Consider the following 57,671-nt stretch of genomic DNA (forward strand, 5'->3'; position numbering starts at 1 on the left):
GAGTTAGCCGGTGCTTATTCTGTCGGTAACGTCAAAACACTAACGTATTAGGTTAATGCCCTTCCTCCCAACTTAAAGTGCTTTACAATCCGAAGACCTTCTTCACACACGCGGCATGGCTGGATCAGGCTTTCGCCCATTGTCCAATATTCCCCACTGCTGCCTCCCGTAGGAGTCTGGACCGTGTCTCAGTTCCAGTGTGACTGATCATCCTCTCAGACCAGTTACGGATCGTCGCCTTGGTGAGCCATTACCTCACCAACTAGCTAATCCGACCTAGGCTCATCTGATAGCGCAAGGCCCGAAGGTCCCCTGCTTTCTCCCGTAGGACGTATGCGGTATTAGCGTTCCTTTCGAAACGTTGTCCCCCACTACCAGGCAGATTCCTAGGCATTACTCACCCGTCCGCCGCTGAATCAGAGAGCAAGCTCTCTTCATCCGCTCGACTTGCATGTGTTAGGCCTGCCGCCAGCGTTCAATCTGAGCCATGATCAAACTCTTCAGTTCAAACATCTTTGGGTTTTGAGAAAACCCTAAACTTGGCTCAGCAATCGTTGGTTACATCTTTGATTTCTCGCGGAGTAACTTGTGATGCTGATAATCTGTTGACTAGCAGTCTGACACCACAAGCACCCACACGAATTGCTTGATTCAGTTGTTAAAGAGCGGTTGGTTAAGCGCTTCGCTCAACCGAGGCGCGCATTCTACAGCAGCCTCATTTGCTGTCAAGTGATTATTTTCAGAAGTTTTCAAGGAATCCTTAACAACTTCAACCACTTGCGCTTTCGATCTCTCGTCAGCGGGAGGCGAATTCTACAGCGTTACTCGCTGCTGTCAACACCTCTTTTTCAACTTCCTGCGGGCTTCGATGAACTGAAGCACCTGACCGTCAAAACTGCGTAACCCATTGTTTACCAAGGAGTTTTCCGTTTCGGCTGCGCCGGAAGTGGGGCGAATTATAGAGATCTAAAACTCGCCGTCAACACTTAATTTCAGTTTTCTTTCAATAAGTTACAGACGGCAGAAAACCGGCCTGCTCCCCCGCAATCGGGAGGAGCAAAACCAGCCTTTCTATATAGAAGGAAACGTCAGAGCACGCCGGACTCTTTAAACGCAGCCACGACACCAGAATCCAGCCCCAGCACCCGCTGCAGAACCTCCAGCGTATGCTCGCCCAGTAAAGGAGGAGCACGACGATACTCAACCGGCGTCTCGGACAAACGAATCGGACTCGCAACCTGAGGCACCAGCCCGGCCAGAGCATGTGGTAGCTCGATCGCCAAACCACGCGCCTTGACCTGAGGATCGGCAAACATCTGCGCCAGGTCATTGATCGGGCCACAGGGCACACCAGCCTGTTCCAGCTGAGCCACCCATTCAGCAGTGGTCTTGAATACCGTAGCCTGACGGATCAGCGGAATAAGCTCCGCCCGATTCGCTACCCGCAGCTTGTTGGTAGCAAACCGCGGATCATCCGCCCACTGAGGCTGCCCCGCGACTTCCGCGAACTTGCGGAACTGCCCGTCATTACCCACGGTAAGGATGAAATCGCCATCCGCCGTAGGAAAATCCTGATAAGGCACGATATTCGGATGAGCATTCCCCAAACGCTTGGGAGGATTGCCTGTAGTCAGGTAGTTCATCGCCTGGTTGGCCAGACATGCCACCTGCACATCCAGCAATGCCATATCGATGTGCTGCCCACCGCCCTCCTGGTTTCGATGCGCAAGCGCCGCCAGGATCGCCACGGTGGAGTACAGCCCCGTCAAGATGTCGGTCAGTGCCACCCCGACCTTCACCGGCCCCGCCCCCTCATCCCCTTCAGGTCGCCCCGTCAGGCTCATGAGACCGCCCAGCCCCTGGATCATGAAGTCATAACCCGCACGCTTGGCGTAAGGACCGGTTTGACCAAACCCGGTGATCGAGCAATAGATCAGATTCGGATTGATCGCCTTCAGCGATTCGTAGTCCAGCCCGTAGGCCGCCAGCCCACCGACCTTGAAGTTCTCGATCAGAATGTCTGACTTGGCCGCCAGGTCTCGCACCAGCTTCTGCCCTTCCGGGCGAGTGAAGTCGATGGTCACCGATTGCTTGTTGCGATTGGCCGACAGGTAATAGGCGGCCTCGCTGGTGTTTTCGCCATAGGCGTCTTTAAGGAAAGGCGGGCCCCAGGCGCGCGTGTCATCGCCATTGCCTGGACGCTCGACCTTGATCACTTCAGCGCCAAGGTCCGCAAGGATCTGCCCCGCCCACGGCCCGGCCAATACCCGCGATAAATCCAGTACCCGCAGATGCGAAAGCGCGCCCATGGCGTTCTCCTATTAATAGAACGCTTGAAGGCCAGTCTGCGCGCGACCGAGGATCAGCGCGTGGACGTCATGCGTACCCTCATAGGTATTCACCACTTCCAGGTTGACCAGATGGCGAGCAACGCCGAACTCATCCGAAATACCGTTGCCGCCCAACATGTCACGGGCCATGCGTGCGATGTCCAAAGACTTGCCGCAGGAGTTGCGCTTCATCATCGAAGTGATTTCAACCGCCGCCGTGCCTTCGTCCTTCATCCGACCCAGGCGCAGGCAGCCTTGCAGCGCCATGGTGATCTCGGTTTGCATGTCGGCCAGTTTCTTCTGGATCAGCTGAGTGGCAGCCAGTGGGCGGCCGAACTGCTGACGATCCAGGGTGTATTGGCGAGCGGTGTGCCAGCAGAACTCGGCAGCGCCCAGCGCGCCCCAGGAAATGCCATAACGCGCCGAGTTGAGGCAGGTGAATGGACCTTTCAAGCCACGGACATCCGGAAAGATGTTCTCTTCAGGAACAAACACGTTATCCATCACGATCTCGCCGGTGATCGATGCACGCAGGCCAACCTTGCCGTGAATCGCCGGAGCGCTCAGGCCTTTCCAGCCTTTCTCCAGAACGAAACCGCGAATGTCGCCCGCATCGTCCTTGCCCCAGACCACGAACACATCGGCGATTGGGCTGTTGGTGATCCACATCTTGCCGCCGGTCAGGCTGTAGCCGCCTTCCACTTTGCGTGCACGAGTAATCATCGAGCCCGGGTCGGAACCGTGGTTAGGCTCAGTCAGACCGAAGCAACCGATCCACTCGCCCGAGGCCAGTTTTGGCAGGTATTTCTGTTTCTGTGCTTCGGTACCGAACTCATTGATCGGCACCATCACCAGCGAGGACTGCACGCTCATCATCGAGCGGTAGCCGGAATCGATACGCTCGACTTCACGGGCGATCAGGCCGTAGCTGACGTAGTTCAGGCCGCTGCCGCCGTACTGTTCTGGAATGGTCGCACCCAACAGACCCACTTCGCCCATTTCGCGGAAGATCGCCGGGTCGGTCTTTTCATGGCGGAACGCTTCGAGAATGCGCGGCGCGAGGCTCTGCTGGGCAAACTGAGCGGCGGTGTCGCGGATCATGCGCTCTTCTTCGGTGAGCTGTTGATCCAGCAGCAGGGGATCGATCCAGTTGAAGCTAGCTTTACCACCCATGAGTGCATCCTCTCGAAACGGGTCAAATAACGTGGGAGTGATCCTAGGCCCGGTTCGCCGTCCGGGCAAACGAGGATTTCGCATACTGTTGTGCTAATTTCTCACTCCGAAACGTCGCAAACCGCAAATTGTGCGATGTATTAGTGAGGTTGACGTACATGCGCAGAAAGATCCCCAGCACAACCGCCCTGATCAGCTTTGAGGCAGCCGCACGCCACGAGAGCTTTACCAAGGCGGCACAGGAACTTTCACTCACCCAAGGGGCGATTTGCCGACAGATCGCCAGCCTTGAGGAGTTCCTCAACGTTGAGCTGTTCCGACGCTCACGGCGCGGAGTAAAACTCACGGAAGCCGGCCTCTCCTACAGCCGCCGGGTGGCAACCCAACTCGATGCGGTCGAGCGTGACACCTTGTCAGTGATGGGCCAGCAAGGCGCCAATGTGATCGAACTAGCGGTGGTTCCGACCTTCGGTACTCAATGGCTGCTACCCAGGCTTAAGGACTTCCAGCAAAAACACCCGGAAGTGACGGTCAACCTGACCAACCGCACACGGCCCTTCCTGTTTGCCGATACAGACTTCGATGCAGCGATTTATTTCGGCGATGCGGACTGGTCAGGCACAGAGTCCCATCGCTTGATGGGCGAGCATCCGCTGCCCGTTTGCAGTCCCAACCTGCTGGGAAAAAAAAGCCACCTGACCGCCGAGGAAATCGCTGAACTACCCCTCTTGCAACAGACCACCCGCCCCTACGCCTGGCGACACTGGTTTAACTCCCAGCGACTGAATGTCCCGCGCGACATGACAGGACCACGCTACGAGCTATTCTCCATGCTGGCTCAGGCGGCCATGCATGACATGGGTATCGCCCTGATTCCACCGTTCCTGATTCAGCGTGAATTGGCCGAGAAACGCCTGGTGATTGCCAACCCCCAGGCACTCTCCAGCATTAAGGCGTATTACCTAATGATTCCCGAGAGAAAGGTCGAATCGGCCTCTTTAAGGGCTTTTCGGGATTGGCTGGTCCATCAGGCGCACAGCTACAGCATCGAGGAATAAAGGGCTTCAGCCGTTAGCTGACCCCGTAGTCAGCAAAATAAAAACCCTACAGATATAAGTATTTGTCGCATATTCGAAGACTGTACTCAAAAGCAGTACAAACGTCCCACAAGCGCCTGAATACATGGCTTTGCGCTGCTATTTCGAAGCAATACAGCATCATTCATATGGCCGATGCGCAAATTCTTTATTTTCGATAAAAATGGCTGTATGTCGCGCCCTACAAGGGCTTGAACCGGATTGCTGCGACATTCGGTCACGGGATGACTTGTAGTTAATTTTACGTCACGCGTCATAATCCCTTGAAAGGGCGCAAAGTTCGCCTGCAAAATGCCGCGCCCCGCCCAGATTCGGCGGGATCGTGCTGATCGGCCGCCCCAGCCGCACCATCCGTAGTGCATGGGTTTACTCAATAAGATCACGCAGGAGATTTGACGTGCACATTGGTGTTCCTCTCGAGACCCAGACGGGTGAAACACGGGTTGCTGCTACCCCGGAAACCATTAAGAAGCTGATCAGCCAGGGCCATAAGGTCACTGTACAAAGCGGCGCCGGTATCAATGCCAGCGTTGTCGACAGTGCTTATGTAGCGGCAGGCGCAACCATTGGCAGCGCCAGTGATGCGTTTGGTGCCGAGCTGATCCTCAAAGTGGTCGCACCCAACAACAACGAACTGGCGCTGATCAAGCGCGGAGCCGTTGTGGTGGGCATGCTCAACCCGTTCAGCAATGAAACCATCGCCAATCTCGCCGAGTGCGGCATTACCGCGTTTGCGCTGGAAGCCGCGCCGCGTACCTCCCGCGCCCAGAGCCTGGACGTACTGTCTTCCCAGGCCAACATCGCCGGCTATAAAGCCGTGTTGCTGGCCGCTCACTACTACCCTCGCTTCATGCCGATGCTGATGACTGCCGCGGGCACCGTGAAAGCGGCGCGCGTGCTGATTCTCGGCGCCGGCGTGGCTGGCCTGCAGGCCATCGCTACGGCGAAACGCCTGGGTGCGGTGATCGAGGCGTCTGACGTACGTCCGGCGGTGAAGGAACAGATCGAATCCCTCGGCGCCAAGTTCGTCGACGTGCCTTACGAAACCGATGAAGAGCGTGAATGCGCCGTCGGTGTCGGCGGTTACGCACGCCCGATGCCGGCGAGCTGGATGCAGCGCCAGGCCGTGGCCGTGCACGAGCGCGCCAAGCAGGCTGACATCGTCATTACCACCGCACTGATTCCGGGTCGCAAGGCGCCGACGCTATTGAGCGCGGAAACCGTGGCGCAGATGAAGCCGGGTTCGGTGGTCATCGACCTGGCGGCAGCCCAGGGCGGCAACTGCCCGCTGACCGTGGCGGACCAGGTAGTCGTGGAGAATGGCGTGACCATTGTCGGCCCGACCAACCTGGCGGCTTCTGTCGGTGCCGATGCCTCGGCGCTGTATGCCCGCAACCTGCTGGACTTCATGAAACTGTTGTTCGATAAAGATGGACAACTGGTGATCAACCTTGAAGACGATATCGTCGCCGCGTGCCTGATGTGCCGCGACGGCCAGATCGTGCGCAAGAACGGCTGAGGATAAAAACAATGGAAGACATGCTGATCTCTCACGGTATCTACAACCTGATCATCTTCGTGCTGGCTATCTATGTCGGCTACCACGTGGTCTGGAACGTGACTCCTGCGCTGCACACACCACTGATGGCGGTCACCAACGCCATCTCCGCCATTGTGATCGTCGGCGCCATGCTCGCGGCCGCCCTCACCGTGACTCCGCTGGGCAAGACCATGGGCACCCTGGCCGTGGCACTGGCCGCGGTTAACGTGTTCGGTGGCTTCCTGGTGACCCGGCGCATGCTGGAAATGTTCAAGAAGAAGGCGGCTCCAGCAAAAGCTCCGGCAGCCAAGGCCGAAGCAGTCAAAGCTGAGGTGCAGCAAGCATGAGCATGAACCTGGTTACATCCCTGTATTTGATCGCCTCGGTCTGCTTCATCCAGGCGCTCAAGGGTCTCTCGCACCCAACCACATCGCGTCGCGGCAACCTGTTCGGCATGCTCGGCATGGGTTTGGCAATCCTCACTACGGTCGGCCTGATCTACAAATTGGGCGCCGAGCTGGCCCATGACGGCATCGTCTACGTGATCGTCGGCCTGCTGATCGGCGGCACCGCCGGTTCGATCATGGCCAAGCGCGTTGAAATGACCAAGATGCCCGAGCTGGTCGCCTTCATGCACAGCATGATCGGCCTGGCCGCGGTGTTCATTGCCGTGGCTGCCGTGGTCGAGCCACAGTCGCTGGGCATCGTCCAGCAGCTGGGTGACGCGATCCCGGCCGGTAACCGCCTGGAGCTGTTCCTCGGTGCAGCCATCGGTGCAATCACCTTCTCCGGTTCGGTGATTGCCTTCGGCAAGCTGGCTGGCAAGTACAAGTTCCGCCTGTTCCAGGGCGCACCAGTACAGTTCTCCGGTCAGCACAAGCTGAACCTGCTGCTGGGCCTGGCCACACTGGCTCTGGGCGTGACCTTCATGCTCACCGGCGACTACATCGCTTTCGGCCTGATGCTGGCGCTGGCCTTTGTGCTCGGCGTGCTGATCATCATCCCGATTGGCGGTGCCGACATGCCGGTCGTCGTGTCGATGCTCAACAGCTATTCCGGCTGGGCGGCGGCGGGTATCGGCTTCTCGCTGAACAACTCGATGCTGATCATCGCCGGTTCGCTGGTGGGCTCCTCCGGTGCGATTCTGTCTTACATCATGTGCAAGGCAATGAACCGCTCCTTCTTTAATGTACTGCTCGGCGGCTTCGGCAACACTGCGGATGCGGCCGGCCCTGCGGGTTCCAAAGAAGCACGTCCGGTGAAATCCGGCTCGGCTGACGACGCGACCTTCCTGCTGACCAACGCTGATACCGTGATCATCGTTCCGGGCTATGGCCTGGCGGTAGCACGGGCACAGCACGCGCTGAAGGAACTGACCGAGAAGCTGACCCATCACGGCGTGACCGTGAAGTACGCGATCCACCCGGTCGCCGGTCGTATGCCGGGCCACATGAACGTTCTGCTGGCCGAGGCCGAAGTGCCTTACGACCAGGTGTTCGAGATGGACGACATCAACTCCGAGTTCGGCCAGGCCGACGTGGTGCTGGTGTTGGGCGCCAACGACGTGGTCAACCCGGCCGCCAAGAACGATCCGAAATCGCCGATTGCCGGCATGCCGATTCTCGAAGCGTTCAAGGCCAAGACCATCATCGTCAACAAGCGCTCGATGGCCAGCGGCTACGCCGGTCTGGACAACGAATTGTTCTATCTGGACAAGACTATGATGGTGTTCGGTGACGCGAAAAAGGTCATCGAAGACATGGTCAAGGCTGTCGAGTAACTCTCGCCTGCAACACAAAACGCCCCGACCTGTCGGGGCGTTTTTGTTTGCGCAAATCGTCGGACAAAACCACCGCTTTGTTACTGATCCGGTAACGGTGTTTTGCTTGAAAGGCCCGGAATAGACGGCTCTTTTGCGACCTTGGTAGCGGGACAGAGGCCAGGGAAATTCAATAGACTGCGCATCCAGCTACCCGCTTTCCGAGATAACAATCCATGTACCGTGACCGTATTCGCCTGCCTTCGTTGTTGGATAAAGTGATGAGCGCCGCCGAGGCTGCCGCTCTTATTGAGGACGGCATGACCGTCGGCATGAGCGGCTTCACCCGCGCCGGCGAAGCCAAGGCCGTCCCCCACGCATTGGCCGAGCGAGCCAAGGTTACGCCGCTGAAAATCAGCCTGATGACTGGCGCAAGCCTGGGCAACGATCTCGACAAACAGCTCACCGAAGCCGGCGTGTTGTCGCGACGCATGCCCTTCCAGGTGGACAGCACCCTGCGCAAGGCGATCAATGCCGGCGAAGTGATGTTCATCGACCAGCACCTCTCGGAAACCGTCGAGCAACTGCGCAACCAGCAATTGAAGCTGCCGGACATCGCGGTCATCGAAGCCGTGGCCATTACCGAGCAGGGCCATATCGTGCCGACCACTTCCGTGGGCAACTCGGCCAGCTTCGCGATTTTCGCCAAACACGTGATCGTCGAGATCAACCTGGCGCACAACCCGAATCTCGAAGGCCTGCACGACATCTATATCCCGACTTATCGTCCGACCCGTACGCCGATTCCACTGGTCAAGGTCGACGATCGCATTGGCAGTACCGCGATTCCGATCCCGCCGGAAAAGATCGTCGCGATCGTGGTCACCAACCAGGCCGACTCGCCCTCCACTGTGCTGCCGCCAGACGCGGAAACCCAAGCCATTGCCGATCACCTGATCGGCTTCTTCAAGCAGGAAGTGGACGCCGGGCGCATGACCAACAAGCTGGGCCCGCTGCAGGCCGGGATCGGCACGATTGCCAACTCGGTGATGTGCGGCCTGATCGATTCGCCCTTTGAAGACCTGACGATGTACTCCGAAGTGTTGCAGGACTCGACCTTCGACCTGATCGACGCCGGCAAGCTGAGTTTTGCCTCGGGCAGCTCGATCACGCTGTCGAGCCGTCGCAACGCTGATGTGTTCGGCAACCTGGAACGCTACAAGGACAAACTGGTGCTGCGTCCGCAGGAAATTTCCAACCACCCGGAAGTGGTGCGTCGCCTCGGCATCATCGGCATCAACACGGCGCTGGAGTTCGACATCTATGGCAACGTCAACTCCACCCATGTCTGCGGTACGCGGATGATGAACGGCATCGGCGGCTCGGGCGACTTTGCGCGCAACGCGCACCTGGCGATCTTCGTGACCAAATCGATCGCCAAGGGCGGCGCGATTTCCAGCGTCGTACCTATGGTCAGCCATGTCGACCACACCGAGCACGATGTCGACATCCTCGTCACCGAAATCGGCCTGGCGGATTTGCGCGGCCTGGCGCCTCGCGAGCGGGCCCGCGCCATCATTGATAACTGTGTGCACCCGGACTACCGCCAGGCATTGAACGACTACTTCTCCGCCGCCTGCGCCCTCGGTGGACACACCCCTCATATCCTTCGCGATGCACTGAGCTGGCACATCAGGCTGGAAGAAACCGGGAAAATGCTCGCTTCGTAATTGGTACAGATGGCAGCTGACGCAAACACAGTTTCGTCAGCTTGCTATCGTTCAGCCAAAATCCTTCAAAAACTGTACTTCTGTACCGGTCATTTCCTACCGAAAACTCCTACACGTACTGGCCGAATCCTCAAAATCGCACCACAATAGTGCGGATAGGTACAGTTGCCTCAATTTCGACCAGTACACCCCCTATAAACAGTTAACTGAGCCCTCACAATACAGATGAACTGTATCTACAGAGACTAGGCAAACAAGAGGATCATGGGCACCAGTTAAACCACTACCTAATCCCGCCACAAGCGGAAGGATGAAAACCATGGAACGTACACTCAGTTCCGATCTGTTCTTTCAAGACACTGCTGCAAAATCCCAGGCTTCCCTGCCTCTGCGCGTTATCGCTAACCTGATGCTGTGGCAACGCCGCATCTCCAGCCGCCACCAACTGGCTCGTCTGGATTCGCGTCTGCTGGCTGATGCCGGTATCAGCGAAGCACAGCGTTACGAAGAGCTGAGCAAGCCGTTCTGGCGCTAAGTGAGCGTCGCTGGCTCTGACCTCAAGGTCCACCGCCAGCAAACGAATTGAAAAAACAAAGCCCGTCGTGGGAAACCACGACGGGCTTTGTCGTTTCAGGGCAGGAAATCCTGAGACAAGTACAGTTTCAACAAAATTAGATAACACCAGTACAGTACAAACGATACACTGATTCTAGTCAAACGCTCTCGAACGATCAGATTGTCGAGGCCCTGCACACAGGCCTACTATCAATTCAGAACATTGCGAACGCGGAGTGTCTAACGTCTGACTCATTCGACACTGCGCCACCTCTCAATCGGCTTACCCAAAGGAGTTACACCATGTCCCGTCTTCGTCTGCTCAGCGCTGCTGCTCTGCTTGCCGTGGCCGCCAATGCCCACGCCACCAGCTTCATCGTGACCACCGATGCCGTCGTCGGTGCACTCAAATCCAGCTCCGATGCGACCTCCGACGTCACTTCGTCGTTTCACGACGACAAGATCGTGCTCGCGGCCCGTGACGATGCCGCCAGCTTCGTCGCCAGCGAAGGTGCCATCCGCGGTGTGAAACTGGAAAGCGCGCTGGACCACATCCGCCACCAGGCACCACAACTCAACGCAACCGACGCACAACTGGCGCAAGCCATCCTGACGATCTAAGCGCCCGTTTCGACCCGGGGCACGCCACTCGTGTCCCGCATCGGCGCTGGCTCTAGGCCGGGCGTTGCGCTAGCCTTGGGACTCACGCTCAACCGTCGAGTCTCATGCGTTTTCTTTCCAGCCTGCTCATCACTTCAGTGCTTTTGGCGGCCAACTGTCCGGGGTCGGCCCTTGCCTTTGACGCCTTCAATCTGTCGACTCAAGGCATCGTGGCCAGCGGATATGCCACCAGCATGGTGACCGCCGCGCCCTTCGACCATAAAATGCTGCTCGCTGCCCACGATGATGCTGCGGCGTACATCGCCAGTGGCGGTCAACTGAGAGGCGCTCAACTGGAGTCGGCCCTGCGTTATCTGCGCCAGACCCAGCCAAAACTTCATGCCAGCGACCTTGAACTGGCACAGGCAATTCTCGTCCAATAGTTATTCTAGGTTTTTCCGGAGTTGTTCCATGCGTAGCCCGCTGATTGCCGCCACCCTCGGCCTGCTGTTGTTGGCCGATATGGCCCAGGCCCATACCCTGGTTGCCACCAGTAACATGCTCATTCGTGCCACCCAACGCACGCTCGATTTCACGTCCGATACCACCACTTCGATCCGCGACTCGAAAATCGTGCGCGAAGCCCAGGACGACGCCGCCAGTTTCGTTGCAACCAATGGCGACATCCGTGGCGCTCACCTGGAAGCCGCCCTCGACATGTTGCGCACCCGCGTACCGGAAGCCCGCGACGCCAGTGATCAGGATCTCGCCGAAGCCATCCTCGCACTGTGAGGCCTGCACTCGCCTGGCTGCTGGCAGGGACGTTGTTGCTGATCGGCAGCAGCGCCCACGCCGGCCTTGAATTACATCTCAAGACTGACGGCCTGACCCCCTCCCAACAGCAAGCCAGCCAGGCGTTGCTCGATGAAGCCATGCAGGCGCTACCACCGAGCTTCATCGAACGACTCGACCGGCGCATCGACGTCGGCTGGACCGATGACATGCCCGCCAATGCCTATGGCCAGGCGTCTCTGGTGTCTGAGCTCGATCTGAATCGCAAACTGCTGGCCAGCCTCACGGACGGCACTGCCGCCAGCAAAAAGACCTATCGCCCCCATGGCACCGTGCGCCGTGAAATGCTCGCCACGGTCCTGCACGAGCTGACCCACATTTATGATCGTTCACGCCTGTGGTCCAAGGCGGAACGCACCTTGATCCAACGCTGTACCCGCCTGGACAACAGTTCGGGGCTCGTGGGCATTCCCGACGAATGCCGCAGCCAGTCCGGGCGCCGGTTTACCCTCAGCGACGATCCGCGCCTGCTCGACCTCGCCGGCTGGCAGCAATATGTCGGCCGTCGCGGTGAGCGCGAACAGCACAACCGACAGATCGCGCGCAGCCCGGACATCTACGAGACGAGCAGCCCCAAGGAATTCGTCGCGGTCAACATGGAGTACTTCCTCCTCGACGCGAGCTACGCCTGTCGCCGTCCTTCGCTGTACCGCTACTACAAAGAGCATTTCGGCTGGGCGCCCGCCGTGAAGGACACGTGCGGCAAAACCTTCGCATTCCTCAATGCCGGCAATGACTTCGCCAAGACGCCACTGGGCCAGGTCGACCCGGAGCGGGTGTACGCCGTCGACTATCTGCTGGCCGAGGCCAACCAGAACTGGGTCAGTCGCTGGGGCCACAGCATGTTGCGGCTGGTGATCTGCAAGCCGGGGCGCCCACGAGGCCCTGACTGTCGGCTCGATCTGGACCAGCATCTGGTGCTGTCCTACCGCGCCTTCGTTGGCGACGTGCAGCTATCGAGTTGGGATGGACTGGTGGGTAAATACCCTTCTCGCCTGTTCGTGCTGCCGCTGGCCCAAGTGATCGACGAGTACACCAAGACTGAATTGCGCAGCTTGGCCTCGGTGCCGCTAAACCTGTCACGCAGCGAAATTGAAAACGTGGTCGAACGTGCCGCCGAGATGCACTGGAGTTACGACGGCAACTACTTCTTCCTGTCCAACAATTGCGCGGTGGAGGAACTGAAGTTGCTGCGTGGCGGCACCAACAATTCCAAACTGGTCGCGCTGGACAACATCATGCCCAACGGCCTGCTGGAAGTGCTCAAGGGCCGGGGATTGGCAGATACCAGCGTACTGGACGATCCCAAGGAAGCACTGCGCCTGGGTTATCGCTTCGACTCCTTCCGCGATCGCTATCAGGCCATGTTCGAGGTACTGAAACAGCGACTGCCAATCAAACAGGACAAGGTCGAAGACTGGCTGGACCTGAAAGCTCAAGAACGCCGCCAATGGTTCCAACAGGCGGATTTGCGCACCAGCGCCGCCCTGCTCTTGCTTGAACAAGCCAGTTTCCGCCGGCAATTGCTGCTGGCTCAGGATGAAGTAAAGCAACGCTACCTGGGCGCCCGGGAGCTGAAAAACGGCGGCATGGACAAAGCCAACCAGACACTGCGGGAAATTCTCGACAACAGCGGCTTCCTAAGCCGCCCGGCCGAACTGCTCGGCAGCGGTGGCTATGGCTTGCCGCAACCGAGTGAATGGCAACGCCTGGAATCGGAAAGCAGCGAGCGGCAGAAACAGTTGCTGCTGTTGAGCGGGGACCTGGATAAGGAAGTGCGGGCGTTGCTGGAGCCGGAGCGGGCAGCGGAGATGGCGGCCAACGAGGAGAATGTGAAGCAGATTGGTGAGCACCTGCGCAAACTGCACAAGGCCTCGGGTGGGTTGGAGTTGCCGTAACTCGGAGAGATCAGCTCAGCGCAATAGACCCCACAAAAAATGGGCACCCAACCACGTTGGCGTGCCCATTTTTCATTCCGCGTCCCCGCAATGCGGGTTCGGGAAACAGATTACGGATTAACGCTGTCTTTCAACGATTTACCCGGCTTGAACGCAACGGTGTTGCTGGCCTTGATCTTTACCGGTTCGCCGGTTTGCGGGTTTTTGCCGGTGCGGGCACCGCGGTGGCGTTGCAGGAAGGTGCCGAAACCTACCAGCGTCACGCTGTCTTTGCGGTGCAGGGCGCCGGTGATTTCTTCGAGAACGGCGTTGAGGACGCGGTTGGCCTGCTCTTTGGTGAGATCTGCTTTTTCAGCAATAGCGGCGGCGAGTTCTGGTTTACGCATATTAGTGAAGCCCCTTTGACGGTTTTTTGTTGTTATGTCCGTGCTGCTCTCTGCGGAGCAGCGCCCAAAGCGCCGCAGATGCTCTACTCTGCGGCAGACGGGAGTGAGGATGGCACGCACCGAAGAGCCGCGCCAGTATCGAGATGGCCTTTATCAGAGCAACTTGAGGGTGATTCCGACAGAACGACCGGTATTTACGCCAGCAGTGCCGGAAGCTCTTTGTTCAGGGCCAGTTTTTCCATCACCGCAGCCCCTGTAAGGGCATAACCGAGCAGTTTGCCGCCGGCATCCCGGCATAACGCCTTGATGTCGGCGCCTTGTCCTTCCACTGTCCAACTGCCCTCCGAACCCCGTGGCGGCGGGGACACCACCAGCGGACACACCGGGGTTTTCACCGTGATTGGCATCGGGCCGTAGTTGACCGCCGTGGGGTTGCCGGCGAGGGTCTGGGCCAGCGCTCGGGCACAGCTCATCAAAGGCATCACGTACAGCAGATTCAGCCCATCGACCTCGGCGCAGTCGCCCAGGGCGTAGATGTTGGCGTGGGAGGTTTGCAGGTGACGGTCGACCATCACGCCGCGATTGACCTGCAAACCGGCCGCCGCAGCCAGGTCGACGCGCGGGCGCAGACCGACGGCTGAAACCACCACGTCACAGGGAATGACCTGGCCGTCAGAGAGATGCGCCTCCAGGCCTTCGGCGACACGTTGCAGGCGATTGAGCACCAGCCCGAGATGGAAGCGAGCGCCGAGGCTTTCCAGACCCGCCTGAACCGCAGCGGCCGCCGCCGGGTGCAGCAAGGTCGGCATTACCTGCTCGCACGGTGCAACCAGTTGCACCTCGTAGCCGCCCAGGCTCAAGTCGTTAGCGAATTCACAGCCGATCAGCCCGGCGCCGAGCAGCAACACCCGACGCTTGCCGGACGCTGCCGCACGAAAGCGTGCGTAGTCTTCCAAGTCATTGATCGGGAATACGCAGTCCGCAGCGTCACCTTCGATAGGTACTCGCACTGTTTCTGCGCCCCAGGCCAGGATCAGGTCGCGGTAGTACACCGCTTCCTCACCGATCCACAGACGCTTGTGGCCCGGGTCGATGCCGCTGATGCGGGTGTGAGTCCGCACTTCGGCCTTCAATTGCTCGGCCATGGCGCCAGGCTCCGCCATGCTCAGGCCATCGGCGTCCTTGTTTTTTCCGAAACCGGTGGACAGCATCGGCTTGGAGTAGGAGCGCCCGTCATCGGCGGTAATCAGCAATAGCGGGGTTTCGCTATCTAGTTTGCGAAACTCCCGGGCCAGGTTGTAGCCAGCCAGGCCGGTGCCGACGATCACGACAGGTGCGCTCATTCCCTACTCCTCAGTTATCAGGCGGCGATTTCGATCATTTCAAAATCCATCTTGCCCACACCGCAGTCCGGGCACAGCCAGTCGGCCGGTACATCCTCCCAGCGGGTGCCAGGCGCAATGCCATCATCCGGCCAGCCGTCAGCTTCGTTGTAGATCAGGCCGCAAACCACACATTGCCACTTTTTCATTCGGGTACATCCTCAGGGTTCAGGCTTTTACCGGCGCGAACGGTCGATGGTTCAGCGCTGCCGTCCGGCTCAGTGCGTTTTGTACTGATGGGGCCGGGCAGTTGCAAGCCTGTTCGGCGCAACCGGCAGCCGGATCACTCAAATTTATAAGCTGACATGTTAAGCTCGCCGCCTCATTTGCTGCCAATAATGACTCACTGTGCCGCACTCAAAATCCTCCCGTTCGGCCCCGCTCTGGCTCCCTCAAAGCCTGCTGATGCCCCTCCCCGACCCATTTACCCTTGACTGGCTGTTCGACGAAGGGTCGCTGACCCGACGCCTGACCCGCCTGTCGAATGACGGCTTCAGCGTCACGCCGTTGTTCGAAGGCTGGCAGACCCTGCGCGCCGATGAGTGTTTCGCGCTGGACCTGGCCGAAGGCAGTGAAGGCTGGGTGCGCGAAGTGTATTTGCGTGGCCATGGCGAGGCCTGGGTGTTCGCCCGCAGCGTCGCGGCACGCAGCGCGTTGCAGGGCGACGGCTTGCACATGGACGAGTTGGGCAGCCGCTCTCTGGGCGAACTGCTGTTCTGCGATCACGCCTTCCAGCGCCGCGCCATCGAGGTTTGCCACTATCCTCAAGCATGGCTGCCCAGCGAAGTCAGCGCGCCTGAACTGTGGGGCCGCCGCTCACGCTTCGACCGCGGGACGCTGAGCGTGCTGGTGGCCGAAATCTTCCTGCCGACCCTGTGGAGCGCCGCCCGCGCCCAGCCGGAGAATTGCTGATGTACCAGAGCCTGCTCAAGTCCCTGAATCGCGTGAATCCTCGGGCCTGGGACTTCATTCAACTGACGCGCATGGACAAGCCGATCGGCATTTATCTGCTGCTGTGGCCGACGCTGTGGGCGCTGTGGATTGCCGGCAAAGGCTCGCCATCGCTGGCCAATATCGTGATTTTCGTCCTGGGCGTGGTGCTGACCCGCGCCGGTGGCTGCGTGATCAACGATTGGGCGGACCGCAAGGTCGACGGGCATGTGAAGCGTACCGAACAGCGCCCGCTGCCGAGCGGCAAAATCAGCTCCAAAGAAGCGCTGGTGTTCTTTGCATTGCTGATGGGCCTGAGTTTCCTGTTGGTGCTGTGCACCAATGCGGCAACGATCTGGCTATCGTTTGGCGGCTTGGCCCTGGCCTGCACTTATCCGTTCATGAAGCGCTACACCTATTACCCGCAAGTGGTGTTGGGCGCGGCGTTCTCATGGGGGATGCCGATGGCGTTCACCGCCGAAACCGGCGAACTGCCCGCAGCGGCGTGGCTGCTGTGGATCGCCAACCTGATGTGGACGGTGGGTTACGACACCTACTACGCGATGACCGACCGCGATGACGATTTGAAGATAGGCGTGAAATCCACGGCGATTCTGTTTGGCGAGGCGGACCGGGTGATCATCCTGACCCTGCAAAGCCTGGCATTGGGCTGCCTGCTGTTGGCCGGTTCGAAATTCGAGCTCGGTGGCTGGTTCCATTTAGGCCTGGCGGTCGCCGCTGGCTGTTTTGCCTGGGAGTTCTGGTACACCCGGGACAAGGACCGGATGCGCTGCTTCAAGGCGTTCCTGCACAACCACTGGGCCGGATTGGCGATTTTTGTCGGGATCGTGCTGGATTACGCATTGCGCTGAGGCAAAGCCTCGACCCGCTTTCTGTGGGAGCAAGGCTTGCCCGCGATGGCGTCTTCAAAATCGCCATCGCGGGCAAGCCTTGTTCCCACAGAAAAGCGCTGTGGCTTACTTCTGCGATTCGTGAACCACGTGCCAGACGTCCTTCATTTTATCGCCCGTCATGTCTCCAGGCGCCTTGTCTTTGATGAAGGTGTACAGAGGCTTGCCGTCGTAGGCGTATTGCATATGCCCATCGTCACGCTTGATCACGCTCCACTTGCCTTCGGCCTTTGCACCGGCCGGCGCCATCATCGGCGGCCAGTTCTTGGCGCACTCATCGTTGCACATCGACTTGCCACCGGAGTCCTTATCGAACGTGTACAGGGTCATGCCCTTGTGATCGACCATCATCCCGTCTTTCATCATCGCCGGCTCAGCGGCGAAGGCCAGAGTCGGCAGCGTTAGCGCAGCAGTCACCAGCAGAGCCTTCCAGGATTGAGCAATGTGCTTCATGGAAACCTTCCTTTTGTGGTTGTCAGGATTCGGACTTAGAGCTTAGTTCAGGTTCGTGACAATCGCCGGGCGACTAAAATACTGTCACACGACTGCAATAATTCCGTTATCTAATGCGGCGCAAGACAGTTAAATGACAAGAGGATTAAGGCATGGTTGGCAGGAGCATTCTGATCGTCGACGACGAAGCGCCTATTCGCGAAATGATCGCCGTTGCATTGGAAATGGCCGGCTATGACTGCCTGGAGGCCGAGAACTCCCAGCAGGCCCACGCCATTATCGTTGACCGCAAGCCGGACCTGATCCTGCTCGACTGGATGCTGCCCGGCACCTCCGGTATTGAGCTCGCCCGCCGTCTCAAGCGCGATGAGCTGACCGGGGATATCCCGATCATCATGCTCACCGCCAAGGGCGAAGAGGACAACAAGATCCAGGGCCTGGAAGTCGGTGCCGATGATTACATCACCAAACCCTTCTCCCCTCGCGAGCTGGTTGCGCGCCTGAAGGCCGTACTGCGCCGTGCCGGTCCGACCGATGGCGAAGCGCCGATTGAAGTCGGCGGCCTGCTGCTGGACCCGATCGGCCACCGCGTGACCATCGATGGCAAGCCTGCGGAAATGGGGCCGACCGAATACCGTCTGCTGCAATTTTTCATGACCCACCAGGAACGTGCCTACACCCGTGGCCAGTTGCTGGATCAGGTCTGGGGCGGCAACGTTTATGTCGAGGAGCGCACCGTCGACGTTCACATCCGTCGCCTGCGCAAAGCCCTCGGCGATGCCTACGAAAATCTGGTACAAACCGTGCGCGGCACCGGCTACCGCTTTTCCACGAAAGCCTGACCCGGACTTTTCCCGCTTTAGAAGTAGACAAGGACGCGCGTTCAAGTGAACCAAAACTGGCATGGCACCCTGATTCGCCACATGCTGCTACTGGTCACCGCTTGCCTGGTGATCGGTCTGATCACTGGCTACTACGGCTGGAGCCTCGCTGCGGGCCTGGGCATTTACCTGGCCTGGACCCTCAAGCAACTACTGCGTCTGCACGAATGGCTGCGCCTGCACAAACCCGATGAAGCACCGCCCGATGGCTATGGCCTGTGGGGCGAGGTGTTCGACAGCATCTACCACCTGCAACGTCGTGACCAACGAGTGCGCGGGCGCTTGCAAGCGGTGATCGATCGGGTTCAGGAATCCACCGCGGCATTGAAAGACGCGGTCGTCATGCTCGACACCGACGGCAACCTGGAATGGTGGAACCGCGCCGCCGAGACCCTGCTGGGCCTCAAGACGCCCCAGGACAGCGGCCAACCGGTGACCAACCTGGTGCGCCATCCGCGCTTCAAGGAATACTTCGAGCAGGACAACTACGCCGAACCGCTGGAAATCCCCTCGCCGACCAACGATCGGATGCGCATTCAGCTGTACATCACCCGCTACGGCAACAACGAACACCTGATGCTGGTGCGCGATGTCACACGTATCCATCAGCTTGAGCAAATGCGCAAAGATTTCATCGCCAACGTGTCCCATGAGCTGCGCACGCCGCTGACGGTGATTTGCGGCTACCTGGAAACCCTGCTCGACAACGTCGAGGAAGTGAACCCGCGCTGGAGCCGCGCCCTGCAGCAAATGCAGCAACAAGGCGGGCGCATGCAGACCCTGCTCAACGACTTGCTGTTGCTGGCCAAGCTCGAAGCCACCGATTACCCGTCGGACAACCAACCGGTGGCCATCGACGGTCTGCTGCAATCGATCAAGAGTGATGCGCAGCAGCTGTCGGGTCAGAAAAACCAGCGCATCACCCTGGAAGCCGATCCGACCATCCTGCTCAAGGGCAGCGAAGCGGAACTGCGCAGCGCGTTTTCCAACCTGGTGTTCAACGCGGTGAAATACACCCAGGCCGAAGGCAACATCCGCATCCGCTGGTGGGGTGACGAGCAAGGCGCGCACCTGAGCGTGCAGGACTCCGGGATTGGCATCGACGCCAAACACTTGCCACGCCTGACAGAACGCTTCTACCGCGTCGACTCCAGCCGCAATTCCAACACCGGCGGCACCGGGCTGGGCCTGGCAATCGTCAAGCACGTGCTGCTGCGCCACCGCGCACGGATGGAAATCAGCAGCGTGCCGGGCCATGGCAGCACCTTTACCTGCCATTTCGCCCCCGCCCAGGTCAGCAAATCCCGGGTTATCAGCACCGCCGACTGATACCGGCCAGCACTGCCTACTAGGCAATCGCCAAGTCAGCCGCTACATTGGCTGACTTGCGCCTGCCTTTTCAGGCGCACTTTTTTCTTTCCATTCGAATACACGGAACCCGCAAAACTCCATCATGGACCCTTCCCCTGGTTTGACCCTCGCAACAATATTCGCCGACTTCGGCATGATTCTTTTTGCTCTGATCCTGGTTTTGCTCAACGGCTTTTTCGTTGCGGCGGAATTTGCCATGGTCAAGCTGCGCTCGACCCGTGTCGAGGCCATCGCTGAACAGCACGGTTGGCGCGGACACATCCTGCGCACCGTACACAGCCAGCTCGATGCCTACCTGTCGGCGTGCCAATTGGGTATCACCCTCGCCTCCCTGGGCCTGGGTTGGGTCGGTGAACCCGCATTCGCGCACCTGCTCGGACCGGTGCTTGAAATGGTCGGCGTGCAATCGGCGGAGGTGGTCAAGGCGGTTTCGTTCTTCACCGCGTTCTTCATCATTTCGTACCTGCACATCGTGGTCGGCGAACTGGCCCCGAAATCCTGGGCCATCCGCAAACCGGAGCTGCTGTCGCTGTGGACTGCGGTGCCGCTGTACCTGTTCTACTGGGCCATGTATCCGGCCATTTACCTGCTCAACGCCAGCGCCAACCAGATCCTGCGCATCGCAGGGCAAGGCGAGCCCGGCCCGCACCATGAGCACCATTACAGCCGCGAAGAACTGAAGCTGATCCTGCACTCCAGCCGTGGCCAGGACCCGAGCGACCAGGGCATGCGCGTGTTGGCCTCGGCGGTGGAAATGGGCGAGCTGGAAGTGGTCGACTGGGCCAACTCCCGCGAAGACCTGGTGACCCTGGAGTTCAATGCTCCGCTCAAGGAAATCCTGGCGATGTTCCGTCGCCACAAGTTCAGCCGTTACCCCGTGTACGACAGCGAGCGCCAGGAGTTCGTGGGCCTGCTGCATATCAAGGACCTGCTGCTGGAACTGGCGGCCCTGGACCACATTCCCGAGTCGTTCAACCTGGCTGAACTGACCCGCCCGCTGGAGCGCGTGTCCCGGCACATGCCGCTGTCGCAACTGCTGGAGCAGTTCCGCAAAGGTGGCTCGCACTTCGCCGTGGTTGAAGAGGCTGACGGCAACATCATCGGCTACCTGACCATGGAAGACGTGCTGGAAGTGCTGGTGGGCGACATTCAGGACGAACACCGCAAGGCCGAGCGCGGCATCCTCGCCTACCAGCCGGGCAAACTGCTGGTGCGTGGCGACACGCCGCTGTTCAAGGTCGAACGGCTGCTGGGGATCGATCTGGACCACGTCGAAGCCGAAACCCTCGCAGGCCTGGTGTACGAGAGCCTCAAGCGCGTGCCGGAAGAGGAAGAAGTGCTGGAAGTCGAAGGCCTTCGGATCATCATCAAGAAGATGAAAGGGCCGAAGATCATTCTGGCCAAGGTGTTGATGCTCGATTAAGTGTCCTGGCTTTGAACCGAGTCGATCCCTTCGCGGGCAAGCCCGCTCCCACAAGGACACCACTGTACCTGTGGGAGCGGGCTTGCCCGCGAAGGCGTCAGAACAGGCAACACGTCACTGCCTGCCCAACGCAAAGTTGGGCAACGCCCCCAGCGGCTTTTTGAACCGGTACGGTATCGACACCAGCCCCATCCCCGTATTGCGCTGCACCACGAAGTGCAGATGCGGCCCGCTGCTGTTGCCGGTATTGCCGGACAGCGCCAAGGGACTGCCCACCGCCACCCGCTGCCCCTCGCGAACACTGACCGAACCCTTTTTCAGGTGCAGATACACCCCCATGGTGCCGTCATCGTGCAGCACTCGCACGAAGTTGCCTGAAGGGTCGGAACCGCGTCCGGTCTGGCGGTTTTCGGTTTTCACCACCACCCCACCCCTGGCAGCGATGATCGGCGTGCCTTCGGGCATGGCGATGTCCATGGCGTAGCGGTTCTTCGGCCCATAGTGGCTGTACTGGCCGTTGGCGCCCTGACTCAGGCGAAAGGGCCCGCCACGCCAGGGGAACGGGTATTGATAGGCCATGGCAGCCCCTGACGGGTCGCCCAGGAAGTACTGGAAGCTTGGGGTGTAGGTCAGCGGCTTTCCGGGGCGCGTCGCCTTGAGCAGCGCCAGACGAATGCTGCTGCGTGCAGGCATCACCCGACGAATCGGCCGGCTCGGTGCACCACTGACATTATTCAGGCCAGCGAAACTCAACTCGATCTGCACCGGCGCATACAGGTCATTGCGCACGAACACGCTGTCCATGCCCTTGAGCTTTTTGATATCGAGGTACACCTGGCGCTCCAGGTGTTCGACCATGCCATCGCGAAAGACGAAGACCTTGGCGCCCTTCGAGGGACGGTCACTGTAGGAAACCACGCCATTGGCGTCGGTGGACGTGTAGATCGTCATGGCCACAGTCGAGGTGGAGGCCATGAAAAGACCACAGAAAAACAGCAGGCGCGCGAGCATGGGCAGGTGTCTGTCGAGTAAGGCCTGGGATTGAGCCTAGCAGTCGGAATTGACCTGCGTGATCGACGGATGTTTCAAGAAGGGTGAGTCAGACAGATGTGCGGCGTATGAGGTGGCCCCTTCGCGAGCAGGCTCGCTCCCACATTGAAATGCAGCTCAACTGTGGGAGCGGGCTTGCCCGCGAAGACAGACAGTCAGGCGATGAAGATCACGCGCCTGGAATGAAGTGCTTCTGCGCCGTACCACGGGCAATCAAACGCGAGATGTAGTCGAGCTTCTGCGCATCCTGGTCGACGAAGCGGAAGGTCAGCTGCAGCCACTCGCTGTCAGGCTTCTGCTCGTGGGCGACGATGGCGTGCAGGTAGCCGTTCAGACGTGCCGTCTCAGCGCTCTCGCCCTGCTCCAGATCGAGCACGGCACTGTCGAGCACTTGCGGCAGGTTGTCGACACGCTTGACCACCAACAGTGCCTCCTTGAGGCTCAGGGCCTTGATCACGCATTGCTGGATGCCGTTCGGCAAGCGCAGTTGACCCTGGCCGCGCCCTCCCCCGGCTGCCGCAGCGGCTACCGGTGCCTTGACCGGCGGGCTGTTGAGCAATCCACCCCGGGCTGGGGCTGGAGCGGCTGGCGCAGCAGGTGCGGCGACGGAGGCCACAGCCACGGCAGGCTTGCCGCCGGTCAATGCGCTCAGGGAATCGTTGGCGAATGCCGGGCTCGCTTTGGTGTTCGTCGTGTTCATCAAGGCGTCGAGCTTGCCGACCTTGTGCAGTGCCTGCTTGACCTTGGTGATCAGTTGCTCGTTGGTGAAGGGCTTGCTCACATAACCGGATACCCCGGCCTGGATCGCCTGAACCACGTTCTCCTTGTCGCCGCGGCTGGTCACCATGACGAATGGCATGCCTTTGAGACTTTCCTGCTCACGGCACCAGGTCAGCAGTTCCAGACCCGACATTTCCGGCATTTCCCAGTCGCACAGCACCAAATCGAACGCTTCGCGCGACAACAGGGCCTGCGCCTTCCTGCCGTTGACCGCATCTTCGATGCGCATGCCCGGAAAATAGTTGCGCAGGCATTTTTTCACCAGGTCACGAATGAACGAGGCATCGTCCACGACCAACACACTGACCTTACTCATCCAACACCCCTTTAAAAAATCCCGGCCAGCATACCGCTTTACTGATGGCACATTGCCAGAAAACCTTCAGTCACGCCGGGACTTTTCGTTCGCGGGTGCTGCTTTTCGAATTCGTGAGCCGCAAATGAAAACGCCCGGCCAAAGGGCCGGGCGCGTCCAGGGGCAACCTTACTTATCGTCAGCTTTGCCCGGAACATTAGCGGTATCGCCGCTTGTTCCTTCAACTTCTTCTTTCATGCGCTTGAGGCCCAGGTGACGTACGTCAGTGCCGCGCACCAGGTAAATCACCAGTTCGGAGATGTTGCGCGCGTGGTCACCGATACGCTCCAGCGAACGCAGCACCCAGATGATGCTCAAGACCCGCGAGATAGAGCGTGGGTCTTCCATCATGTAGGTCGCCAGCTCACGCAGGGCGGTCTTGTATTCGCGGTCGATGATCTTGTCGTACTGCGCGACCGACAACGCCAGGTCGGCGTCGAAACGGGCGAAAGCGTCCAGGGCATCGCGCACCATGTTACGCACCTGGTCGCCGATGTGACGAACCTCGACGTAACCGCGCGGCGCTTCACCTTCTTCGCACAACTGGATGGCGCGACGAGCGATCTTGGTCGCTTCGTCACCGATGCGCTCCAGGTCGATCACCGATTTGGAGATGCTGATGATCAGGCGCAAGTCCGACGCCGCCGGCTGGCGACGGGCCAGAATGCGCAGGCATTCTTCGTCGATGTTGCGTTCCATCTGGTTGATCTGGTCGTCGATCTCACGCACCTGCTGCGCCAGACCGGAGTCGGCTTCGATCAGCGCGGTGACCGCGTCGTTGACCTGCTTCTCGACCAGCCCGCCCATGGCCAGCAGGTGGCTACGCACCTCCTCGAGCTCGGCGTTGAACTGCTGGGAGATGTGGTGTGTAAGGCCTTCCTTAGAAATCATGTTGTCTGCTCCGCAAAAGCTGTGAGCTGCAAGCTACAAGCTGCAAGCTGATGTGTGTCGAACCCGAACCGCCTTTACTTGCCGCTTGAAGCGTGCGGCTTGTAGCTGCTGCTAGCCGTAACGACCGGTGATGTAGTCTTCGGTCTGCTTCTTGGCCGGGTTGGTGAACAGGGTGTCGGTATCGCCGAACTCAACCAGTTTGCCCATGTACATGAACGCCGTGTAGTCGGAAACCCGCGCGGCCTGCTGCATGTTGTGGGTCACGATAACGATGGTGAACTTGGATTTCAGTTCGTAGATCAGCTCTTCGACTTTCAGCGTGGAGATCGGGTCGAGTGCCGAGCACGGTTCGTCGAGCAGCAGTACTTCCGGCTCAACGGCGATGGTGCGAGCAATCACCAGACGCTGCTGCTGACCACCGGACAGGCCCAGTGCCGAGTCGTGCAGACGATCCTTGACCTCATCCCACAACGCCGCGCCTTTCAACGCCCACTCAACGGCTTCGTCGAGCACGCGCTTTTTGTTGATGCCCTGGATGCGCAGGCCGTAGACCACGTTCTCGTAGATGGTTTTCGGGAACGGGTTCGGCTTCTGGAACACCATGCCGACGCGACGACGCAGCTCGGCCACGTCTTCGCCCTTGCGGTAGATGTTGTTGCCGTACAGGTTGATCTCGCCTTCAACGCGGCAGCCATCGACCAGGTCGTTCATGCGGTTGAAGGTACGCAGCAGGGTCGACTTGCCGCAGCCGGACGGACCGATGAAGGCGGTCACGCGCTGTTTCGGAATGTTCATGCTGACGTCGTACAGCGCTTGTTTCTCGCCGTAGAACAGGCTCAGGCCCGGCACTTCGATGGCTACGGTTTCCTGCTCGAGGCTCAGGCTCTGTTTGTCGCGACCCAGGGCCGACATGTTGATGCCGTGGGTATGTGCTTCGTGCTGCATGGGAGGCTCCCTGTGCTAACAAATTCGGTTCAGTTTTTGTGGTAGCAACCTGCTCGCGAAGGGGCCTTACCGGCGCCAAAAGCTTCGCGAGCAGGCTCGCTCCCACATAGAAATCGGTGCAGCGTCAATCAGCTATCCAGCGCCTTGTACTTCTCGCGCAGGTGGTTTCGGATATAAACGGCCGACAGGTTCAAGGTCGCGATCACCAGCACCAGCAGCAGCGCCGTGGCGTACACCAGCGGCCGCGCGGCCTCGACGTTCGGGCTCTGGAAGCCGACGTCATAAATGTGGAAGCCCAGGTGCATGATCTTCTGGTCCAGGTGCAGGTACGGGTAGTTGCCATCCACCGGCAGCGACGGCGCCAGCTTGACCACACCCACCAGCATCAGCGGTGCCACTTCGCCCGCGGCACGGGCCACGGCGAGGATCATGCCGGTCATCATTGCCGGGCTGGCCATCGGCAGCACGATCTTCCACAAGGTTTCCGCCTTGGTGGCGCCCAGGGCCAACGAACCTTCACGCACGGTGCGAGGAATTCGCGCCAGGCCTTCTTCGGTGGCCACGATCACCACCGGCACCGCCAGCAGCGCCAGGGTCAACGAAGCCCACAGCAGACCCGGCGTACCGAAGGTCGGTGCCGGCAAGGCTTCGGGGAAGAACAGACGGTCGAGCGAGCCGCCCAGCACATAGACGAAGAAGCCCAGGCCGAACACGCCGTAAACGATGGCCGGAACACCCGCCAGGTTGTTCACCGCAATGCGGATCACCCGGGTCAGTGCATTCTGCTTGGCGTATTCACGCAGGTACACCGCCGCCAGCACGCCGAACGGGGTCACGATCATCGCCATGATCAGGGTCATCATCACGGTGCCGAAGATCGCAGGGAAAATACCGCCTTCGGTGTTCGCTTCACGCGGGTCGTCGCTCAGGAACTCCCAGACCTTGCTGAAGTAGAAACCGACTTTGGTGAAGGTGCCCATGGCGTTCGGCTGATAGGCGTGAACCACCTTGCCCAGGCCGATTTCGACTTCCTTGCCGTTGGCATCACGGGCGGTCAGGCTGTCGCGGTTGAACTGCGCATGCAGGTCGCTCAGGCGCGCCTCGACGTCCTGATAACGCGCATTGAGCTCGGCGCGCTCGGACTCCATGTCCGCTTGTGCGGCCGGGTCGAGCTTGCCTTCCAGTTCCAGTTTGCGGCCGTGCAGACGGATGCGCTCGAGACCGGCGTTGATCGCACCGATGTCGACTTTTTCCAGAGTCTTGAGTTGCGCGGCGAGCTGATTCACGCGATTGATCCGCGCTTGCAGTTCCGGCCATGCGGCCTCGCCTTCAGCGATGACTTTGCCATCCTGTTTGACGTTGACCAGGTAGCCGTAGAAGTTGCCCCACTCGCGACGCTCGATGGCCATCAGCTCCACCGGAGTCTTCTGGTTGGTCAGCCACTCGCCCACGATCCAGGTGAAGTCGTTGCCGTTCAGGTCACGGTTGCCGACCTTGATCAGCTCGCGGGTCATGAATTCCGGACCTTCGTCCGGAACCGGCAAGCCAGCACTCTTCAGGCGAGCGCGCGGCACTTCTTCCTTCTGCACCACTTCACCGATGACCAGGTGATTGGCCTGGCCCGGCACGTCGTAGCTGGCGTGCACCAGGTCCGCCGGCCAGAAGTGACCCAGACCGCGCACGGCGATCACCGCCAGCAGGCCAATGGTCATGATGACCGCGATGGACACCGCGCCACCGCTGATCCAGACGCCAGGGGCGCCGCTCTTGAACCATCCTTTCAGGGAGTTCTGTTTCACAGACTTCTACCTTTCTTAAAGCGACGAGTATTTCTTGCGCAGACGCTGACGAATCAGTTCCGCGAGGGTGTTCATGATGAAGGTGAACAGCAGCAGCACCAGCGCCGAGAGGAACAGCACGCGGTAGTGGCTGCCGCCGACTTCCGACTCCGGCATTTCCACCGCGACGTTGGCGGCCAGGGTGCGCAGGCCTTCGAACAGGTTCATTTCCATGACCGGGGTGTTGCCGGTGGCCATCAGCACGATCATGGTTTCACCGACCGCGCGGCCCATGCCGATCATCAGCGCCGAGAAAATGCCCGGGCTGGCGGTGAGGATCACCACGCGAGTCATGGTCTGCCACGGCGTGGCGCCGAGGGCCAGGGAACCGAGGGTCAGGCCACGAGGCACGCTGAACACGGCGTCTTCGGCAATGGAGTAGATGTTCGGGATCACCGCAAAACCCATGGCCAGGCCGACCACCAGTGCGTTGCGCTGGTCGTAGGTGATGCCCAGGTCGTGGGAAATCCACAGGCGCATGTCGCCGCCGAAGAACCAGTTCTCCAGGTACGGGCTCATGTACAACGAGAGCCAGCCCACGAACAGGATCACCGGAATCAGCAGGGCACTTTCCCAGCCATCAGGGACTTTCAGGCGAACCGACTCAGGCAGGCGGCTGAAGGTGAAACCGGCGACCAGGATCCCGATCGGCAACAACATCAACAGACTGAAGATGCCCGGCAGATGCCCTTCCACATAAGGCGCAAGGAACAGGCCGGCGAAGAACCCGAGGATCACCGTCGGCATCGCTTCCATCAGCTCGATCACCGGCTTGACCTTGCGGCGCATGCCCGGAGCCATGAAGTACGCGGTGTAGATCGCAGCAGCAACGGCCAGAGGCGCGGCCAGCAGCATCGCGTAGAACGCGGCCTTCAGGGTACCGAAGGTCAGCGGCGACAGGCTCAGCTTGGGTTCGAAGTCGGTGTTGGCGGCGGTCGACTGCCAGACGTATTTAGGTTCGTCGTAGTTCTCGTACCAGACCTTGCTCCACAGCGCGCTCCAGGAAACTTCCGGGTGCGGGTTGTCCAGCAGCAACGGTTGGATCTTGCCGCCGGCTTCCACGATCACGCGGTTGGCCCGTGGCGACAGACCGAACAGGCCCTGGCCTTCGACCACCTGATCCACCAGCAGGGTGCGATGCGCGGTGCTGTGGAACACACCGAGCTTGCCCGATGCGTCGAGGGCAACGAAGCCTTTGCGGCGCTCTTCGGCGGTGATTTCCACGATCGGCGTGGTGCCCATCTGGAAGGTGCGAATCTGCTTCAGGCGCTGCTCGCCATCGTGATCGCGAGCCATGAACCACTGGGCCAGGCCACCCTTGGAGTCGCCGATGATCAGGGAAATGCCGCCAACCAGCTGAGTGCTGGCGGTGACTTGAGCGTCACCGTCTTCCAGCAGTTTGTAGCGGCCATTGAGGCTCTTGTCGCGCAGGCTGAACACGTCGGCCTGAGCACGACCGTTGACCACGTACAGCCACTGCTGGCGCGGGTCGACGAAGATGTTCTTCACCGCTTCGGTCATTTGCGGCAGGTCGATGCGCTTCTGCTCGTTGGTGACTTCGCCGGTCATCATGTTTTCTTCGCTGGTCAGCGACAAAACATTGAGTTGCGAACCGGTGGCACCGACCAGCAACAAGGTCGAATCGGTGGCGTTGAGGCTGACATGCTCCAGCGCACCACCGGCTTCGTTCAGCGCGATGGGTGCTTCGCCATACGGATATTCGATGGCCGGCGTGATGGTTTTCTTGCCGTCCGGATAGCTGACTTTATAGGTGTGACGGAACACCAGCGCCTGGCCGTTGGACAAGCCCACCGCTACCAGCGGGTGACCTGGCTGGTCTTCGCCGATGGAGGTTACGGTGACCCCGGCCGGAACCGGCAGATCGACGCGCTTGAGTTCAGCGCCACTGTCGATGTCGAAAAACAGTGCCTGGCCCTTGTCGGAAACCCGCATGGCCACCTGGTTCTGTTCTTCCAGGGAGATCATCAACGGCTTGCCGGCGTCTTGCATCCAGGCAGGCGTGATGGCGTCCTTGGACGTCAGGCTGGCACCCTGGAACAGAGGCGCAACGACGTAGGCAAGGAAGAAGAAAATCAGGGTAATCGCACCCAGCACGGCAAGGCCGCCCACAAGGACGTACCAGCGGGTCAGGCGATCTTTGAGCGCGCGAATGCGGCGCTTGCGTTGCAGCTCAGGCGTATTGAAATCAATTCGCTTGGGGGGATTAGTAGTCATGTTGGAATTGGCCAGATCATTCATTCGCACACCCTAGCGATCCTGTATGACAGAAAGATGACAGTGCAGTGACGCAACAAATCCTCCGCTGGGGTTGCCAGCAGTGGATAGAGAATTAGAAGTGAATGGGGGCGGCTCCTGCCGCCCCCACTGTGAGTCCGATGGGATTACACCGGACTCAATTTGTTACTTTTTTGCGACTTCAGCGCCGCCTTCCTGCAGACCCAGGTCAGCCAGTGCTTTTGCAGCAACCTTGGCTGGCAGTGGGATGTAACCGTCTTTGACTACAACTTCCTGACCCTGCTTGGACAGAACCAGTTTCACGAACTCGGCTTCCAGCGGGGCCAGAGGCTTGTTCGGGGCTTTGTTGACGTATACGTACAGGAAACGGGACAGCGGGTACTTGCCGTTCAGGGCGTTTTCTTCGGTGTCTTCGATGAAGTCAGTGCTGCCTTTCTTGGCCAGGGCGACAGTCTTCACGCTAGCGGTCTTGTAACCGATACCCGAGTAACCGATGCCGTTCAGCGAGGAGCTGATCGACTGCACGACCGAAGCCGAACCTGGTTGCTCGTTCACGTTAGCCTTGTAGTCGCCTTTGCACAGGGCTTCTTCCTTGAAGTAGCCGTAGGTGCCGGATACCGAGTTACGACCGAACAGTTGAACCGGCTTGTTCGCCAGGTCGCCGGTCACGCCCAGGTCACCCCAGGTTTTCACGTCGGTTTTAGCGCCGCACAGACGAGTGGACGAGAAGATCGCGTCGACTTGTTCCATGGTCAGGTGCTGGATCGGGTTGTCCTTGTGCACGAATACAGCCAGGGCGTCCACGGCAACCGGGATAGCGGTTGGCTTGTAGCCGTACTTCTGCTCGAAGGCAGCCAGTTCGGTGTCCTTCATCTTGCGGCTCATCGGGCCCAGGTTGGAGGTGCCTTCAGTCAGCGCAGGTGGCGCGGTGGCGGAGCCAGCGGCCTGAATCTGGATATTTACGTTCGGGTATTCTTTTTTGTAGTTCTCAGCCCAGAGGGTCATGAGGTTAGCCAGAGTGTCGGAACCAACGCTGGACAGGTTGCCCGACACACCAGTGGTCTTGGTGTAGCTCGGGATAGCAGGGTCAACAGCGGCAACCGCGTTGGCAGTCGCAACGCCAGCAGCGACAAAAGTCATTGCCGCCATCAAACGCTTCAGTTTCATGCCTTACTCCTAGCAGATAGGGTGTGTTAATTCGGGGCCAAGTATCAGCAGGCCGTGTGAACACTCTATGGCTGAAATATGACAATTGGATGAAAGGCCAGTATTCGGCTTCTACAAGATGTTTCTAAACACCCAATAGCAAACAGGCTCGCCCCCATCACGGATCTGCGTAAAACACAGAACCATGTGGGAGCGAGCCTGCTCGCGATGACGCCAGTAAAGTCGATGAAGAAGTTCGGCCTAGCGCCCCTTCTTCCAGAGATACGCCCCCACCAGAATCCCCACCCCACACAGCACTGCCACGTAATACGCAGGCCCCATCGCGCTTTCCTTGAGCAACAGGCTGACGACCATCGGCGTCAGGCCGCCGAAAATCGCGTAGGCAACGTTGTAGGAAAATGACAGGCCGCTGAAACGCACCACCGGCGGGAACGCCTTGACCATCACATACGGTACGGCACCGATGGTGCCGACCAGCAGGCCGGTCAGGGCGTACATCGGGAACAGCCAGTCGGGATGGTCCGCCAGGTTGTGATAGAAGGTCCAGGAACTGGCCAGCAACGCGGCACAGCCGAACACGAAGACTTTGCCAGCACCAAATCGATCCGCCAGGGCACCGGAAATCACACAACCAAAGCTCAGCAACACAATGGCCACGCTGTTGGACTGCAAAGAGGTCGTTGGCGAGAAGTGGTAGACCGTCTGCAGCACAGTCGGAGTCATCAGGATCAGCACCACGATCGCGGCCGACAGCAGCCAGGTCAGCAACATCGAAATGGCGATGGCGCCACGATGATCACGCAGCACCGCACGCAACGGCACTTCTTCGGCCAGGGCCTTGCGCTGTTGCAGTTCGGCGAACACCGGGGTTTCGTGCAGCCAGCGACGCAGGTACACCGAGAACAGGCCGAACACACCGCCCAGCAGGAACGGGATCCGCCAGGCGTAATCGGAAACTTCCACCGGGGTGTAAATGCTGTTGATCGCCGTGGCGACCAGGGAGCCGAGCAGAATGCCCGCCGTCAGGCCGCTGGTCAGGGTCCCGCAGGCATAGCCGATATGGCGTTGCGGCACGTGTTCGGAAACGAAGACCCAGGCGCCCGGCACCTCACCGCCAATCGCCGCGCCCTGGATCACCCGCATCAGCAGCAACAGGATCGGCGCCCACATGCCGATCTGCGCATAGGTCGGCAGCAGGCCCATGATCAGGGTCGGCACCGCCATCATGAAGATGCTCAGGGTGAACATCTTCTTGCGGCCCAACAGGTCGCCAAAGTGCGCCATCACGATGCCGCCCAGCGGTCGCGCCAGGTAACCGGCGGCGAAGATGCCGAAGGTCTGCATCAGGCGCAGCCATTCGGGCATGTCTGCCGGGAAGAACAGCTTGCCCACCACCGTGGCGAAGAACACAAAGATGATGAAGTCGTAGAACTCCAGCGCACCGCCCAGGGCGGACAGCGAGAGTGTCTTGTAGTCACTGCGGGTCAGCGGACGTGCGGATGGGGTTGGCTGCGCGATACTCGAGGGCGCTGGGGTCATGGCAAAGGCTTCTCTTATAGTCAGGTCTACCGCCCCGACAACGCAGGCAAGGGCTCGGGCAGGTCCGGCACGATAGCAAATTGTTCGAAAAAGCACATAGAGGCGCGTATTTGACAGTCAAAATGAGAACCGGACGGTCGTATCGGAGTCTATCGACCGATATACTCGCAAGTGTGTAATAGCTTGTAAGGGTTGCTGTGCGAAAACGCCTGTCAGGTTCATAGGCGATTTCGCAGAGTTTCCCTTTAGGCGCCTTTATGGAAAACGTGACGAACGTAGTATGTTCGGTGCTGAATCGTTTTTCCGAAGACGGCTATTCACTGAAAGACCAACGAAGAGTCACGGGTCAGAGGCACCCCCGGCATGATAGAGCTCGAACAAGAAGATCCGATCCCGCAAGGCGACCTGGCCCTGCAAATCACCGCGCTTCCCCGCGAAACCAACGGCTTTGGCGATATTTTCGGCGGCTGGCTGGTGGCGCAGATGGATCTGGCCGGCACCGCGATGGCCAGCAAGGTTGCCGGAGGCCGCGTAGCCACGGTTGCAATCGATCGCATGGCGTTTCTGGTTCCGGTAGCGGTGGGCGCCCAGCTCTCCTTCTATACCCAGGCGCTGGAAATCGGCCGCAGCTCGATCAAGATGATGGTCGAGGTCTGGAGCGACGACCCGCTATCGAGCGAATGGCGCAAGGTGACCGAAGCGGTCTTCGTGTTTGTTGCCATCGATGGCAGCGGTCGCACTCGCTCGGTTCCGCCCAGAGCTCGTTAAAAAGCCTCGCTAAACCCGACGACCGTTTTGCGGTCCATTGCAGTCCTGTTACTGATCGAGAGCTGTCCCATGAGCACGCCCAACGTTGAAGCCGTAAAACTGGATGAACTGAACTGCTGGCGCATTCGCCACGGTCAGGCCGAATTACTGGTGGCCCAGCAAGGTGCGCACATCCTCAGTTATCAGGTAGCCGGCCAGCCGCCGCTGATCTGGCTCAACGATGAGGCCGTGTTCAAGACCGGCAAAAGTATCCGCGCCGGCGTGCCGGTGTGCTGGCCGTGGTTCGGCAACTTCGAGCGCAATCCGCAGAGCGTGAAAGCGATGCGCATCAGCCAGGAGCCGGCACCGGCCCATGGTTTGGTGCGAGCAATGGACTGGGAACTGGGTGGCATTGAAACCGAGGGCGAAAGCCTGAAAGTCGAATTCCTCCTGCCCTACCCCGAAGGCGGCCTGCCGGGCTGGCCACACCAGGTGGATTTGAAGCTGAGCATCCGTCTGGATGAGCAACTGCATATCAGCCTGACCAGCCACAACCAGGGCGCCGAAACGGTGACCATCAGCCAGGCGCTGCACAGCTATTTCGCCGTCAGCGATGTGCGCAACGTGCACGTCGAAGGCGTGAATGGCCTGAGCTACATCGAGACGCTGGAAGACTGGAAAACCAAATCGCAAACCGGCGACCTGCATTTCACCGGCGAAACCGACCGCATCTACCTCAATGCCCCGGCGAAGCTGAGCATCGTCGACCCGGCCTGGGAACGACGCATCGAGCTGACCAGCAGCGGTTCACGTACGGCGGTCATCTGGAACCCATGGATCGACCGCGCCGCGGCATTCAGCGACATGGCCGACGATGGCTGGCAGCGCATGCTGTGCATCGAAACGGCGAATGTGATGGACGATGTGGTGGCGCTGGCGCCGGGTGCCAGCCATACCCTGGGTGTGAGCGTCGGTAGCGCCCCGCTCTAAGCAACACCAAAAACCAATGTGGGAGCGAGCCTGCTCGCGATAAGGCCATCTCATTCAACATCTCCGTTGACTGATAGGCCGCTATCGCGAGCAGGCTCGCTCCCACAGATTTTGGGGTCAAGCCAACCGGCGCGTTACAAATCCGACTCCTTTACCACCCGCACCTTCGCCGCATCCAGCGCATACGCCGCATCCGCCAGATCATTGCTGACCTTCTCGATCTTCAGCGTGCCGGTAACCCACAGCGGCGTGTAGATATCATTGAGTTTCAGGCCCTTGGGGTAGCGCACCAGCACCAATTGGTTGGGCGGCGGTGGCGGCACATGGATGCAGGCGCCCGGATACGGCACGAGGAAGAACAACGTGCTGTGGCCCTTGGCGTCGGCTTCCAGAGGAACGGGATAACCACCCAGGCGGATGTTCTTGTCGTTCATCGACGCCACGGTCTTGGTCGAATACATCACCGCCGGCAGGCCTTTGCTCTGCCTCATGCCACCCTTTTCGGTAAAGGTGCCAGTGGCTTCGGGGGAGTTGTGATCGATCTCGGGCATGGCCTCGAGCGCTTTCTGGTCCGATTTGGGCATCAATTCGAGCCAGTCGGTTTCCGGCAGTTCGCCGGCGTGGGCCAAACCCGTGCCCACCAAGAGAAGAGTCAACAAAAGACGGCGCATGAAGGTGCTCGGTAAAGGAAAGGACGTTAAACGCCGAGCATTCTAGTCCTCTCGGCCTGCGCAGCCGAGAGGACTTTGTCGCTTGAGTCAGTTCTTTTTGATCAGGCCGTAGATCACCAGCAACACAACGGCGCCTACCAGCGCACCGATGAAGCCGGCACCCTGGCCCGCCTGGTAAATGCCCAGGGCCTGGCCGCCGTAAGTGGCCGCCAGCGAACCGCCGATACCGAGCAGGATGGTCATGATCCAGCCCATGCTGTCATCGCCCGGTTTCAGGAACCGCGCCAGCAGGCCGACGATCAAGCCGATAAAGATGGTTCCGATAATTCCCATGGCATTTCCCTCTGAATAAATTGGCTATGTCAAAGCCTAGTCATACTTTGACATCCTGCCATGAGAGAACGGCGGTCCCGCAATGGTTCCGCCGCTGCCACATGAAACCAGATTTACCTGGTGATGCTACTCAGCGATGAGCGCTTCGACCTTGAGGATCTGCGCGGCCAGCGTCTCGCGGTCTGCACAACGCAGGTTGGCGTGACCGACCTTGCGGCCTGCCTTGAACGCCTTGCCGTAGTGATGCAGATGACAATCGGCGATGGCCAGGACTTTCTCGGCCTCAGGCACTTTGCCGATGAAGTTGAGCATTGCGCTTTCGCCGACCTTGGCGGTCGAACCCAGCGGCAGGCCGGCCACCGCCCGCAGGTGGTTTTCGAACTGGCTGCACTCGGCGCCTTCGGTGGTCCAGTGCCCGGAGTTGTGCACGCGCGGGGCGATTTCGTTGGCCTTGAGGCCACCGTCGACTTCGAAGAACTCGAACGCCATCACGCCAACGTAGTCCAGCTGCTTGAGCACGCGGCTGGAGTAGTCTTCAGCCAGGGCTTGCAGCGGGTGATCGGTGCTGGCCACGGACAGCTTGAGAATGCCGCTGTCGTGGGTGTTGTGGACCAGTGGATAGAACTTCGTTTCACCATCGCGAGCGCGCACGGCGATCAGCGAGACTTCACCGGTGAACGGCACGAAGCCTTCCAGCAGGCACGCCACGCTGCCCAGTTCGGCGAAGGTGCCGACCACATCTTCAGGGGTGCGCAGCACTTTCTGGCCCTTGCCGTCGTAACCCAGGGTGCGGGTTTTCAGCACGGCCGGCAGACCGATCGAAGCCACGGCGGCGTCCAGGTCAGCCTGGGATTGAATGTCGGCGAACGCCGGGGTCGGAATCCCCAGGTCCTTGAACATGCTCTTTTCGAACCAGCGATCGCGGGCGATACGCAGGGCTTCTGCGCTCGGGTAGACCGGCACGAATTGCGACAGGAACGCCACGGTTTCCGCCGGAACGCTTTCGAATTCGAAGGTCACCAGATCGACTTGATCGGCCAGCTGACGCAGATGGTCCTGATCACCGTAATCGGCGCGCAGGTGTTCGCCCAATGCAGCAGCACAGGCGTCCGGCGCCGGGTCCAGGAAAGCGAAGTTCATGCCCAGCGGAGTGCCCGCCAGCGCCAACATGCGACCCAACTGGCCGCCACCGATTACACCGATCTTCATCGTCAACAACCTCAGGCGATGCGTGGGTCTGGATTATCCAGGACGCTGTCTGTCTGCTCAGTACGGAAGGTTTTCAGCACTTCGTGGAACTGCGGGTGCTTGGCGCCCAGGATACTCGCCGACAACAGCGCGGCGTTGATCGCCCCCGCCTTGCCGATGGCCAGGGTGGCAACCGGGATGCCGGCCGGCATCTGCACGATGGAGAGCAGCGAATCGACGCCTGAAAGCATCGACGACTGCACCGGCACGCCCAGCACCGGCAGGTGGGTCTTGGCCGCACACATGCCAGGCAAGTGGGCCGCGCCACCGGCACCGGCGATGATCACCTCGATGCCACGCGCTTCGGCTTCTTCAGCGTACTGGAACAGCAGGTCCGGGGTTCGGTGGGCAGAGACCACTTTCACCTCGTAGGGGATGCCGAGCTTTTCCAGCATATCGGCGGTGTGGCTAAGGGTGGACCAATCGGACTTGGAGCCCATGATCACGCCAACCAGTGCACTCATCGTCGTGCCTCTTCTCTCTGGGCGCCCGCAGGCGCGTCATAAAACAACAAGCCACGCAATTATGCGTGGCTTGATTGTACGAAAAATAGCCGGTTAAACCGGCCGAAGGCCGCGCAGTATACCGCAATACGGCAGATAAACAGCCCCTGTTTCGACCATCTGTCATACGGCGCAAAGTCCCGGTTTTATTGACCTGAAGGTCAGCCAGCGAACCCTGTAGGAGCGAGCAGGCTCGCGATGGTCGTTAACGATAACGCTGGAAGCCTGACACCCCGAGTTGCTCTCAGGTTCATCGCGAGCAGGCTCGCTCCTACAGGGGTTTCATTGTGCTCAGGAACCGGTCGTGCCCTGGGCCGCCCCACCCTCAAGCTTGCGCCACAACAACCGCACGTTGGCCTTGCGCACCAGCGCGCAACGGTACAAGCGAATCTCCAGCGGCACATGCCACTGCGGCCCGCCGCACACCACCAACTCACCCCGGGCCAATTCGGCACGCACGCTCAGCTGCGGCACCCAGGCGATACCGAGGCCTTCCAGGGCCATGCTCTTGAGGCTGTCGGCCATGGCGGTTTCGTAGACGGTTGTGAAGCGCAACGCCCGCTGGCGCAGCAACACGTTCACCGAACGACCGAGAAACGCACCTGCACTGTAGGCCAGCAGCGGCACACTGCCCTCGCCCTCCAGATCGAACAACGGCTTACCATCGGCATCCGCCGCGCACACCGGGAGCATTTCGGTGTGCCCCAGGTGCATTGACGGGAAGATTTCCGGATCCATCTGCATTGCCGCATCCGGGTCGTAGAACGCCAGCATCAGGTCGCAGCCCCCTTCACGCAGGGCATGCACCGCGTCGCCGACGTTGGTCGCAACCAGTCGCGTGGCGATGTTCAGGCCTTCGTTGCGCAGTTGCGCGATCCAGCGTGGAAAGAACCCCAGCGCCAGCGAGTGCGCGGCAGCGACCTGCATCACTTCGCCCTGCCCGCCTTCCAGGTGATGAAGATGACGCAGCACTTCGCCGAGCTGTTCGACCACGGTGCGCGCGGTGACCAGGAACAACTGCCCGGCCGCCGTCAGCTCGATCGGCGTACGCGAACGGTTGACCAGGGTCAGCCCGAGCGCGGCTTCCAGGCTGCGGATCCGCCGGCTGAAGGCCGGCTGGGTCACGAAGCGTCGTTCCGCCGCCTGGGAGAAGCTGCGGGTGGCGGCCAGGGCACTGAAATCCTCCAGCCATTTACTTTCGAGATTCATCACGTCCTCCCGGACACGCACCAAATTAGGTCACACGCTTGCCGTGAACACGGCGTCACACGGGCATTATGCCGAATATGCATAGGGCAGTGTTTAACAGCATTGGCTCTAAATTCTCCACAAGCCTAGCATTTGCAGTGTTCCGGCACAGACCGGGTCCATATCGAGATGATTTCTATCATGTCCTCCGCTGCATCCTTCCGCACAGAAAAAGACCTGCTTGGCAAACTCGAAGTACCGGCTCAAGCGTATTACGGCATTCAGACCCTGCGAGCGGTGAATAACTTCCGTCTCTCCGGCGTGCCAATCTCGCATTACCCGAAGCTGGTTGTCGGCCTGGCCATGGTCAAACAAGCCGCCGCTGACGCCAACCGCGAGCTGGGTCACCTGAGCGAAGCCAAGCACGCAGCCATCAGCGAGGCCTGCGCCCGTCTGATCCGCGGCGATTTCCACGAAGAGTTCGTGGTGGACATGATTCAAGGCGGCGCTGGCACTTCGACCAACATGAATGCCAACGAAGTGATCGCCAACATCGCACTGGAGGCCATGGGTCACCAGAAAGGCGAATACCAGTACCTGCACCCGAACAACGACGTGAACATGGCGCAGTCGACCAACGACGCCTACCCGACGGCGATCCGCCTGGGTCTGCTGCTGGGTCACGACGCACTGCTGGCCAGCCTCGACAGCCTGATCCAGTCGTTCGCGGCCAAAGGCGAAGAGTTCGCACACGTCCTTAAGATGGGCCGTACCCAACTGCAAGACGCCGTGCCGATGACCCTCGGCCAGGAATTCCGCGCCTTCGCCACCACCCTGGGCGAAGACCTGGCACGCCTGAAAACACTGGCACCGGAACTGCTGACCGAAGTGAACCTGGGCGGCACCGCGATCGGTACCGGCATCAACGCCGACCCGCGCTACCAGCACCTGGCCGTTCAGCGCCTGGCCACCATCAGCGGTCATCCGTTGGTACCGGCGGCCGACCTGATCGAAGCCACGTCCGACATGGGCGCCTTCGTCCTGTTCTCCGGCATGCTCAAGCGCACCGCGGTCAAGCTGTCGAAGATCTGCAACGACCTGCGCCTGCTGTCCAGCGGTCCGCGTACCGGCATCAACGAGATCAACCTGCCAGCGCGTCAGCCGGGCAGCTCGATCATGCCAGGCAAGGTCAACCCGGTAATCCCGGAAGCCGTGAACCAGGTAGCGTTCCAGGTCATCGGTAACGACCTGGCCCTGACCATGGCGGCCGAAGGCGGCCAACTGCAACTGAACGTGATGGAGCCGCTGATCGCCTTCAAGATCCTCGACTCGATCCGCCTGCTGCAGCGCGCCATGGACATGCTGCGCGAGCACTGCATCACCGGTATCACCGCCAACGAAGAACGTTGCCGCGAACTGGTCGAGCACTCGATCGGCCTGGTGACCGCGCTGAACCCGTACATCGGCTATGAAAACGCCACCCGCATCGCCCGTATCGCCCTCGAAAGCGGCCGCGGCGTGCTGGAACTGGTGCGCGAAGAAGGTCTGCTCGACGACGCCATGCTCGCCGACATCCTGCGCCCGGAAAACATGATTGCTCCGCGTCTGGTGCCTCTGAAGGCCTGATCCGACGCGAAATTTGTAGCACTGCTCACCAGGTCGAGGGACTAGACACCTCTCACCTTTTGAGGGCTTGGAGATCACTCTCCAGGCCCTTTTTTTTATTCCACGCAAAAGCAAACCTGTGGGAGCGAGCCTGCTCGCGATAGCATTAGGTCAGACACTTGTATGTTGATTGCCAGTCCGCCTTCGCGAGCAGGCTCGCTCCCACAGGCCATCTCTTGCGGAGACCTCCAAATGAATTCCAGCAACTACCCTGCCGCCCAACAAGTCATGGTGCTCTACACCGGCGGCACCATCGGCATGCAGGCCAGCGCCAATGGCCTGGCCCCGGCGTCCGGTTTCGAAGCGCGAATGCGCGACTACCTGCACAGCCAGCCTGAACTGGTGGTGCCGCAATGGCGCTTTCGCGAGATGTCGCCGCTGATCGACAGCGCCAACATGACCCCGGCCTACTGGCAGCAACTGCGCGAAGCGGTGGTTGATGCTGTCGATGTGCAAGGCTGCGACAGCGTATTGATCCTGCACGGCACCGACACCCTGGCCTACAGCGCCGCGGCCATGAGCTTCCAACTGCTCGGCCTGCACGCTCGCGTGTGCTTCACCGGCTCGATGCTGCCGGCTGGCGTCACCGACAGCGATGCCTGGGAGAATCTCGGCGGTGCGCTGGTTGCCCTGGGCCAAGGCCTGGCACCGGGCGTGCACCTGTACTTCCACGGCGAACTGCTGGACCCGACCCGTTGCGCGAAGGTACGCAGTTTCGGCCGGCATCCATTCAAGCGCCTGGCGCGTCAGGGTGGCGGCGTGAAGGCTCCTTCGCTGCCGACGGCGTTGAGCTACAACCAGAACAAACAATTGTCGAACGTCGCGGTGCTGCCGCTGTTCCCCGGCATCCGCGCCGAGATTCTGGATGGCCTGCTCAATAGCGGCATTCAAGGCCTGGTGCTGGAGTGCTACGGCAGCGGTACGGGCCCCAGCGACAACCCCGAGTTTCTCGCCAGCCTGGAGCGAGCGCGGGACAAGGGTGTAGTCGTGGTTGCCGTTACGCAGTGCCATGAAGGCGGTGTGGAACTGGATGTCTATGAGGCTGGTAGCCGGTTGCGTGGCGCCGGAGTGCTTTCGGGCGGCGGCATGACCCGAGAGGCGGCGTTTGGCAAGCTGCATGCGCTGACAGGTGCCGGCCTGGATACCGCCGAAGTTCGCCGCCTGGTCGAACTGGATTTGTGTGGCGAATTGAGCTGAATCCTTCAAGCGTGGGGGGGTAATTAGCTACCCCCTTACTGGCTGATGGCTCCCTAGCATGGACCCCCCTGAGGCTTCTCCTCAGGCAACTTCCATGACTTTGAATCGCAGGGATGCACTATGAGCCCATCAGCCTCAACGACCAAGGCGCCAACTCCCTCCCACCAGAACGTCATCGACGCACTGATCACTCAACTCAGCATCGGCCCCGACTTGACTGAAGTTGCAGCGATGGTGCTGCGCCAGTCTTTGCAAAAACTGTATCCGATGCTGGATCTCGACCCGAATACAACCATGGTCGGGACACCCACATGGGAGATCTTCGACGATGAAATCGTGGCCGGCCCCACCCACTACCGCGCGCTGACTGAAATCCTTGCCGATCTTACGGTGTATGCGGTACCGGCCCTGTACATCGAGGGCGAGCATTTCCTGACCCAACAGCCGATTGCCGAACCGGCGAATCATCTGCCGGTGCGAATCGACGAAATCGCCAAAATGGTCAATCTGCTCACGCCTGTGATGCTAAAGGCGTTTCAGGAACACCAGATTGAATTCTGGAACAAGGCCGAAGGCACCTCCGGCCCCCGCTGGCACGAACTCTCGAACACATTGCGCAATGTGTGGAATGTCGATCAGGTCAACGGGTGGAGCAACGATGACTGCAACATGGCACGCACCTTGTTCCGTACACCGGACCTGACGACAAGTGGCATGACCGATCCGTATCAATGCAAGGTCTACCTGGTTGCTATCGACCTGACAGCCGGACAGGGAACGATCCATTGGAACGAGGCGTCGATCGTGGTCCTGGTCGGCAAACAGCGGGATAAAACCGTCATCCTCACTCATTCACTGCTCAAGGGTTTCGAAAAATTCGACTCCCTGGAAAAGCTCGGCGCAACGCTGCCCGACCACTTGAGATTTATTCCTCATCAGAAAATTCAGTGGCGGCTAGTGGAGCCCGGCAGCAACGTATTCGACTACCAGGCTTGCGCACTGATTTCGATCCAGATCGATGTCATTGGCGCTCTTGATTTCTCCGACCTGAGGCACACCCGACCGAACAAACCGCTTCTCGCCCCTGAAGTAGCGGCTGGCAACACACCTGCCGGCCCCGGACTGGAGTGGTTTAAAGACGCATTGCCTGACTGGCTCGACTCGGCTTCCGTTCCGGACCTGAACAACTATGCCCGACACTTGAAGGACCTGGCGGTGCTGCACAGCCAGAACGCTGGAAAGACTTATCTGGAAGGCATCCCGCCTATCGAGCGTTTCGCCCTCGATGCCATGAAAGCCGAAATGGATAAAGATCATCCAGGTGTCGCAAAACCGGATCTGGCCACCGTGGAAATCCGCGTCCGCAGCCTTGTCGTTTGGGGAACATTTGTCGTTCCGGGCAAGTTCGACATTTCTGCCTTCAGCGCAGCCGCTCTCGCCTTGCAGAACCTCATTGCCCTCCCGTCCGGTGACAAGACCATCCACTCCACCGCCGGTAAGCCACTACCTGCGTGGATGACCGCAGAGTACGTAGAAGGACTCGTCAGCAAAGCGGATGTCGGCAACACCTACCCGGCATTGATCAAGAGCAAGCTGCTTGATGACCCGAAAGAATCGATGCGTCGACAAGCCTTGTATGCCCAGCATTTGCGCATCCAGTTACCGCTGCTGGCCTTGCAATGCAAGATCCGCGAGCAGGCCGGGATCGATGCTCGCGGGTACCGTTATGTCGCCGCCGTGATGGAGCCCGTGGTCGCTGATCGGGTAGTCGAAGGACAGCCCATCGTTATTCGTCCACTGGCCTTCGTTGCGAAACGCCGACAGGACGGCTCCCAGGATGTGGTGGCCAACATGTTTGTGATCGGCCCACAGGACCCGAATGCCGGCCCATGCCTGTTGTATAGGCCCATGCTCGACCAGCCATTGACCCAGTACCCGTCCCCCTCCAACTTGTTGTATGCCATACAGCAGTCCACCACCCTGCGGGAGTCTGTATTGGCGTGGTTACCGGACGACGTGCGTAGCGACTACGCCGCTTACGTGTTCCCGGGTTCCCTGCCATCGCCGTGGGCGGCCATCAAGTTTCTGGTGGATAGCACAGCGCTCACGACGATGACCGGACCAATCACCCTGGGACAAAAAGCCCTGGAGGGTGATCTGTTGGCAGCCCTGTTCAAGGCCAACACGGAAGCATTGGTTGAACTCGCCAATCGCCAATCGGTATCGAACGCCGAAAGCCGTTGGGCCATTTTCAAACGAGCCGGCTGGATGGTGTTCAACGCTGTCCTGCCTTTTTTGGGACGCACCGTGGGCATCGGCGCCTGGATCTGGCAAGTGTTGGACCAGTTGCAAGAGTTGCATGACGCACACGAGCGAGACGACAAACAGGCGCAATGGGCAGCCTTCGCCGACGTATTGCTCAACCTCGGTATGGCGATCACGCTGCATATCTCGACCCAGGGACCATCAGGCAAACGCCTGGCGAACGATGAGCCTGTAACTGAACCGCCCATCCACAAGGTGCCCACGACGGTGAAGGTCAGTGTCAAACAACTGGCCAGCACCACCACCCATGAGGCATCCAGCTTCCAGCGCACCCTCAATATCAGCGGCGCGGTGAACCTAACGCCCGGCAGCCTCGGAACGGTACTGGACCGCTTCAAAATTACCCGGCCCGAGGGGCTTGGCAGCGCCCGTACCGAAGCAGGAATCCATAGACATCTCTACGGACTCAACCAGAAATGGTATGCGCCCGTTGGACAGCGTTGGTTCGAGGTCTCGGTGGATGACAGCGGCAACGTCACAATCGTCGATTCCAGCCAGCCCATGCGACTGGGTCCGGCCCTGATCAACAACGCGAGGGGTGAATGGCTTGTCGATACACGCCTGCGCTTGCGCGGTGGCGGATGGCCAAGTTTGTCCAGGTTGGCCCAGGCTCAGGCAACCGTCAGAGCCAACGAATTGCGTACAAAGCTGACTGCATTCGAGAACCGAAAAGCGGCCATGCAGACGGAGTTGCAACAGGTCCACCAGGCGATGACCGACGCCACTACCGCGACGGCTCAAGCCAAGCGCCAACTGTACCTGCACAAGCTGGAGTCCCAGCGAGCCGAATACGCCGCAGCCCTCAGTGATCTCAAATCACTGCATATCTTCTCGCCAACGGCGGACTATCAGCAGAAGTCGCTTGGCTACCTGAATGCTCAACTGGAACTCATCCATGCCGGTATCCGGGAGGCCCTCATCACCTTCACCCCCCAAATACGAACTGTTTTGAATCAAATCGAGCGTCAGGCTGATGTCCCCCAGGATCGTAACTTCGACGATGCACGGCAAATGCACGAAATGAGTGAGGACATGATCACTCGCCTGAGGAACATCGAGTCTCGGGTCATGGAACTCAAAGGCTTTGAAAAAGAAGGAATGCGCTTGATCCAGCAGACTCGACAACGTCTACCCGCGTATACCATCGATGATCTCAAGTCACTCCAGATAACAATCGCGCGCAATCTGTGCCTGCCCGAACATACCGTCGCTACGATGGCAGACGCGTGGACCAGCCTGGACAAGATCGTCGATAGCGCCGACATGGCTGTTCAAGTCTTGCGAAACACATTGGACGAACGCAGCATCAATCGCCTCGACGAACGAATCGACACCCTCAACAGCCTGATCGAACAATTCAACGTCATCGACGAATGCTTGACGGATTTCAGCAGTGTGCATTCCGGGGTTGTCCTTGAAGCACCGGCCACGCGCCTGCGAAAACAGCTCAATGGATTCAAAAGCCGCGCCGCGCGCAACCTGATTGCGGTGCTCGAAGAAAGAGATGCGATACGCGCTCGCCCCTCCCTGTCTGTGCAACCGCCAAGGCCAAAAAACAAATTCATCCGGACACGTTACAACGGGGTGCTCATCGGGCAGCCGCGCCTTACCCCGCTAGGGTTGGAAACTGATCTGGTCGACATCACCTCGCCGCTCACTGAAAAGGTCATTGCAACCTTCCACCGCAAAGACTCGGGTATCTGGGTTAAACACGTAGACGTCGCCTCGACCGTAAAAACTGCTCCGGATCTGGAGGCCAGCGTCGGCCAAGGCCAGAGGTTGCTCGATGAATTGCCTGCATTCACAGCGCGCATGGTCGAACAAACGAAACAACCAGGACGCTCACCTTTCGGTATCGAATACCTGTTTCACCAGCAAGCCATGAAGCTGGAACAGGCCAGCAGCATAATCGAGCAGGCGTTGACCGACGAAAATGCCACCGAGAGCAACTCAATCTCGGCCGCCAGAGTAAACAAAGCGCTCCAGGTCGCCGCACAGAATATCTACCAGCAAGCCACCAGCAACATGCTGACGCTGATCAAGGAGCAACCGCCCACCCTTTCGGGCATTGAGTGGCTAAAGAACAGGCAAGAGATAAAGATTGCGAAAACCATTAATCGGCGTCGCCTGAAAGGGGGCAGGACTCGTTATCTGGATGAGTACACAATCCGTGATCAAAAAAGTGGCAAAGATCTCTGGTACGCACACTTCCTGTATTCCACTGATTGGGTGCCAGCCAAGGCCTTTCTCTACGGACGCTTGAAAACCCCGAAAGAGCAAAGCCTGGGACTTGGCGCCGACAGCCCCAATGGACTGAATACTGCACAACAGCTTGCCTACTACCGCAGCATGATTGGCCTGGAACAGGCCCAGACGTTTTTTTTCACTGCGGGCTAAAAAAACAGACGATGTGAATATCCGGCAACATTCAACGCCCTTGTCACCGCAAGGGCGCTGTATCACGGCACGCTACTTGCTCGGTCCCGATCAAACGATTACGGGTAGCACCCCATGCTCCACTCCCACCTCACTACCCTCAACGCCGTTTCACTGGTGCTCAACACCTTCAAGGCCCAAGGTCTGTCGAGCGAGGCCTTGTTGGCCGGCAGCGGTATCAGCGCGGCGGATCTCAACCGGGCGGACACCCGCATCACCACCAATCAGGAGATGCAGGTCTGTGCCAACGCCGTCGCCCTCAAGCGCGATATCGGCCTGGAACTGGGCCGGCGGATGCACGTCTCCTGCTATGGCATTCTCGGTTACGCATTGCTCACCTGTGCCACCTTCGGTGACGCGTTACGTTTGGCGATACGCTATCCGGCGCTGCTGGGAACACTTTTCGAGCTGAGCCTGGAAGAAGATGGCGAACGTGTCTGGTTCGTCGCCGCCGATTACCGCGAAAGTCCGGCCATGGCCGTGTTCAATGCCGAATTCTGCCTGGTCTCGCTGAAAGTCATCTGCGACGACCTGCTCGGCCACCCGCTGCCGCTGCGGGCCGTGCGCTTCGAACACACCGCTCCCGATTACGAAGCGTCCTACGCCGAGCACTTCGATTGCCCGCTGCACTTCGGCGCACGGGACAACGCCTTCGCCTTCGATAAAAAGTGGCTCGACCAACCCTTGCCACTGGCGGATGCCATTACCCATCAAGCCATGGCCGAACGCTGTCGCAAGCAGAACACCGAGTTCACCGGGCGTCAGGCGTGGCTGGGGCGGATTCGCCAATTGCTCAGCGCGCAATTGAATGCCGCGCCGGGCCTGGAAGGCCTGGCCGAACAGATGAACTGCTCCACGCGAACTTTGCGTCGACACCTCAAGGACATGGGCTGCAGTTATCAGGAGCTGCTCGACGAACTGCGCTTCGAGCAGGCCAAGCAGATGCTCTGCGAGGATCAGATGCCGATCTACCGGATCGCCGAGGCGCTGGGCTTCAGCGAAACCGCAAGTTTCCGCCATGCGTTTGTACGCTGGAGCGGCGTGGCGCCGAGCCAGTTCCGCCCATAACACCCACCAATCCCTGTGGGAGCAAAGCTTGCTCGCGATGCAGGCACCGCGATGTTTCTGTTAAAACGCGGCGATGCCATCGCGAGCAAGCTTTGCTCCCACAGAGCGCTCGCAAGGGGCGAATTCCGGTCAAACGTTTTGGCCATATCGATCCCCTTTTGGCCTTTCCTGCCGTTCTCCAAAACCGCCCGCGCCGCAAGACTGTGTTCAACCGAATCAGCCTGCGGAGAACAAGAAATGCTGACGATCTACTCTGATGATCACCACCTGCACCACGGCCGTTGTGAATTGATCGACGGGCAACTCAAGCCTTGCTTCGAAATGCCTTCACGCGCCGACCACGTACTGGCCCGGGTGCAAAATCAGAACCTCGGCCCGGTAGAAGGACCGAAGGATTTCGGCCTTGATCCGATCGCACGCATCCACAGCCGCGACTACCTCGACTTCTTCAAAGGCGCCTGGGCCCGTTGGACCGAGTTCAACACCGACGGTGACTTGCTGCCTTACACCTGGCCGGCCCGCACCTTGCGCCGCATCAAGCCCACCAGCCTGCACGGCGAACTGGGTTACTACAGCTTCGACGGTGGCGCACCGATCACCGCCGGCACCTGGCAAGCGGCGTACAGTGCGGCGCAAGTGGCGCTGACCGCGCAGGCGGAAATCCAGCGTGGCGCCCGCAGTGCATTCGCCCTGTGCCGTCCACCGGGACACCACGCCGCCAGCGATTTGATGGGGGGTTATTGCTACCTCAACAACGCCGCCATCGCCGCCCAGGCGTTCCTCGACCAGGGCCACAAAAAGGTCGCGATCCTCGACGTCGACTACCACCACGGCAACGGCACCCAGTCGATTTTCTACGAGCGCAGCGACGTGCTGTTCACCTCGATCCACGGCCATCCGGAAGCCGAATTCCCATTCTTCCTCGGCTATGACGATGAGCTGGGCCAAGACGCCGGCGAAGGCTTCAACTTCAACTATCCGTTGGCCGCAGGTTCGGGCTGGGATGTCTGGAGCGCAGCGCTGGAACAGGCCTGCAAAGAAATCGAAAACTACGGTGCCGACATCATCGTCGTGTCCCTGGGCGTCGACACCTTCAAGGACGATCCGATCTCTCAATTCAAACTCGACAGCCCGGACTACCTGGCCATGGGCAAGCGCATCGCTGCCTTGGGCAAACCAACGCTGTTCGTGATGGAAGGCGGTTACGCGGTCGAAGAAATCGGCATCAACGCGGTGAACGTTCTTGAAGGTTTTGAAAGCGCGCAGGGGAAATAACGATGAACAGTCTCAAGCGTTTTATCGCGCCAGCACTTTGCGCAACGGTGCTCAGTGGGGCCGTCCACGCTGAAGAGCGAACGTTGCGCGTCTACAACTGGTTCGACTACATCACCCCCAAGGCCCTGGAAGACTTCAAGGCGCAGAACCCCCAGACCAAACTGGTCTACGACATCTTCGACACCAACGAAGCCCTCGAAGCCAAGCTGCTGACCGGCAACTCCGGCTATGACGTGGTGGTGCCGTCCAACGTGTTCCTGGCCAAGCAGATCGAAGCCGGTGTGTTCCAGCCACTGGACCGCAGCAAGTTGCCGAACTGGAACCACCTCGATCCCAAGCTGATGAAGCTGATCGAAGCCAACGACCCGGGCAACAAATTCGCCGTGCCCTACATGTACGGCACCATCCTGATCGGCTTCAACCCGGACAAGATCAAAGCCGCGCTGGGTGCCGACGCACCGGTGGACAGTTGGGATCTGATCTTCAAGGAAGAGAACATCAGCAAGCTCAAGCAGTGCGGCGTCGCCCTGCTCGACTCGCCGTCGGAGATCCTGCCGCTGGCCCTGCAACACCTGGGCCTGGACCCGAACAGCAAGAAGCCGGCGGACTACGAAAAGGCTGAAGCGTTGTTGATGAAGATCCGCCCGTACGTCACTTACTTCCACTCCTCCAAGTACATGGCTGACATCGCCAACGGCGACATCTGCGTCGCGGTCGGTTATTCCGGCAGCTTCTCCCAGGCCGCCAACCGCGCCAAGGAAGCCAAGAACGGTGTGGTCGTCGACATGCGCCTGCCAAAAGAAGGCGCGCCGATCTGGTTCGACATGCTTTCGATTCCGAAGGGCGCGAAGGACACAGAGGACGCGTACACCTTCATCAACTACTTGCTGCAACCGCAGGTGATCGCACCGGTCAGCGACTTCGTCGGCTACCCGAACCCGAACAAGGACGCCACCCAACTGGTCGATCCGGCGATCCGCAACAACCCGAACCTCTACCCGACCGATGCGGCGATGGCCACGCTCTACACCCTGCAACCGCTGCCGCGCGATGCCGAACGTGCACGCACCCGGGCCTGGACCAAGATCAAGTCCGGCACCTGACACAACGCCTTTACTGTAGGAGCGAGCATGCTCGTGATGGTCGTTAACGGTAACGCGTGTTTGCTGGCAAAACGCGTCGTTCTCGAGTCCATCGCGAGCATGCTCGCTCCTACAGAAAAGCGTTCCAGGCCGAACGCAGCCGGCCCAATGCCGCCACTATCTCAGCTTCCGGTACAGCGGCGAACCCCAGCACCAGCCCGGCGCGCTCATCCACTGGTTGCACCGAATCCGGTAACCAATAACTGCTCAGTCCATTGATCTCGACATCGACGCTGGCGGCTTTTTCGATCAGCTCTTGCTCGCGTGCCAGAGAATCCACCGACACCGTCAGGTGCAGCCCGGCTGTGACATTCGGCAAGTTGCCAACGCCCGCAATATTCGGCGGCCACCCCGCCAGCACCGTGTTACGCCGGCTCAAGGCCGCACGCCGCATCCGTCGAATATGCCGCTGGAAATGCCCCGCAGCCATGAACTCGGCCATGACGGCCTGGGTGCTCACTTCGGAATGCCGGACATCGACCGCGCGACGTTGCGAAAACGCATCCACCAGCCCCGGCGGTAACACCAGATAACCCAGACGCAACGCCGGAAACGCGACCTTGCCGAAGGTCCCGACGTACAACACCCGCCCCTGTCGATCGAGCGCCGCCAACGGTGATAGCGGCGCTCCGCTGTACCGGTATTCGCCGTCATAGTCGTCTTCGACAATCCAGCCTTGAGTGCGCTCGGCCCAGGCAAGCAATTCCAGTCGCCGCGCCAGGCTCATCACCACACCGCTCGGGTACTGATGCGACGGCGTGACATAGGCCAGACGACAATCGCCGAGCGCAGCCAGTTGCGCACAGTCGATACCCTCGCTATCCACCCTCACCCCATGCAAGCGCGCCCCGGCCACGGCGAAGGCATGGCCGGCAGCCCGATACCCCGGATTTTCTATCGCCACCTTGTCGCCGGGCTCCACCAGCAACTGTGCACAAAGGCTGATTCCCTGTTGTGCACCGCTGGTGATCACAATTTGTTCAGCGGTGCATTGCATACCCCGCGAGCTGCGCAAATAGGCGGCGATCATTCCGCGCAACCGTGCATCGCCCGCCGGGTCGCCGTAACACAGCTGCTGCAAATCCGGTTTGCGCCAGAAAGCCGCGTTCAGCTTGGCCCAGACCTCGAAAGGAAACAGATCGAATGCCGGAACACCTACCCGAAAAGCACGCGGCGGACCGCTCGGAGGGACTGGCAAATGGTTCTTTTCAACGCGCCCCAAAGCGCCACTGTGGATAACTTTACTGGATGAAACCACAGGCAAATCCAGCCAATTTGTGGATAAGGCTGTGGGTAAGCCTGTTGACAACCCTGTGGATACTTTTGTGGATAATTTTTTTGCCGGAAGTACGGTTGGCGATAACTGCGCGACATAAGTCCCGTCACCGACGCGCCCTTCGATAAACCCCTCGGCATAGAGCTGATCGTAAGCCCGCACCACGCTGTTGCGTGAAATCGACAATGCTGCCGCCAGATCGCGGCTGGCCGGCAACCGCGTGCCGCTGGCCAGGCGCCCGTCCAGCACGCGCAAGCGCAATGCCTGATAGAGCTGGCGACTCAGCCCCTGACGGCGATCGAGTTCAATACCGGCCGGGTTGAACGACAAGGACAGCGGCTCGCTACTCATGGCAATGGACCTATGAAATTGGTCATTAATGGCTCTTACAACAGACCAATAGCCTGCCTAGGATGCAGGCATTCGCCAAGGAAAATCTCGCCATGTACACGCCCCGCGCTTTTGCCATCGAAGAGCTCTCACAGTTGCACGAACTGATCCTCGGCACCCGCCTTGCCATCTTGGTGACCCACGGCGAACACGGTCTGCAGGCCAGCCATGTGCCCGTGCTGCTCCATCGCGAACAAGGTCCGAACGGCACGCTGTACGGGCATCTGGCCAAGGCCAATCCGCAGTGGAAAGACCTGCGCGACGGCGCCGAGGCCCTACTGATTTTTTCCGGCCCCGATGCCTACGTCAGCCCGGGCTTTTACCCGAGCAAGGCCGAGCACGGCAAAGTCGTCCCGACCTGGAACTACGTCGCGGTACACGCCTATGGTCGCGCCGAAACCTTCAGCGATGGCGGACGGCTGCTCGACATCGTCAGCACCCTGACCGATCGCCATGAGAGCGGCCGTGCCCAGCCGTGGACAGTCGCCGATGCCCCCGCCGACTACATCGACGGCATGCTCAAGGCCATCGTCGGTTTCGCCGTGCCAATCGAACGCCTGGAGGGCAAGCGCAAGCTCAGCCAGAACCGCAGTCCCGCCGACATCGCCGGTGTGCGCGAGGGGCTCGCCGCCAGCCCCGATGCGCAGGACCAGGCAATCGCCCACTTGATGCGCTAAGGAAAAAACATGAGTCAGATCGACATTCGCCAGGTCAGCGCCGACGACCACGCCGCCTGGTTGCCACTGTGGCAGGCCTACCTGCGTTTCTACAAAACCGAACTGCCCGAAGCCGTCACCCAAAGCACCTGGCAGCGCATGCTCGACCCGAACGAGCCGACCCACGCCGCGCTGGCCTGGGCCGATGGCAAAGCGGTGGGCATGGTGCACTTCATCTACCATCGTTCCAATTGGGCCATCGAAAACTCCTGCTATCTGCAAGACTTGCTGGTAGCGCCCGAAACCCGCGGCACCGGCGTCGGCCGCAAGCTGATCGAATTCGTCTACACCACAGCCAAGGCTGATGGTTGCAACAAAGTCCACTGGCTGACCCACGAAACCAACGCCACTGCGATCCAGCTCTACGAGCGCATCGCCGAGCGCCCCGGTTTCATCCAGTTTCGCAAGGCCATTTAAGGTTCAAGGAGAACAACATGTCGACTTCACTAGCGCACTGGAAAGGCGTCCCGGCACCAACGGTTCAAACCATCGAGGGGCGTTTCATTCGCCTGGAAAAACTCGACCCGGCGCGTCATGGCGATGCCTTGTTCAAGGCCCTGCAAGGCCCGGGTGCCGATCCGAAGCTTTGGGACTATTTGCCTTATGGCCCCTTCCCCGAGCGCAGCGCCTTCAATGACTGGCTGGACAACCACGCCGCCCACAGCGACCCGTATTTCTTCAGCGTGATCGACCGCGCCAGCGGCGACGTGCAAGGCATCCTCAGCCTGATGTCCATCGTACCGGCCCAGGGCCGCATCGAAATCGGCCACGTCACCTTCGGCGCCCCCATGCAGCGCTCGCCGAAAAGCACCGAGGCGATTTACCTGCTGGCCAAGGAATCCTTCGCCCTCGGCTACCGCCGCCTGGAATGGAAGTGCAACAACGGCAACGCGCGCTCCAAGTACGCCGCCGAACGTCTGGGCTTCAGTTTTGAAGGAGTGTTCCGCCAGCACATGGTGGTCAAGGGGCAGAACCGGGATACCGCGTGGTATTCGATTCTGGATTCGGAATGGCCGGCGATTGGCGCGGGATTCGAGAAGTGGTTGAGCGATGAGAACCAGACGGGTTCGGGGCAGCTGAAAACGCTTGCCGAGTGCCGGGGTTAAAGACTCAAAGCAAAAGATCGCAGCCTTCGGATCGGCTGTAGGAAAAGTACATAACCAGGCGTCAGCAGAAACCTCCGCAGCACCGCAGTCAGCCTTTTTCCGCAGAACGATCCGACGCTGCCCGCGCCTTCCCCGGAACGGGCTGACATCGGAAAAATCAGTCGCTTCTTAGAGTTTGGCCTCCTGTTTACAGAGGCCAAACCCGATGCTCTATCAACTCCCCTGCAAGCCCCGTTTTTTCGTTCTGACGATTGCCTCAGCGCTGGGCTTCATCAACGTTTCGTTCGCTTCAGGCTATTCAGAGCCAGCCTTGACCACCCCGAAGTGGTCCGGTCACACAAGCGAACCCCTGGCCTACGATCTCGAAATTTCTGCAGGTGACAGTAACGCAAACCTCGCCAAGGCGACGCTCAACAGTGACGCTGCAATCAGCGCAACTCTGCTCTCGGCCATGCGCCAGCTGGACACCGCTGGTGTGGCCTACCGTCAAAACGGATTGCCTCGAATGGTCGCTGGCAGCGAGGCAAATGGCAGAGTCTGGCTACAGGCGCTGGGACACAGCGGAGAAATGGATCGAGACAACGATCCGCTGAAATACTCCACCCGAGGACTGCTATTGGGCACTGACTGGCAGTGGAGCAGGTTTTGGCGTGTGGGCGTGATGGGCGGTAACTCCGTCACTGATCAGAAAAGCACAGAGCTCGAAGGCGATCTGCAAAGCTGGCATCTGGGCGTCTACGCCTTGCGCCAGGCCGGGCCAACGTCCCTTCGCCTAGGCGCGATCCACAACAGCCATAAGGGAAGCAGCGCGCGCCGGGTCGACCTCCCTGCTTTCACGGATCGTCCCGCAGGCCGCTACGATGCCTTTACCCAACAAAGCTTTGCGGAATTGGGGTTCAACCTGGGCCGCGCCGGTACCAGGATCGAACCGTTCGCCAGCATCGGCTATCAACGTTATCAGCGCGACAGCTTCACGGAGAAAGGTGGCCTGGCAGCATTGAAAGTCCATGGGCAGACCGAAGCGAACTTCAGCAGTACATTCGGCCTTCGCCTGGCGAAACTCAACTGGCTGGATAACGGCATGCAACTGACGCCGCACTTGAACGCTGGCTGGAAACACACGTAAGGCGAGGTCTATACCGAAACCAGGCAACGTCTGCTCACCGGCGGCAACGACTACAGTACCTACAGTGCGCCACTGGATCGGGACACGTTGATGGTCGATGTCGGCGTGGACCTCAAGCTTTCCGATCGCAATACGCTCGGCGTGGGTCTTTCAGGTGAAATGGGCAGCGATAGCCGCAGTCATGGCATCACAGGTCAATGGCGAATGACCTTCTAACCCCCGACAAACTCCAGGCAAAAAAAAGGGGAGCCCATGCTCCCCCGAGGTTTAAAGCGTTGTATCGCGGCTGTTATCTCAGCCTTCGATCTCGATCAGGATTTCGCCCGGGTTCACCCGGTCGCCCTTGGCCACGTGAATGGCGGTGACTTTGCCGGCGATGGCTGCCTGGACTTCGGTTTCCATCTTCATTGCTTCGGTGATCAGCACGGCCTGGCCCGCCTTGACGGTGTCGCCTTCCTTGACCAGTACATCAACGATGTTGCCCGGCATGGTGGTGCTGACGTGACCCGGTGCAGAGGCTTGCTTGCGTTTGCTGCTGCCGCCGCCGACGAATTCGTTGAGCGGTTCGAACACCACTTCTTCCGGCATGCCGTCGATGGACAGGTAGAAGTGACGCTTGCCTTCGGCCTTCACACCGACACCGGTGATGTCGACGCGGTAGGTTTCGCCGTGGACGTCGATGACGAATTCGGTCGGCACGCCTTCGCCGCCAGCCGAAGCCACCTTGCCCGCTTCCGGGATCGGCAGCAGCACTTCAGGCGTCAGGGTGCCGGCAGCGCGTTCTTCGAGGAACTTGCGGCCGATGTCCGGGAACATGGCGAAGGTCAGCACGTCCTCTTCAGACTTGGCCAGCGCGCCGATGTCGGCACGCAGCTTGGCCATTTCCGGCTTGAGCAGGTCAGCCGGACGCACGTCGATCACTTCTTCACTGCCGATGGCCTGGCGACGCAGTTGCTCGCTCACAGTGCCTGGCGCCTTGCCGTAGCCGCCTTGCAGGTACAGCTTCACTTCGTTGGTGATGGTCTTGTAGCGCTCGCCGGCCAGCACGTTGAAGAACGCCTGGGTGCCGACGATCTGCGAAGTCGGAGTCACCAGCGGCGGGAAGCCGAGGTCTTCGCGAACGCGTGGGATTTCGGCCAGCACTTCGCCCATGCGGTTCAGGGCACCCTGCTCTTTGAGCTGGTTGGCCAGGTTGGAAATCATCCCGCCCGGTACCTGGTTGACCTGCACGCGGGTATCGACCGCGGTGAACTCGCTTTCGAATTGGTGGTACTTCTTGCGCACGGCGTAGAAGTACAGGCCGATCTCTTGCAGCAGTTCCAGGTTCAGGCCGGTGTCGAACTCGGTGCCTTTAAGGGCCGCGACCATCGACTCGGTACCTGGGTGGCTGGTGCCCGAAGCGAAGCTGGAGATGGCGGTGTCGATGTGATCGGCACCGTTTTCGATGGCCTTGAGTTGGCACATCGCGGCCAGACCCGCCGTGTCGTGGGAGTGGATGAACACTGGCAGCGACTGCTCGGCTTTCAATGCCTTGACCAGCTCACCGGTGGCGTACGGCGTCAGCAGGCCGGCCATGTCCTTGATCGCCACCGAGTCGCAACCCATGGCTTCCATTTGCTTGGCTTGTGCCACGAAGGCATCAATGGTGTGTACCGGGCTGGTGGTATAGGCGATGGTGCCCTGGGCATGCTTGCCCGCCGCTTTTACCGCTTCGATGGCCACGCGCAGGTTACGCACGTCGTTCATCGCGTCGAAAATACGGAACACGTCGATGCCGTTGACCGCCGCCTTGGCCACGAACGCCTTGACCACGTCGTCGCTGTAGTGGCGGTAGCCCAGCAGGTTCTGGCCGCGCAGGAGCATTTGCAGGCGGGTGTTAGGCAATGCGGCGCGCAGTTGGCGCAGACGCTCCCACGGATCTTCTTTCAGGAAGCGTACGCAGGCGTCGAACGTGGCGCCGCCCCAGCATTCCAGCGACCAGTAGCCGACTTTGTCGAGCTTGTCGCAGATCGGCAGCATGTCTTCGGTGCGCATGCGGGTCGCGAGCAGCGATTGGTGGGCGTCGCGCAGGATGGTGTCGGTAACGTGAATCTTCTTGGACATTGTTTTATTCCTCACAGGCCTGCGTGGGCGGCGATGGCGGCGGCGATGGCCAGGGCCAGCTCTTCGGGTTTGCGCTTGATCGAGTAGTTGGTCAGTTCAGGGTGGCTTTCAACGAAGCTGGTATTGAACTGGCCGCTACGGAATTCCGGGTTGCGAAGGATTTCCTGGTAGTACGCGGCGGTGGTCTTGACCCCTTGCAGACGCATGTCGTCCAGGGCGCGCAAGCCACGATCCATCGCCTCTTCCCAGGTCAGCGCCCACACCACCAGTTTCAGGCACATGGAGTCGTAAAACGGTGGAATGGTGTAGCCGGTATAGATCGCCGTATCGGTACGCACGCCAGGACCGCCGGGTGCGTAGTAACGGGTGATCTTGCCGAAGCTCGGCAGGAAATTGTTTTTCGGGTCTTCGGCGTTGATCCGGAATTGCAGGGCGAAACCACGGTGGTGGATGTCTTCCTGTTTCACCGAAAGCGGCAGGCCGGAAGCGATGCGGATCTGCTCGCGAACAATGTCGATACCGGTGATTTCTTCGGTGATGGTGTGTTCCACCTGCACCCGGGTGTTCATCTCCATGAAGTACACCTCGCCCTCGGCGAGCAGGAACTCCACGGTTCCGGCGTTCTCGTAACCCACGGCTTTGGCCGCACGTACCGACAGGTCGCCGATGTAGGCACGCTGTTCAGGGGTCAGCTGCGGGCTCGGGGCGATCTCGATCAGCTTCTGGTTGCGGCGCTGGATCGAGCAGTCACGCTCGAACAGGTGCACCACGTTGCCAAAGCTGTCGCCGAGGATCTGCGCTTCGATGTGTTTCGGGTTGACGATGCATTTTTCCAGGAACACTTCCGCCGAACCGAAGGCCTTGGTGGCCTCGGAAATGACACGCGGGAAAGCCTGTTCGAGTTCTTCGCGGCTGTTGCAGCGACGGATACCGCGACCGCCACCACCGGAAGTGGCCTTGAGCATCACCGGGTAACCAATGCGATCGCCCTCGCTCAGGGCTTCTTCGATGCCCGAGACGTTGCCTTCGGTGCCTGGAGTGACCGGTACGCCAGCCTTGATCATGCTGCGGCGGGCTTCGGTCTTGTCACCCATGCGGCGAATGACTTCAGCCGACGGGCCAATGAATTTGATACCGCGTTCGGCGCAGATGTCCGCAAGTTCCGCGTTTTCCGAAAGGAAACCGTAGCCTGGGTGCAATGCATCGCAACCGGTTTCCACCGCCAGGTTCACCAGCTTGCGCGGGTTCAGGTAACCGGCCAGCGGCTCGGCGCCAATGCTGTGGGCCTCGTCCGCACGCTTCACATGCAGTGCATGACGGTCGGCGTCGGAATAAATCGCCACCGAGCGAATACCCATCTCGGCGCAGGCTCGTACGATTCGTACGGCAATCTCACCACGGTTGGCGATCAGGATCTTTGTTATCACTTGGAGTTTCCCTTGAGCCGGTAGTACCCACGACCTGCTAGACCCAGGTCGACGCGTGACCAAATGTTTCAGTTTGGTCGCAGGGCCACACTAGCGCTCACAAGGGATTAACAAAAATGAATAATAATTGGGTCACGCATAAGTAAAGACTTATAGTGGCTGCTCCAGCCTGCGCCGAAGGTGCTTTAGAAATGCGTAAGTCATTGATGCGTATGACATTGCGTCAATTGCAGATTTTCAATGAAGTCTGTGATTTGCGCTCCTACAGTCGCGCAGCCGACGAAATGTCACTCACACAACCGGCCGTCAGCCTGCAGATTCGTCAGCTGGAAGAGCTGATTGGTCAACCTTTGTTCGATTACGTCGGCAAAAAACTCTACATGACGGAAGCGGCTGAAGCACTGCAACGCGCCAGTCGGGATATCTTCGGGCGTCTGGAAAACCTCGACATGCAGCTGTCCGACATGCAGGGTTCACTCCAGGGCCAGTTGAAACTGGCGGTCGAATCCAGCGCCAAGTATTTCGTCCCGCACCTGTTTGCCGCGTTCAAGCGCCAGCATCCGGAGGTCAACCTGCAACTGACGGTGGTCAATCGCGGCCAGGTGATACGACGCCTTTCCGACAACCGCGATGACCTGGTGATCATG

General features: G+C 59.8%; 49 protein-coding genes, 1 rRNA gene and 1 pseudogene (2 of these 51 only partly in view). 28 read left to right on the forward strand and 23 right to left on the reverse strand.

The annotated features are described in order from the left end of the window. The 3 genes from ABTV29_RS30365 to ABTV29_RS30375 form a co-directional block, all read right to left on the reverse strand. Positions 1 to 507, reverse strand: a 16S ribosomal RNA gene (locus ABTV29_RS30365); it reaches 1,030 nt to the left of the window's first position. A gap of 581 nt (positions 508 to 1,088) precedes the next feature. Continuing rightward, positions 1,089 to 2,309 (reverse strand): CaiB/BaiF CoA transferase family protein, encoded by a 1,221-nt coding sequence (locus tag ABTV29_RS30370; RefSeq protein WP_433768170.1) that lies wholly within the window; start codon positions 2,307 to 2,309, stop codon positions 1,089 to 1,091. A gap of 12 nt (positions 2,310 to 2,321) precedes the next feature. After that, the gene (locus tag ABTV29_RS30375; protein ID WP_433768171.1) at positions 2,322 to 3,503 is read right to left on the reverse strand and encodes an acyl-CoA dehydrogenase; all 1,182 of its coding nucleotides are present in this window, start codon (positions 3,501 to 3,503) and stop codon (positions 2,322 to 2,324) included. Between the two features lie 158 nt (positions 3,504 to 3,661). On the opposite strand from ABTV29_RS30375, the gene ABTV29_RS30380 reads away from it, so the two are divergent. The 10 genes from ABTV29_RS30380 to ABTV29_RS30425 all read left to right on the forward strand — a co-directional run bounded on the left by ABTV29_RS30380 (position 3,662) and on the right by ABTV29_RS30425 (position 13,534). After that, positions 3,662 to 4,561 carry a LysR family transcriptional regulator gene (locus ABTV29_RS30380; RefSeq protein ID WP_433768172.1) on the forward strand — a complete coding sequence of 300 codons (900 nt, stop codon included), beginning with the start codon at positions 3,662 to 3,664 and terminating at the stop codon, positions 4,559 to 4,561. Positions 4,562 to 4,997: 436 nt separating this feature from the next. After that, the gene (locus tag ABTV29_RS30385; RefSeq protein WP_433768173.1) at positions 4,998 to 6,119 is read left to right on the forward strand and encodes a Re/Si-specific NAD(P)(+) transhydrogenase subunit alpha; all 1,122 of its coding nucleotides are present in this window, start codon (positions 4,998 to 5,000) and stop codon (positions 6,117 to 6,119) included. Positions 6,120 to 6,130: 11 nt separating this feature from the next. Next, on the forward strand, positions 6,131 to 6,487 hold the full coding sequence (locus ABTV29_RS30390; protein WP_007992881.1) for an NAD(P) transhydrogenase subunit alpha: 357 nt from the start codon (positions 6,131 to 6,133) through the stop codon (positions 6,485 to 6,487). Further along, positions 6,484 to 7,920, forward strand: a complete 1,437-nt coding sequence (locus tag ABTV29_RS30395; protein WP_433768174.1) for an NAD(P)(+) transhydrogenase (Re/Si-specific) subunit beta — start codon at positions 6,484 to 6,486, stop codon at positions 7,918 to 7,920. Before ABTV29_RS30390 ends, ABTV29_RS30395 begins: the two co-directional genes overlap by 4 nt. 215 nt (positions 7,921 to 8,135) lie before the next feature. Then, positions 8,136 to 9,629 (forward strand): acetyl-CoA hydrolase/transferase family protein, encoded by a 1,494-nt coding sequence (locus ABTV29_RS30400; protein WP_433768175.1) that lies wholly within the window; start codon positions 8,136 to 8,138, stop codon positions 9,627 to 9,629. Positions 9,630 to 9,948: 319 nt separating this feature from the next. Beyond that, positions 9,949 to 10,164, forward strand: coding sequence for a DUF1127 domain-containing protein (locus tag ABTV29_RS30405; protein WP_433768176.1), 216 nt, complete (start codon positions 9,949 to 9,951; stop codon positions 10,162 to 10,164). Positions 10,165 to 10,487: 323 nt separating this feature from the next. After that, positions 10,488 to 10,805, forward strand: coding sequence for a DUF2388 domain-containing protein (locus tag ABTV29_RS30410; RefSeq protein WP_433768177.1), 318 nt, complete (start codon positions 10,488 to 10,490; stop codon positions 10,803 to 10,805). 104 nt (positions 10,806 to 10,909) lie between these two features. Further along, a complete protein-coding gene (locus tag ABTV29_RS30415; protein ID WP_433768178.1) occupies positions 10,910 to 11,227 on the forward strand; it encodes a DUF2388 domain-containing protein in 318 nt (105 codons plus the stop codon). 28 nt (positions 11,228 to 11,255) lie between these two features. Continuing rightward, complete coding sequence (locus ABTV29_RS30420; protein WP_433768179.1) at positions 11,256 to 11,576, forward strand: DUF2388 domain-containing protein; 321 nt, start codon at positions 11,256 to 11,258, stop codon at positions 11,574 to 11,576. Next, the gene (locus ABTV29_RS30425) at positions 11,573 to 13,534 is read left to right on the forward strand and encodes a DUF4105 domain-containing protein (RefSeq protein WP_433768180.1); all 1,962 of its coding nucleotides are present in this window, start codon (positions 11,573 to 11,575) and stop codon (positions 13,532 to 13,534) included. Before ABTV29_RS30420 ends, ABTV29_RS30425 begins: the two co-directional genes overlap by 4 nt. Before the next feature lie 110 nt (positions 13,535 to 13,644). Here the strand turns inward: ABTV29_RS30425 and ABTV29_RS30430 are convergent, their stop codons facing one another. From ABTV29_RS30430 to ABTV29_RS30440, 3 genes are all read right to left on the reverse strand, one after another. Next, entirely contained in the window at positions 13,645 to 13,920 is a 276-nt protein-coding gene (locus ABTV29_RS30430; protein WP_003213368.1) for an HU family DNA-binding protein, read from the reverse strand. Positions 13,921 to 14,114: 194 nt separating this feature from the next. Next, positions 14,115 to 15,263, reverse strand: coding sequence for an NAD(P)/FAD-dependent oxidoreductase (locus ABTV29_RS30435; protein WP_433768181.1), 1,149 nt, complete (start codon positions 15,261 to 15,263; stop codon positions 14,115 to 14,117). A gap of 17 nt (positions 15,264 to 15,280) precedes the next feature. Beyond that, positions 15,281 to 15,451, reverse strand: a complete 171-nt coding sequence (locus ABTV29_RS30440; protein WP_128604589.1) for a rubredoxin — start codon at positions 15,449 to 15,451, stop codon at positions 15,281 to 15,283. Between the two features lie 256 nt (positions 15,452 to 15,707). Here ABTV29_RS30440 and ABTV29_RS30445 point away from each other — a divergent pair, with 256 nt between their 5' ends. Next, complete coding sequence (locus tag ABTV29_RS30445) at positions 15,708 to 16,214, forward strand: chorismate lyase (RefSeq protein ID WP_433768182.1); 507 nt, start codon at positions 15,708 to 15,710, stop codon at positions 16,212 to 16,214. Beyond that, positions 16,214 to 17,104: a 4-hydroxybenzoate octaprenyltransferase gene (gene ubiA / locus ABTV29_RS30450; protein WP_433768183.1), complete on the forward strand. Its 891-nt coding sequence runs from the start codon at positions 16,214 to 16,216 to the stop codon at positions 17,102 to 17,104. Before ABTV29_RS30445 ends, ubiA begins: the two co-directional genes overlap by 1 nt. Positions 17,105 to 17,209: 105 nt before the next feature. On the opposite strand, the gene ABTV29_RS30455 is transcribed toward ubiA, so the two are convergent. Continuing rightward, positions 17,210 to 17,596 carry a COG4315 family predicted lipoprotein gene (locus tag ABTV29_RS30455; RefSeq protein ID WP_433768184.1) on the reverse strand — a complete coding sequence of 129 codons (387 nt, stop codon included), beginning with the start codon at positions 17,594 to 17,596 and terminating at the stop codon, positions 17,210 to 17,212. A 152-nt stretch (positions 17,597 to 17,748) separates the two neighbouring features. Here ABTV29_RS30455 and phoB point away from each other — a divergent pair, with 152 nt between their 5' ends. The 3 genes from phoB to ABTV29_RS30470 all read left to right on the forward strand — a co-directional run bounded on the left by phoB (position 17,749) and on the right by ABTV29_RS30470 (position 21,271). Continuing rightward, positions 17,749 to 18,438 (forward strand): phosphate regulon transcriptional regulator PhoB, encoded by a 690-nt coding sequence (gene phoB / locus ABTV29_RS30460; RefSeq protein ID WP_034149326.1) that lies wholly within the window; start codon positions 17,749 to 17,751, stop codon positions 18,436 to 18,438. An 81-nt stretch (positions 18,439 to 18,519) separates the two neighbouring features. Further along, positions 18,520 to 19,806 carry a phosphate regulon sensor histidine kinase PhoR gene (phoR, locus tag ABTV29_RS30465; protein ID WP_433772079.1) on the forward strand — a complete coding sequence of 429 codons (1,287 nt, stop codon included), beginning with the start codon at positions 18,520 to 18,522 and terminating at the stop codon, positions 19,804 to 19,806. Positions 19,807 to 19,930: 124 nt separating this feature from the next. Further along, positions 19,931 to 21,271, forward strand: coding sequence for a hemolysin family protein (locus ABTV29_RS30470; RefSeq protein ID WP_110965712.1), 1,341 nt, complete (start codon positions 19,931 to 19,933; stop codon positions 21,269 to 21,271). A gap of 114 nt (positions 21,272 to 21,385) precedes the next feature. On the opposite strand, the gene ABTV29_RS30475 is transcribed toward ABTV29_RS30470, so the two are convergent. From ABTV29_RS30475 to ABTV29_RS30510, 8 genes are all read right to left on the reverse strand, one after another. After that, positions 21,386 to 22,282: a peptidoglycan DD-metalloendopeptidase family protein gene (locus ABTV29_RS30475; protein ID WP_433768185.1), complete on the reverse strand. Its 897-nt coding sequence runs from the start codon at positions 22,280 to 22,282 to the stop codon at positions 21,386 to 21,388. A gap of 208 nt (positions 22,283 to 22,490) precedes the next feature. Beyond that, positions 22,491 to 23,417 (reverse strand): response regulator, encoded by a 927-nt coding sequence (locus ABTV29_RS30480; RefSeq protein WP_433768186.1) that lies wholly within the window; start codon positions 23,415 to 23,417, stop codon positions 22,491 to 22,493. A 168-nt stretch (positions 23,418 to 23,585) separates the two neighbouring features. Then, complete coding sequence (phoU, locus tag ABTV29_RS30485; RefSeq protein WP_433768187.1) at positions 23,586 to 24,347, reverse strand: phosphate signaling complex protein PhoU; 762 nt, start codon at positions 24,345 to 24,347, stop codon at positions 23,586 to 23,588. A gap of 111 nt (positions 24,348 to 24,458) precedes the next feature. Beyond that, positions 24,459 to 25,292 carry a phosphate ABC transporter ATP-binding protein PstB gene (gene pstB / locus ABTV29_RS30490; protein ID WP_110965709.1) on the reverse strand — a complete coding sequence of 278 codons (834 nt, stop codon included), beginning with the start codon at positions 25,290 to 25,292 and terminating at the stop codon, positions 24,459 to 24,461. A gap of 128 nt (positions 25,293 to 25,420) precedes the next feature. After that, the gene (gene pstA / locus ABTV29_RS30495; protein ID WP_433768188.1) at positions 25,421 to 27,091 is read right to left on the reverse strand and encodes a phosphate ABC transporter permease PstA; all 1,671 of its coding nucleotides are present in this window, start codon (positions 27,089 to 27,091) and stop codon (positions 25,421 to 25,423) included. 15 nt (positions 27,092 to 27,106) lie between these two features. Beyond that, complete coding sequence (locus tag ABTV29_RS30500) at positions 27,107 to 29,140, reverse strand: ABC transporter permease subunit (RefSeq protein WP_433772081.1); 2,034 nt, start codon at positions 29,138 to 29,140, stop codon at positions 27,107 to 27,109. Positions 29,141 to 29,551: 411 nt separating this feature from the next. Further along, positions 29,552 to 30,553, reverse strand: a complete 1,002-nt coding sequence (locus tag ABTV29_RS30505; protein WP_175375585.1) for a phosphate ABC transporter substrate-binding protein PstS family protein — start codon at positions 30,551 to 30,553, stop codon at positions 29,552 to 29,554. A gap of 240 nt (positions 30,554 to 30,793) precedes the next feature. Beyond that, positions 30,794 to 32,092, reverse strand: coding sequence for an MFS transporter (locus tag ABTV29_RS30510; RefSeq protein WP_433768189.1), 1,299 nt, complete (start codon positions 32,090 to 32,092; stop codon positions 30,794 to 30,796). Positions 32,093 to 32,455: 363 nt separating this feature from the next. Here ABTV29_RS30510 and ABTV29_RS30515 point away from each other — a divergent pair, with 363 nt between their 5' ends. Both ABTV29_RS30515 and ABTV29_RS30520 read left to right on the forward strand, forming a co-directional pair. Then, positions 32,456 to 32,860, forward strand: a complete 405-nt coding sequence (locus ABTV29_RS30515) for an acyl-CoA thioesterase (protein WP_007942704.1) — start codon at positions 32,456 to 32,458, stop codon at positions 32,858 to 32,860. Positions 32,861 to 32,929: 69 nt separating this feature from the next. Then, on the forward strand, positions 32,930 to 33,829 hold the full coding sequence (locus ABTV29_RS30520) for a D-hexose-6-phosphate mutarotase (protein ID WP_433768190.1): 900 nt from the start codon (positions 32,930 to 32,932) through the stop codon (positions 33,827 to 33,829). A gap of 134 nt (positions 33,830 to 33,963) precedes the next feature. Here the strand turns inward: ABTV29_RS30520 and ABTV29_RS30525 are convergent, their stop codons facing one another. The 5 genes from ABTV29_RS30525 to ABTV29_RS30545 form a co-directional block, all read right to left on the reverse strand. Continuing rightward, positions 33,964 to 34,500, reverse strand: a complete 537-nt coding sequence (locus tag ABTV29_RS30525; RefSeq protein ID WP_433768191.1) for a DUF3299 domain-containing protein — start codon at positions 34,498 to 34,500, stop codon at positions 33,964 to 33,966. Positions 34,501 to 34,587: 87 nt separating this feature from the next. Further along, the gene (locus ABTV29_RS30530; protein WP_008030708.1) at positions 34,588 to 34,833 is read right to left on the reverse strand and encodes a GlsB/YeaQ/YmgE family stress response membrane protein; all 246 of its coding nucleotides are present in this window, start codon (positions 34,831 to 34,833) and stop codon (positions 34,588 to 34,590) included. A 126-nt stretch (positions 34,834 to 34,959) separates the two neighbouring features. Next, complete coding sequence (locus ABTV29_RS30535) at positions 34,960 to 36,042, reverse strand: 5-(carboxyamino)imidazole ribonucleotide synthase (protein ID WP_433768192.1); 1,083 nt, start codon at positions 36,040 to 36,042, stop codon at positions 34,960 to 34,962. An 11-nt stretch (positions 36,043 to 36,053) separates the two neighbouring features. Continuing rightward, positions 36,054 to 36,545 carry a 5-(carboxyamino)imidazole ribonucleotide mutase gene (gene purE, locus ABTV29_RS30540; protein ID WP_433768193.1) on the reverse strand — a complete coding sequence of 164 codons (492 nt, stop codon included), beginning with the start codon at positions 36,543 to 36,545 and terminating at the stop codon, positions 36,054 to 36,056. 330 nt (positions 36,546 to 36,875) lie between these two features. Beyond that, positions 36,876 to 37,793: a LysR substrate-binding domain-containing protein gene (locus tag ABTV29_RS30545; RefSeq protein WP_433768194.1), complete on the reverse strand. Its 918-nt coding sequence runs from the start codon at positions 37,791 to 37,793 to the stop codon at positions 36,876 to 36,878. Positions 37,794 to 37,973: 180 nt separating this feature from the next. Between ABTV29_RS30545 and aspA the strand changes: the two genes are divergently transcribed. From aspA to ABTV29_RS30575, 6 genes are all read left to right on the forward strand, one after another. Next, complete coding sequence (gene aspA / locus ABTV29_RS30550; RefSeq protein WP_175375593.1) at positions 37,974 to 39,398, forward strand: aspartate ammonia-lyase; 1,425 nt, start codon at positions 37,974 to 37,976, stop codon at positions 39,396 to 39,398. Between the two features lie 231 nt (positions 39,399 to 39,629). After that, entirely contained in the window at positions 39,630 to 40,634 is a 1,005-nt protein-coding gene (locus tag ABTV29_RS30555; RefSeq protein ID WP_433768195.1) for an asparaginase, read from the forward strand. A gap of 120 nt (positions 40,635 to 40,754) precedes the next feature. Further along, a complete protein-coding gene (locus tag ABTV29_RS30560; RefSeq protein WP_433768196.1) occupies positions 40,755 to 45,356 on the forward strand; it encodes a dermonecrotic toxin domain-containing protein in 4,602 nt (1,533 codons plus the stop codon). A gap of 114 nt (positions 45,357 to 45,470) precedes the next feature. After that, on the forward strand, positions 45,471 to 46,463 hold the full coding sequence (locus ABTV29_RS30565; protein WP_433768197.1) for an AraC family transcriptional regulator: 993 nt from the start codon (positions 45,471 to 45,473) through the stop codon (positions 46,461 to 46,463). 237 nt (positions 46,464 to 46,700) lie between these two features. Beyond that, positions 46,701 to 47,738 (forward strand): histone deacetylase family protein, encoded by a 1,038-nt coding sequence (locus ABTV29_RS30570; protein ID WP_433768198.1) that lies wholly within the window; start codon positions 46,701 to 46,703, stop codon positions 47,736 to 47,738. Between the two features lie 2 nt (positions 47,739 to 47,740). Next, positions 47,741 to 48,841: a polyamine ABC transporter substrate-binding protein gene (locus ABTV29_RS30575; protein WP_433768199.1), complete on the forward strand. Its 1,101-nt coding sequence runs from the start codon at positions 47,741 to 47,743 to the stop codon at positions 48,839 to 48,841. A 109-nt stretch (positions 48,842 to 48,950) separates the two neighbouring features. Here ABTV29_RS30575 and ABTV29_RS30580 read toward each other — a convergent pair whose 3' ends face one another. Next, positions 48,951 to 50,507, reverse strand: a complete 1,557-nt coding sequence (locus tag ABTV29_RS30580) for a PLP-dependent aminotransferase family protein (RefSeq protein WP_433768200.1) — start codon at positions 50,505 to 50,507, stop codon at positions 48,951 to 48,953. A 92-nt stretch (positions 50,508 to 50,599) separates the two neighbouring features. Here ABTV29_RS30580 and ABTV29_RS30585 point away from each other — a divergent pair, with 92 nt between their 5' ends. The 4 genes and pseudogenes from ABTV29_RS30585 to ABTV29_RS30600 all read left to right on the forward strand — a co-directional run. Next, positions 50,600 to 51,223, forward strand: coding sequence for an FMN-binding negative transcriptional regulator (locus tag ABTV29_RS30585; protein WP_433768201.1), 624 nt, complete (start codon positions 50,600 to 50,602; stop codon positions 51,221 to 51,223). A gap of 9 nt (positions 51,224 to 51,232) precedes the next feature. Beyond that, the gene (locus ABTV29_RS30590) at positions 51,233 to 51,679 is read left to right on the forward strand and encodes an N-acetyltransferase family protein (protein WP_433768202.1); all 447 of its coding nucleotides are present in this window, start codon (positions 51,233 to 51,235) and stop codon (positions 51,677 to 51,679) included. A 17-nt stretch (positions 51,680 to 51,696) separates the two neighbouring features. Continuing rightward, positions 51,697 to 52,368 carry a GNAT family N-acetyltransferase gene (locus tag ABTV29_RS30595; RefSeq protein WP_433768203.1) on the forward strand — a complete coding sequence of 224 codons (672 nt, stop codon included), beginning with the start codon at positions 51,697 to 51,699 and terminating at the stop codon, positions 52,366 to 52,368. Positions 52,369 to 52,720: 352 nt separating this feature from the next. After that, positions 52,721 to 53,710 (forward strand): annotated as a pseudogene (locus tag ABTV29_RS30600) (autotransporter outer membrane beta-barrel domain-containing protein); the annotation flags it as partial. Between the two features lie 78 nt (positions 53,711 to 53,788). On the opposite strand, the gene oadA reads toward ABTV29_RS30600, so the two are convergent. Beyond that, complete coding sequence (gene oadA, locus ABTV29_RS30605; protein WP_433768204.1) at positions 53,789 to 55,597, reverse strand: sodium-extruding oxaloacetate decarboxylase subunit alpha; 1,809 nt, start codon at positions 55,595 to 55,597, stop codon at positions 53,789 to 53,791. An 11-nt stretch (positions 55,598 to 55,608) separates the two neighbouring features. Then, a complete protein-coding gene (locus ABTV29_RS30610) occupies positions 55,609 to 57,024 on the reverse strand; it encodes an acetyl-CoA carboxylase biotin carboxylase subunit (RefSeq protein ID WP_137806586.1) in 1,416 nt (471 codons plus the stop codon). Between the two features lie 191 nt (positions 57,025 to 57,215). Between ABTV29_RS30610 and ABTV29_RS30615 the strand changes: the two genes are divergently transcribed. Further along, positions 57,216 to 57,671, forward strand: the beginning of a protein-coding gene (locus ABTV29_RS30615) for a LysR family transcriptional regulator (protein WP_433768205.1). The gene runs 507 nt beyond the window's last position; the window shows 456 of its 963 coding nt (coding positions 1–456); it begins with the start codon at positions 57,216 to 57,218; its stop codon lies off the right edge, out of view.

Origin of the sequence: Pseudomonas putida (assembly GCF_050989985.1) — a bacterium.
In the GTDB taxonomy this organism is placed as follows: domain Bacteria; phylum Pseudomonadota; class Gammaproteobacteria; order Pseudomonadales; family Pseudomonadaceae; genus Aquipseudomonas; species Aquipseudomonas putida_AI.

Coding starts and splice junctions, on each gene's coding strand:
- ABTV29_RS30370 (WP_433768170.1), bottom strand. CDS start 2,309: ATGGGCGCGCTTTCGCATCTGCGGGTACTGGATTTATCGCGGGTATTG.
- ABTV29_RS30375 (WP_433768171.1), bottom strand. CDS start 3,503: ATGGGTGGTAAAGCTAGCTTCAACTGGATCGATCCCCTGCTGCTGGAT.
- ABTV29_RS30380 (WP_433768172.1), top strand. CDS start 3,662: ATGCGCAGAAAGATCCCCAGCACAACCGCCCTGATCAGCTTTGAGGCA.
- ABTV29_RS30390 (WP_007992881.1), top strand. CDS start 6,131: ATGGAAGACATGCTGATCTCTCACGGTATCTACAACCTGATCATCTTC.
- ABTV29_RS30395 (WP_433768174.1), top strand. CDS start 6,484: ATGAGCATGAACCTGGTTACATCCCTGTATTTGATCGCCTCGGTCTGC.
- ABTV29_RS30400 (WP_433768175.1), top strand. CDS start 8,136: ATGTACCGTGACCGTATTCGCCTGCCTTCGTTGTTGGATAAAGTGATG.
- ABTV29_RS30405 (WP_433768176.1), top strand. CDS start 9,949: ATGGAACGTACACTCAGTTCCGATCTGTTCTTTCAAGACACTGCTGCA.
- ABTV29_RS30410 (WP_433768177.1), top strand. CDS start 10,488: ATGTCCCGTCTTCGTCTGCTCAGCGCTGCTGCTCTGCTTGCCGTGGCC.
- ABTV29_RS30415 (WP_433768178.1), top strand. CDS start 10,910: ATGCGTTTTCTTTCCAGCCTGCTCATCACTTCAGTGCTTTTGGCGGCC.
- ABTV29_RS30420 (WP_433768179.1), top strand. CDS start 11,256: ATGCGTAGCCCGCTGATTGCCGCCACCCTCGGCCTGCTGTTGTTGGCC.
- ABTV29_RS30430 (WP_003213368.1), bottom strand. CDS start 13,920: ATGCGTAAACCAGAACTCGCCGCCGCTATTGCTGAAAAAGCAGATCTC.
- ABTV29_RS30435 (WP_433768181.1), bottom strand. CDS start 15,263: ATGAGCGCACCTGTCGTGATCGTCGGCACCGGCCTGGCTGGCTACAAC.
- ABTV29_RS30440 (WP_128604589.1), bottom strand. CDS start 15,451: ATGAAAAAGTGGCAATGTGTGGTTTGCGGCCTGATCTACAACGAAGCT.
- ABTV29_RS30445 (WP_433768182.1), top strand. CDS start 15,708: ATGCCCCTCCCCGACCCATTTACCCTTGACTGGCTGTTCGACGAAGGG.
- ubiA (WP_433768183.1), top strand. CDS start 16,214: ATGTACCAGAGCCTGCTCAAGTCCCTGAATCGCGTGAATCCTCGGGCC.
- ABTV29_RS30455 (WP_433768184.1), bottom strand. CDS start 17,596: ATGAAGCACATTGCTCAATCCTGGAAGGCTCTGCTGGTGACTGCTGCG.
- phoB (WP_034149326.1), top strand. CDS start 17,749: ATGGTTGGCAGGAGCATTCTGATCGTCGACGACGAAGCGCCTATTCGC.
- phoR (WP_433772079.1), top strand. CDS start 18,520: ATGCTGCTACTGGTCACCGCTTGCCTGGTGATCGGTCTGATCACTGGC.
- ABTV29_RS30470 (WP_110965712.1), top strand. CDS start 19,931: ATGGACCCTTCCCCTGGTTTGACCCTCGCAACAATATTCGCCGACTTC.
- ABTV29_RS30475 (WP_433768185.1), bottom strand. CDS start 22,282: ATGCTCGCGCGCCTGCTGTTTTTCTGTGGTCTTTTCATGGCCTCCACC.
- ABTV29_RS30480 (WP_433768186.1), bottom strand. CDS start 23,417: ATGAGTAAGGTCAGTGTGTTGGTCGTGGACGATGCCTCGTTCATTCGT.
- phoU (WP_433768187.1), bottom strand. CDS start 24,347: ATGATTTCTAAGGAAGGCCTTACACACCACATCTCCCAGCAGTTCAAC.
- pstB (WP_110965709.1), bottom strand. CDS start 25,292: ATGCAGCACGAAGCACATACCCACGGCATCAACATGTCGGCCCTGGGT.
- ABTV29_RS30500 (WP_433772081.1), bottom strand. CDS start 29,140: ATGCAAGACGCCGGCAAGCCGTTGATGATCTCCCTGGAAGAACAGAAC.
- ABTV29_RS30505 (WP_175375585.1), bottom strand. CDS start 30,553: ATGAAACTGAAGCGTTTGATGGCGGCAATGACTTTTGTCGCTGCTGGC.
- ABTV29_RS30510 (WP_433768189.1), bottom strand. CDS start 32,092: ATGACCCCAGCGCCCTCGAGTATCGCGCAGCCAACCCCATCCGCACGT.
- ABTV29_RS30515 (WP_007942704.1), top strand. CDS start 32,456: ATGATAGAGCTCGAACAAGAAGATCCGATCCCGCAAGGCGACCTGGCC.
- ABTV29_RS30520 (WP_433768190.1), top strand. CDS start 32,930: ATGAGCACGCCCAACGTTGAAGCCGTAAAACTGGATGAACTGAACTGC.
- ABTV29_RS30525 (WP_433768191.1), bottom strand. CDS start 34,500: ATGCGCCGTCTTTTGTTGACTCTTCTCTTGGTGGGCACGGGTTTGGCC.
- ABTV29_RS30530 (WP_008030708.1), bottom strand. CDS start 34,833: ATGGGAATTATCGGAACCATCTTTATCGGCTTGATCGTCGGCCTGCTG.
- ABTV29_RS30535 (WP_433768192.1), bottom strand. CDS start 36,042: ATGAAGATCGGTGTAATCGGTGGCGGCCAGTTGGGTCGCATGTTGGCG.
- purE (WP_433768193.1), bottom strand. CDS start 36,545: ATGAGTGCACTGGTTGGCGTGATCATGGGCTCCAAGTCCGATTGGTCC.
- ABTV29_RS30545 (WP_433768194.1), bottom strand. CDS start 37,793: ATGAATCTCGAAAGTAAATGGCTGGAGGATTTCAGTGCCCTGGCCGCC.
- aspA (WP_175375593.1), top strand. CDS start 37,974: ATGTCCTCCGCTGCATCCTTCCGCACAGAAAAAGACCTGCTTGGCAAA.
- ABTV29_RS30555 (WP_433768195.1), top strand. CDS start 39,630: ATGAATTCCAGCAACTACCCTGCCGCCCAACAAGTCATGGTGCTCTAC.
- ABTV29_RS30560 (WP_433768196.1), top strand. CDS start 40,755: ATGAGCCCATCAGCCTCAACGACCAAGGCGCCAACTCCCTCCCACCAG.
- ABTV29_RS30565 (WP_433768197.1), top strand. CDS start 45,471: ATGCTCCACTCCCACCTCACTACCCTCAACGCCGTTTCACTGGTGCTC.
- ABTV29_RS30570 (WP_433768198.1), top strand. CDS start 46,701: ATGCTGACGATCTACTCTGATGATCACCACCTGCACCACGGCCGTTGT.
- ABTV29_RS30575 (WP_433768199.1), top strand. CDS start 47,741: ATGAACAGTCTCAAGCGTTTTATCGCGCCAGCACTTTGCGCAACGGTG.
- ABTV29_RS30580 (WP_433768200.1), bottom strand. CDS start 50,507: ATGAGTAGCGAGCCGCTGTCCTTGTCGTTCAACCCGGCCGGTATTGAA.
- ABTV29_RS30585 (WP_433768201.1), top strand. CDS start 50,600: ATGTACACGCCCCGCGCTTTTGCCATCGAAGAGCTCTCACAGTTGCAC.
- ABTV29_RS30590 (WP_433768202.1), top strand. CDS start 51,233: ATGAGTCAGATCGACATTCGCCAGGTCAGCGCCGACGACCACGCCGCC.
- ABTV29_RS30595 (WP_433768203.1), top strand. CDS start 51,697: ATGTCGACTTCACTAGCGCACTGGAAAGGCGTCCCGGCACCAACGGTT.
- oadA (WP_433768204.1), bottom strand. CDS start 55,597: ATGTCCAAGAAGATTCACGTTACCGACACCATCCTGCGCGACGCCCAC.